52 protein-coding genes, 1 tRNA gene and 1 pseudogene (1 of these 54 cut by a window edge) are annotated in these 57,671 nt (G+C 40.3%); 21 read left to right on the top strand and 33 right to left on the bottom strand.

Going from position 1 to position 57,671, the window contains the following annotated elements; all coding sequences use genetic code 11:
- The 4 genes from atpA to QVL57_RS03230 all read right to left on the bottom strand — a co-directional run.
- Positions 1-1,424, bottom strand: partial view of a F0F1 ATP synthase subunit alpha gene (gene atpA / locus QVL57_RS03245; RefSeq protein ID WP_290075688.1) — the 5' portion only. Its footprint begins 127 nt before the window's first position; 1,424 of the gene's 1,551 nt are visible here — the first part of the coding sequence; the start codon lies at positions 1,422-1,424; the stop codon falls past the left edge of the window.
- The gene (gene atpH / locus QVL57_RS03240) at positions 1,424-2,047 is read right to left on the bottom strand and encodes an ATP synthase F1 subunit delta (protein WP_290075687.1); all 624 of its coding nucleotides are present in this window, start codon (positions 2,045-2,047) and stop codon (positions 1,424-1,426) included. The genes atpA and atpH overlap by 1 nt, the downstream gene beginning before the upstream one ends.
- 37 nt (positions 2,048-2,084) lie before the next feature.
- On the bottom strand, positions 2,085-4,274 hold the full coding sequence (locus QVL57_RS03235) for a primosomal protein N' (RefSeq protein ID WP_290075686.1): 2,190 nt from the start codon (positions 4,272-4,274) through the stop codon (positions 2,085-2,087).
- Between the two features lie 64 nt (positions 4,275-4,338).
- Positions 4,339-4,413: transfer RNA gene (locus QVL57_RS03230), tRNA-Gly, on the bottom strand.
- A 134-nt stretch (positions 4,414-4,547) separates the two neighbouring features.
- Between QVL57_RS03230 and holA the strand changes: the two genes are divergently transcribed.
- Positions 4,548-5,597, top strand: coding sequence for a DNA polymerase III subunit delta (gene holA, locus QVL57_RS03225; protein ID WP_290075684.1), 1,050 nt, complete (start codon positions 4,548-4,550; stop codon positions 5,595-5,597).
- A gap of 3 nt (positions 5,598-5,600) precedes the next feature.
- Here holA and QVL57_RS03220 read toward each other — a convergent pair whose 3' ends face one another.
- The 5 genes from QVL57_RS03220 to hemC all read right to left on the bottom strand — a co-directional run bounded on the left by QVL57_RS03220 (position 5,601) and on the right by hemC (position 10,490).
- Positions 5,601-6,446 (bottom strand): aminotransferase class IV, encoded by an 846-nt coding sequence (locus tag QVL57_RS03220; protein ID WP_290075682.1) that lies wholly within the window; start codon positions 6,444-6,446, stop codon positions 5,601-5,603.
- Positions 6,439-7,800, bottom strand: a complete 1,362-nt coding sequence (locus QVL57_RS03215; protein ID WP_290075681.1) for a hypothetical protein — start codon at positions 7,798-7,800, stop codon at positions 6,439-6,441. The genes QVL57_RS03220 and QVL57_RS03215 overlap by 8 nt, the downstream gene beginning before the upstream one ends.
- Entirely contained in the window at positions 7,800-8,768 is a 969-nt protein-coding gene (locus tag QVL57_RS03210) for a hypothetical protein (protein ID WP_290075679.1), read from the bottom strand. The genes QVL57_RS03215 and QVL57_RS03210 overlap by 1 nt, the downstream gene beginning before the upstream one ends.
- A gap of 62 nt (positions 8,769-8,830) precedes the next feature.
- Positions 8,831-9,565, bottom strand: a complete 735-nt coding sequence (locus QVL57_RS03205; protein WP_290075678.1) for a uroporphyrinogen-III synthase — start codon at positions 9,563-9,565, stop codon at positions 8,831-8,833.
- Complete coding sequence (gene hemC / locus QVL57_RS03200; RefSeq protein WP_290075677.1) at positions 9,531-10,490, bottom strand: hydroxymethylbilane synthase; 960 nt, start codon at positions 10,488-10,490, stop codon at positions 9,531-9,533. The genes QVL57_RS03205 and hemC overlap by 35 nt, the downstream gene beginning before the upstream one ends.
- A 70-nt stretch (positions 10,491-10,560) precedes the next feature.
- Here hemC and tsaD point away from each other — a divergent pair, with 70 nt between their 5' ends.
- The 4 genes from tsaD to QVL57_RS03180 are packed head-to-tail and all read left to right on the top strand — an operon-like array spanning position 10,561 to position 13,645.
- Positions 10,561-11,646: a tRNA (adenosine(37)-N6)-threonylcarbamoyltransferase complex transferase subunit TsaD gene (gene tsaD / locus QVL57_RS03195; RefSeq protein ID WP_290075675.1), complete on the top strand. Its 1,086-nt coding sequence runs from the start codon at positions 10,561-10,563 to the stop codon at positions 11,644-11,646.
- The gene (locus QVL57_RS03190) at positions 11,643-12,617 is read left to right on the top strand and encodes an NAD(P)H-dependent glycerol-3-phosphate dehydrogenase (RefSeq protein WP_290075674.1); all 975 of its coding nucleotides are present in this window, start codon (positions 11,643-11,645) and stop codon (positions 12,615-12,617) included. The genes tsaD and QVL57_RS03190 overlap by 4 nt, the downstream gene beginning before the upstream one ends.
- Positions 12,618-12,639: 22 nt before the next feature.
- Positions 12,640-13,056, top strand: a complete 417-nt coding sequence (locus tag QVL57_RS03185) for an EVE domain-containing protein (RefSeq protein ID WP_290077379.1) — start codon at positions 12,640-12,642, stop codon at positions 13,054-13,056.
- A 4-nt stretch (positions 13,057-13,060) separates the two neighbouring features.
- A complete protein-coding gene (locus QVL57_RS03180; protein ID WP_290075673.1) occupies positions 13,061-13,645 on the top strand; it encodes a hypothetical protein in 585 nt (194 codons plus the stop codon).
- Here the strand turns inward: QVL57_RS03180 and QVL57_RS03175 are convergent.
- The gene (locus QVL57_RS03175) at positions 13,642-14,223 is read right to left on the bottom strand and encodes a TlpA disulfide reductase family protein (protein WP_290075672.1); all 582 of its coding nucleotides are present in this window, start codon (positions 14,221-14,223) and stop codon (positions 13,642-13,644) included. The two genes, QVL57_RS03180 and QVL57_RS03175, sit on opposite strands and share 4 nt — an antisense overlap.
- Positions 14,224-14,434: 211 nt before the next feature.
- Here QVL57_RS03175 and lysA point away from each other — a divergent pair, with 211 nt between their 5' ends.
- Positions 14,435-15,712: a diaminopimelate decarboxylase gene (gene lysA, locus QVL57_RS03170; protein WP_290075671.1), complete on the top strand. Its 1,278-nt coding sequence runs from the start codon at positions 14,435-14,437 to the stop codon at positions 15,710-15,712.
- Positions 15,713-15,739: 27 nt separating this feature from the next.
- Here lysA and QVL57_RS03165 read toward each other — a convergent pair whose 3' ends face one another.
- Positions 15,740-20,479 carry an NAD-glutamate dehydrogenase gene (locus tag QVL57_RS03165; RefSeq protein WP_290075670.1) on the bottom strand — a complete coding sequence of 1,580 codons (4,740 nt, stop codon included), beginning with the start codon at positions 20,477-20,479 and terminating at the stop codon, positions 15,740-15,742.
- 97 nt (positions 20,480-20,576) lie between these two features.
- Here QVL57_RS03165 and QVL57_RS03160 point away from each other — a divergent pair, with 97 nt between their 5' ends.
- The 7 genes and pseudogenes from QVL57_RS03160 to QVL57_RS03130 all read left to right on the top strand — a co-directional run bounded on the left by QVL57_RS03160 (position 20,577) and on the right by QVL57_RS03130 (position 25,876).
- Positions 20,577-21,224: a carbonic anhydrase gene (locus QVL57_RS03160; RefSeq protein ID WP_290075668.1), complete on the top strand. Its 648-nt coding sequence runs from the start codon at positions 20,577-20,579 to the stop codon at positions 21,222-21,224.
- Positions 21,225-21,394: 170 nt separating this feature from the next.
- A pseudogene (gene ffh / locus QVL57_RS03155) lies at positions 21,395-22,816 on the top strand (signal recognition particle protein); the annotation flags it as partial.
- A gap of 57 nt (positions 22,817-22,873) precedes the next feature.
- Positions 22,874-23,152 (top strand): chorismate mutase, encoded by a 279-nt coding sequence (locus QVL57_RS03150; protein WP_290075666.1) that lies wholly within the window; start codon positions 22,874-22,876, stop codon positions 23,150-23,152.
- Between the two features lie 22 nt (positions 23,153-23,174).
- Complete coding sequence (gene rpsP, locus QVL57_RS03145) at positions 23,175-23,540, top strand: 30S ribosomal protein S16 (protein WP_290075664.1); 366 nt, start codon at positions 23,175-23,177, stop codon at positions 23,538-23,540.
- A 134-nt stretch (positions 23,541-23,674) separates the two neighbouring features.
- Positions 23,675-24,334, top strand: a complete 660-nt coding sequence (gene ftsE, locus QVL57_RS03140; RefSeq protein ID WP_290075662.1) for a cell division ATP-binding protein FtsE — start codon at positions 23,675-23,677, stop codon at positions 24,332-24,334.
- Entirely contained in the window at positions 24,327-25,283 is a 957-nt protein-coding gene (locus QVL57_RS03135) for a hypothetical protein (RefSeq protein ID WP_290075661.1), read from the top strand. Before ftsE ends, QVL57_RS03135 begins: the two co-directional genes overlap by 8 nt.
- Before the next feature lie 5 nt (positions 25,284-25,288).
- Positions 25,289-25,876 carry a YdcF family protein gene (locus QVL57_RS03130; protein ID WP_290075659.1) on the top strand — a complete coding sequence of 196 codons (588 nt, stop codon included), beginning with the start codon at positions 25,289-25,291 and terminating at the stop codon, positions 25,874-25,876.
- Here the strand turns inward: QVL57_RS03130 and QVL57_RS03125 are convergent.
- The 7 genes from QVL57_RS03125 to QVL57_RS03095 all read right to left on the bottom strand — a co-directional run bounded on the left by QVL57_RS03125 (position 25,863) and on the right by QVL57_RS03095 (position 34,538).
- Positions 25,863-27,827, bottom strand: coding sequence for a MacB family efflux pump subunit (locus tag QVL57_RS03125; RefSeq protein ID WP_290075658.1), 1,965 nt, complete (start codon positions 27,825-27,827; stop codon positions 25,863-25,865). The two genes, QVL57_RS03130 and QVL57_RS03125, sit on opposite strands and share 14 nt — an antisense overlap.
- A gap of 6 nt (positions 27,828-27,833) precedes the next feature.
- A complete protein-coding gene (locus QVL57_RS03120) occupies positions 27,834-29,045 on the bottom strand; it encodes an efflux RND transporter periplasmic adaptor subunit (RefSeq protein ID WP_290075657.1) in 1,212 nt (403 codons plus the stop codon).
- 46 nt (positions 29,046-29,091) lie between these two features.
- Complete coding sequence (locus tag QVL57_RS03115) at positions 29,092-29,898, bottom strand: exodeoxyribonuclease III (RefSeq protein WP_290075656.1); 807 nt, start codon at positions 29,896-29,898, stop codon at positions 29,092-29,094.
- Complete coding sequence (locus tag QVL57_RS03110; protein WP_290075654.1) at positions 29,895-30,512, bottom strand: outer-membrane lipoprotein carrier protein LolA; 618 nt, start codon at positions 30,510-30,512, stop codon at positions 29,895-29,897. Before QVL57_RS03110 ends, QVL57_RS03115 begins: the two co-directional genes overlap by 4 nt.
- A 176-nt stretch (positions 30,513-30,688) precedes the next feature.
- The gene (locus QVL57_RS03105) at positions 30,689-31,378 is read right to left on the bottom strand and encodes an outer-membrane lipoprotein carrier protein LolA (protein WP_290075652.1); all 690 of its coding nucleotides are present in this window, start codon (positions 31,376-31,378) and stop codon (positions 30,689-30,691) included.
- Positions 31,379-31,457: 79 nt separating this feature from the next.
- The gene (locus QVL57_RS03100; protein WP_290075651.1) at positions 31,458-32,066 is read right to left on the bottom strand and encodes an outer-membrane lipoprotein carrier protein LolA; all 609 of its coding nucleotides are present in this window, start codon (positions 32,064-32,066) and stop codon (positions 31,458-31,460) included.
- A gap of 3 nt (positions 32,067-32,069) precedes the next feature.
- Entirely contained in the window at positions 32,070-34,538 is a 2,469-nt protein-coding gene (locus QVL57_RS03095) for a DNA translocase FtsK (RefSeq protein WP_290075649.1), read from the bottom strand.
- Positions 34,539-34,633: 95 nt separating this feature from the next.
- Here QVL57_RS03095 and QVL57_RS03090 point away from each other — a divergent pair, with 95 nt between their 5' ends.
- Both QVL57_RS03090 and QVL57_RS03085 read left to right on the top strand, forming a co-directional pair.
- Positions 34,634-35,860, top strand: coding sequence for an FAD-dependent monooxygenase (locus tag QVL57_RS03090; RefSeq protein ID WP_290075646.1), 1,227 nt, complete (start codon positions 34,634-34,636; stop codon positions 35,858-35,860).
- A gap of 5 nt (positions 35,861-35,865) precedes the next feature.
- On the top strand, positions 35,866-36,813 hold the full coding sequence (locus QVL57_RS03085; RefSeq protein ID WP_290075645.1) for a tyrosine recombinase XerC: 948 nt from the start codon (positions 35,866-35,868) through the stop codon (positions 36,811-36,813).
- On the opposite strand, the gene QVL57_RS03080 is transcribed toward QVL57_RS03085, so the two are convergent.
- Positions 36,814-37,071: a BolA family protein gene (locus tag QVL57_RS03080; RefSeq protein WP_290075643.1), complete on the bottom strand. Its 258-nt coding sequence runs from the start codon at positions 37,069-37,071 to the stop codon at positions 36,814-36,816.
- Between the two features lie 46 nt (positions 37,072-37,117).
- Between QVL57_RS03080 and QVL57_RS03075 the strand changes: the two genes are divergently transcribed.
- Positions 37,118-37,735, top strand: a complete 618-nt coding sequence (locus tag QVL57_RS03075) for a J domain-containing protein (RefSeq protein WP_290075642.1) — start codon at positions 37,118-37,120, stop codon at positions 37,733-37,735.
- A 14-nt stretch (positions 37,736-37,749) separates the two neighbouring features.
- Here QVL57_RS03075 and QVL57_RS03070 read toward each other — a convergent pair whose 3' ends face one another.
- Both QVL57_RS03070 and rpmB read right to left on the bottom strand, forming a co-directional pair.
- Complete coding sequence (locus tag QVL57_RS03070) at positions 37,750-38,382, bottom strand: VUT family protein (RefSeq protein WP_290075640.1); 633 nt, start codon at positions 38,380-38,382, stop codon at positions 37,750-37,752.
- A gap of 34 nt (positions 38,383-38,416) precedes the next feature.
- Positions 38,417-38,713 carry a 50S ribosomal protein L28 gene (gene rpmB, locus QVL57_RS03065; RefSeq protein ID WP_290075638.1) on the bottom strand — a complete coding sequence of 99 codons (297 nt, stop codon included), beginning with the start codon at positions 38,711-38,713 and terminating at the stop codon, positions 38,417-38,419.
- Between the two features lie 127 nt (positions 38,714-38,840).
- Between rpmB and QVL57_RS03060 the strand changes: the two genes are divergently transcribed.
- On the top strand, positions 38,841-39,569 hold the full coding sequence (locus QVL57_RS03060; RefSeq protein ID WP_290075637.1) for an SURF1 family protein: 729 nt from the start codon (positions 38,841-38,843) through the stop codon (positions 39,567-39,569).
- Here QVL57_RS03060 and QVL57_RS03055 read toward each other — a convergent pair.
- From QVL57_RS03055 to QVL57_RS03040, 4 genes are read right to left on the bottom strand one after another with little or no spacing between them, the layout of a single operon-like run.
- Positions 39,564-40,472, bottom strand: coding sequence for a murein L,D-transpeptidase family protein (locus QVL57_RS03055; RefSeq protein WP_290075636.1), 909 nt, complete (start codon positions 40,470-40,472; stop codon positions 39,564-39,566). The genes QVL57_RS03060 and QVL57_RS03055 overlap by 6 nt on opposite strands.
- A gap of 16 nt (positions 40,473-40,488) precedes the next feature.
- Complete coding sequence (locus QVL57_RS03050; protein WP_290075634.1) at positions 40,489-41,448, bottom strand: acetyl-CoA carboxylase carboxyltransferase subunit alpha; 960 nt, start codon at positions 41,446-41,448, stop codon at positions 40,489-40,491.
- Positions 41,449-41,487: 39 nt separating this feature from the next.
- The gene (locus QVL57_RS03045) at positions 41,488-42,420 is read right to left on the bottom strand and encodes a tyrosine recombinase (RefSeq protein ID WP_290075632.1); all 933 of its coding nucleotides are present in this window, start codon (positions 42,418-42,420) and stop codon (positions 41,488-41,490) included.
- Position 42,421: 1 nt separating this feature from the next.
- Positions 42,422-42,571, bottom strand: a complete 150-nt coding sequence (locus QVL57_RS03040) for a hypothetical protein (protein WP_290075630.1) — start codon at positions 42,569-42,571, stop codon at positions 42,422-42,424.
- Between the two features lie 36 nt (positions 42,572-42,607).
- On the opposite strand from QVL57_RS03040, the gene QVL57_RS03035 reads away from it, so the two are divergent.
- Together QVL57_RS03035 and aroB are read left to right on the top strand one after the other, a co-directional pair.
- The gene (locus QVL57_RS03035; RefSeq protein ID WP_290075629.1) at positions 42,608-43,189 is read left to right on the top strand and encodes a shikimate kinase; all 582 of its coding nucleotides are present in this window, start codon (positions 42,608-42,610) and stop codon (positions 43,187-43,189) included.
- Positions 43,182-44,306, top strand: a complete 1,125-nt coding sequence (aroB, locus tag QVL57_RS03030) for a 3-dehydroquinate synthase (protein WP_290075627.1) — start codon at positions 43,182-43,184, stop codon at positions 44,304-44,306. Before QVL57_RS03035 ends, aroB begins: the two co-directional genes overlap by 8 nt.
- A gap of 400 nt (positions 44,307-44,706) precedes the next feature.
- On the opposite strand, the gene QVL57_RS03025 is transcribed toward aroB, so the two are convergent.
- On the bottom strand, positions 44,707-45,240 hold the full coding sequence (locus tag QVL57_RS03025; RefSeq protein ID WP_290075625.1) for a BA14K family protein: 534 nt from the start codon (positions 45,238-45,240) through the stop codon (positions 44,707-44,709).
- A 154-nt stretch (positions 45,241-45,394) separates the two neighbouring features.
- Here QVL57_RS03025 and QVL57_RS03020 point away from each other — a divergent pair, with 154 nt between their 5' ends.
- Together QVL57_RS03020 and QVL57_RS03015 are read left to right on the top strand one after the other, a co-directional pair.
- Positions 45,395-46,492, top strand: a complete 1,098-nt coding sequence (locus QVL57_RS03020; RefSeq protein WP_290075624.1) for a carboxynorspermidine decarboxylase — start codon at positions 45,395-45,397, stop codon at positions 46,490-46,492.
- A 24-nt stretch (positions 46,493-46,516) separates the two neighbouring features.
- Positions 46,517-47,749, top strand: a complete 1,233-nt coding sequence (locus QVL57_RS03015) for a saccharopine dehydrogenase family protein (protein WP_290075621.1) — start codon at positions 46,517-46,519, stop codon at positions 47,747-47,749.
- A gap of 24 nt (positions 47,750-47,773) precedes the next feature.
- Here QVL57_RS03015 and lpdA read toward each other — a convergent pair whose 3' ends face one another.
- The 7 genes from lpdA to zapE all read right to left on the bottom strand — a co-directional run.
- Positions 47,774-49,180, bottom strand: coding sequence for a dihydrolipoyl dehydrogenase (gene lpdA / locus QVL57_RS03010; protein ID WP_290075619.1), 1,407 nt, complete (start codon positions 49,178-49,180; stop codon positions 47,774-47,776).
- Positions 49,181-49,205: 25 nt separating this feature from the next.
- The gene (gene odhB / locus QVL57_RS03005; RefSeq protein ID WP_290075616.1) at positions 49,206-50,375 is read right to left on the bottom strand and encodes a 2-oxoglutarate dehydrogenase complex dihydrolipoyllysine-residue succinyltransferase; all 1,170 of its coding nucleotides are present in this window, start codon (positions 50,373-50,375) and stop codon (positions 49,206-49,208) included.
- A gap of 31 nt (positions 50,376-50,406) precedes the next feature.
- Entirely contained in the window at positions 50,407-53,331 is a 2,925-nt protein-coding gene (locus QVL57_RS03000; RefSeq protein ID WP_290075614.1) for a 2-oxoglutarate dehydrogenase E1 component, read from the bottom strand.
- Positions 53,332-53,346: 15 nt separating this feature from the next.
- Positions 53,347-54,249 carry a succinate--CoA ligase subunit alpha gene (gene sucD, locus QVL57_RS02995; RefSeq protein ID WP_290075613.1) on the bottom strand — a complete coding sequence of 301 codons (903 nt, stop codon included), beginning with the start codon at positions 54,247-54,249 and terminating at the stop codon, positions 53,347-53,349.
- 3 nt (positions 54,250-54,252) lie between these two features.
- Complete coding sequence (sucC, locus tag QVL57_RS02990) at positions 54,253-55,449, bottom strand: ADP-forming succinate--CoA ligase subunit beta (protein WP_290075611.1); 1,197 nt, start codon at positions 55,447-55,449, stop codon at positions 54,253-54,255.
- A 29-nt stretch (positions 55,450-55,478) separates the two neighbouring features.
- Complete coding sequence (gene mdh, locus QVL57_RS02985; protein ID WP_290075608.1) at positions 55,479-56,441, bottom strand: malate dehydrogenase; 963 nt, start codon at positions 56,439-56,441, stop codon at positions 55,479-55,481.
- Between the two features lie 89 nt (positions 56,442-56,530).
- On the bottom strand, positions 56,531-57,671 hold a 1,141-nt coding region (gene zapE, locus QVL57_RS02980; RefSeq protein WP_290075606.1), incomplete at its 5' end, for a cell division protein ZapE.

Genomic DNA, 57,671 nt, shown 5'->3' with positions numbered 1-57,671 from the left:
TCTGTACGCAATTTCAACAACAAACCCTTTTCATAAGCAGCTATATCATCTACAGATATATTATCGACATAACCATTAACACCAGCAAATAAAACCGCTACTTGCTCCTCCATCTTCAAGGGAGAAAATTGCGGCTGCTTTAATAATTGCGTAAGCCTAGCGCCGCGATTTAGCAAACGTTGCGTTGAAGCATCTAAATCCGAACCAAATTGTGCAAAAGCAGCCATTTCACGATATTGAGCAAGTTCACCTTTTATAGAGCCAGCAACCTGCTTCATCGCTTTTACTTGCGCAGCAGAACCAACCCGAGATACAGAAAACCCGACATTTACCGCAGGACGAATGCCCTGGTAAAATAAATTTGTTTCCAAGAAAATCTGTCCATCTGTAATAGAAATAACATTAGTCGGAATATAAGCAGAGATATCATTTGCCTGGGTTTCTATAACTGGCAAAGCTGTCAACGACCCCGCACCATGTTCATCACTTAATTTAGCCGCACGCTCCAAAAGTCTGGAATGAAGATAAAAAACATCACCTGGATACGCTTCCCGCCCAGGAGGTCTACGCAACAACAATGACATCTGACGATAAGCTACAGCCTGCTTAGATAAATCATCGTAACCGATCAAAGCATGCATGCCATTATCGCGAAAATATTCACCCATAGCACAGCCCGCAAAGGGAGCCAAAAATTGCATAGGCGCTGGATCCGAGGCCGTGGCAGCAACAATTATTGAATATTCTAGCGCCCCATTTTCTTCAAGAATTTTTACAAATTGCGCTACGGTTGAGCGTTTTTGCCCAATAGCCACATAAATGCAATAGATCTTTTCTTGCTCTGAGCCTGATTCATGAGCTGGCTTTTGGTTCAAAAAACTATCTAAAAGAATAGCTGTTTTTCCCGTTTGCCTATCGCCTATAACTAATTCACGTTGCCCACGGCCAATAGGAATCAAAGCATCTATCGCCTTAAGCCCCGTAGACATTGGTTCATGCACAGATTTACGAGCTATAATACCAGGAGCCTTAACATCTACCTGCCTATGTTCAGTAGCCTCTATTGGCCCCTTACCATCTATCGGATTACCAAGAGCGTCTACTACGCGGCCCAAAAGCCCCTTGCCCACTGGCACTTTAACTATATTATTGGTTCTTTTTACCGTAGAGCCTTCTTGTATAGTTTTATCAGAACCTAAAATAACCACCCCAACATTATCTGACTTTAAATTAAGCGCCATGCCTGGAACGCCACCTTCAAACTCAACCATTTCGCCAGCCTGTACATTGTCCAAGCCGTATATTGTAGCTATGCCATCGCCTACTGAAATCACTTGCCCGACTTCTGAAAGCTGAGCCGATTGTTCAAAATTTGATATCTGTTCTTTTAAGATTTTAGAAATCTCAGACGGTTTTATTTCCATCAATTGCCCTCTTTTAATGCCAATTTAAGCGATGATAATTTAGTTAAAAGCGATGTATCTATTTGATATGAACCAAACTTGACAATAAAGCCACCCAAAAGCGATGTATCTATTTTTATATCAAGCAGGATCTCTTTTTTAAACAGCGTTTTCAGCAACGTTACAATTTGTTGTTTTTGCTCTATTGTTGGATCGATTGAACTACGCAATTCAACTTTTGCTAAGTTTTGTTGATCTAACATCAAAGCTTCAAAAGCCTTGGCAATATCTGCCAACGTGGCCAATTTGCCATTAGTTACTAAAAGCTTTAAAAAATTAGCAAATACAGAATATGAAGCATCCGCATTATTGGCTGCACCAAGTTCACGCAGCATGGATTCAATCAAGCTAGTTTGCTCGGCTTTACTATAAAATGAAGCGGCTAAAGCCTTTACCAGCACAGGGTGCTCCGCAAAAGCGCTAGACAATAGACGCAATTTCTCGTGCACAGAATCCAATATACCAGCTCCATGCGCTATGTCAAACAGGGCTTTAGCATAGGGCTGGGCCATTTTTGATAGTTGCGTCATTAAACTAAAATTCTTTCCTCTAGCTTCACATTTACTAGCTATGAGGTTTATCATAGTAGCATATGCTGCGCAATAGTTTCAAAACTGTTTTTTAAAAAAAACTATGGGGATTGATATCAATTTGTATTTTTATACTATTCGGCGCTTTTGGTACAATTGCTAACCATTGACGCAAAAATTGCTGAAGATTCACATTCTTAGCAGCTTTAATAAGCAATCTATATCGATATTGGTTACGTATCATAGCAAGCGGCGCTTGGGCTGGACCTAATACCGAAATATCGCGCATAGCAGGGGCTTTTTGCCGTAGAATACGGGCATAATCTTGTGTTGCTTGATTATTTACACCACTTATTATTAGAGCCGCTAATTGGGCAAAAGGCGGCATGGCGGCCTGCAACCGCATAGCAATTTCCTGAGCATAAAAACTTTCTTTATCGTTTTTTAAAATCGACTGTATAACAGGATGTTGAGGACTATAGGTTTGAATTATACCATGGCTTTTTGCACTTTGTCTGCCTGCTCGACCTGTTACCTGTACCAAAAGTTGATAACTACGCTCTGCAGCACGTAAATCACCATTGTTCAGTCCGATATCAGCGTCTATAACACCAACTAAACTAACTTTGGGAAAATTATGCCCTTTGCTTATCAATTGCGTACCTATTATAATATCCACTTTTCCAGCACTTATATCCGCTAATTGCTGCCGCATAAGCCCTATGCCACCAATCATATCTGTGGAAAGAATCATAAGGCGAGCTTGCGGCAATAATTCTTGCACCTCTTCCGCTATGCGCTCTACGCCACCGCCAAAAGCCACTAATTGCTCAGCATTATGGCATTGGGGGCAAGCTTTAGGTATGTTTTGACTAAACCCACAGTGATGGCAAAGCAAAGCTTTATGAAATTTATGCTCGATTAAAAATGCTGAGCAATTAGGACAAGAAAAGCGATAGCCACAAGAACGACATAAAGTTATCGGTGCATAGCCACGTCTACCCAAAAATAAGATAGATTGCTGCTCTTTTTTTAAATTATCCATTAGGGCTGAAACCAAAGGCGGCGCCAAAAATCGATTGCGCGGCAAAGCAACCCTATTCATATCCACTAAACTTAATTGCGGCAAGCGCGCCTTGCTGTATCTTTCTTTTAACTCAATAAGTTTATATTTACCACTATTAACATTCACCACCGTTTCTATTGATGGGGTAGCGGAGCTCAAAATTATCGCAAAATTACCAAATTTAGCTCGAGCTACGGCCATGTCTCTAGCATTATAAAATATATTTTCTTCCTGCTTATAAGAAGAATCATGTTCTTCATCGACGATAATTAGCTGCAAATTTTTAAATGGTAAAAAAAGCGCAGACCTAGCACCGATTAATACTTGTATATGACCTAAAGCAACTTGATGCCAAATAATTTGGCGTTGTTTTTTTGTTAAACCAGAATGCCAAACCGCAGGGGTAGCTCCAAATCGCTCTTTAAAACGTGCTAAAAATTGTTGTGTCAGCGCAATTTCTGGCAATAATATCAGTATTTGACTATTATCTTTGAGCTTTTGCGCCACAGCTTCAAAATAAACTTCTGTTTTACCAGAACCAGTAATACCACTTAATAAGATAGCGGCAAAATTTGGCTGGGTAACTATAGCGCATAATTTTTCTACAGCATCTTCTTGCTCAGCAGAAAATTTCGTAACAGAGTGAAGAGGCAAAAGCTTAGTAGGCAAAGCAAGTTTTTTTTCTTGCCGCAAAAATCCTAATTGCACCAAGCCATTAATCATAGCCATTGAGACTTTTGCCGCTTTTACTAATTGGGATTTCTGCCAAGATTCACGCTCAGCGCTTATAGCTAAAAGTTGCTGACGCTTTGCTGTTAGCTTTAGCACCAGCTTAGCCATTGGCACAAAACTTATATAATCTAACTGCGGCATAACGATATCTGCCGCAAACCCGCGCAATAACATAGTTGCTACTAAGCCTAGCGGCGTAAGCGTATAATTTGCAAAAAATTGTGCAAACGCCATAAGTTCTTCACTCAAACAGATATCTTTATAGATTCTGTTAACAGGTCGTAATTTTAGTTTGGACAATTCCGCCTGAGCTATATGCTGCGTTTCTATAGCTATCGCATTATAATTTTTATTACCAAAAGTAACATTTATAATCGTCCCAGCTTTTATAGTAGCTTGGTCAGGCGGCAAGAGATAAAAATATGTTTTATCTAGCCTAACAGGCACCAAAACTACAATAACTGGAATGGGGGAATTGTTCATAATAAAAGCTCTACACCGCTAAGGATAAATGATGTATAAGCCAGCCTATAGATTAAACATCTATTGGAGCGGGCGAAGGGATTCGAACCCTCGACCCCAACCTTGGCAAGGTTGTGCTCTACCCCTGAGCTACGCCCGCTGAAATTTATCTACGCCGCAGTATAGCCCAGAGAAAAAAGATTGCAAGATTTATTTTATAAAAAACATATTTTTTTATAAAATAAGCGCTTTTCTTGCTATATTTAATGGTAAAAATTCAAAGGATTTAGGCTAGTGCAAAAAAAACCATCTGAGATCAACAATTTTTTAAACGCCTATAATAGCAAATTTAGTAGTTTACTATTTTATGGCCCTAACCACGGCTTAGTTTCTGGCCGAGCGGCAAACTATGCCAGACTCGCCAGCAATGCTTTTAACATAGCTTTAACCGATATACTTAGTACAATAATACTGCACGCCGATGAATTAGAAAGCAACCCGCAGAGATTGTTGGATGAAATACAAACCCTCTCTTTTTTTAACCATAAAAAAATAATTTGGCTAAAGCATTTAAACACCCAGCCAAACCTTACTAAATTGCTTAGCAATTTAGTAACAAGCGAGTTAGTAGATAGTTTATTATTGATAGAGGCTGGCGACCTTAAAAAAACTAATGGCTTACGCATCAAAACAGAGAGCTCAGCTTATAGCATGGCTATCCCATGTTTTAACGATGATGCTAACTCGTTAAATGGGCTAATAAATGAGATTTTACAAAAATATAGACTACAAATAGATGCAAGCACACAACAAATTTTATTGCAGCAATTGGGTAGCGACTATCTGCTTTCTAAAAGCGAAATAGAAAAACTCTGCCTTTATTGTGCACACAAAGGACAAATAACAACAGAAGATGTTATAGCAGTTATCAGTAATGTTAGCGCATTTAATCTAACCGAAATAATCGATTATATGCTTCTAGGCAACTTAGCCCAGTTTAATAATAATTTTGAAAAATACATAGCTAGCGGGGAAAGCGCTATAGGTATTTTAAACAGCGCTATCAGACAGCTTAGCCAATTGCAGGCCTTGCGCTATGAATTAGATAATGGACAAAATGCTAATCAGCTTATAGAAAAAATAAGGCCGCCTGTCTTTTTTAAAAGAAAAAAAACATTAGAAACAGCTCTACAGCTGTGGCCGCTTAGCGCTATAAATCGTGCTTTAGCTCTGCTGCAAGAAGCTAATCTGCAATGCCGGCTAAATAATAAGAGCGAAATAATTATTACTCAAACCCTATGTTTGAAATTAGCGCGAGCTATAGCTTCAAAAAGCCGGGCTTAGTTCTTAAATACGACTAACATGCTCTAAATAAGCAGCGCGCAAGATACTAGCCATCGGGCCAAGCGCCCCCGAGCCTATTGTTTTACCATCTAACTGCACGACACCCGCTATAAAACTAGTAGCAGAGCTAATAAAAGCTTCTTTAGCCTGCAAGGCTTCTTCTAGGGTAAAAGGCCGCTCGGCAGTCTTTAGCCCCATTTTTTTTGCCAAATTCAATAGAGTAGCACGGGTTATACCAGGCAAAATTGTACCATCAGCATCTCTAGTTACTATGCAACCAGCAGAATCAACTATATAAAAATTAGCAGAGCTGGCCTCGGTTATATAACCGTCTTTCACTAAAACCACATCATCAAGCCCTTGCTTAACTGCAGCGCTCTTTTCCATAGAAGCAGATAAAAGCTGAGTAGTTTTAATGTCACAATGGCCCCAGCGTACATCTGGTCGAGAAATTAATTTTAACAATTTTGCCTCTAGCAAGACTTGATTTTCTTTAGCCACAGCAAACATAAAATAATTTGGTTGCAGATCCCCTGCGATAACAAAATCGCGGTCTGTTGAACCGCGCGTTACTTGCAGATATACTAAGCCCGTTCTATATTGATTCTGCTCTATTAATTGCCGCGCTGTAGCTAAAAAATCATCTACACTAAACGTAAAATCAATATTCAGGCGGCTTAGCGAATTTCTTAGCCGTTGTAAATGAGCTTGAAAATCTAAAAATTTACCATCAAGGAAACAAATAACCTCGTACACTGAATCAGAAAATAAAATAGACCGATCAAATATTGGAAGGCTAGCCGTAGCTTCGCTTACAAATTTTCCGTTAACATAAGCTAGTTTAGTCATTACTTTCCCCTTTTGATTCTAAAGGCTTTGTAGTAAAATCTTGCATAAGGCTAGTTTTAGCGATTTTTTGCCAAATAACAGCACCTAAAATTTTACTCAATGGCGCCACAGCTTGCCACCGTAATAAAGCCATACCATCCGCACACCAGGCATAATCATATAAAAGCTCTGGCAGATTATAGCTTTTGCCGAGCTTTTCTTTAATTATTTTTGCTAAATTATAGCATCTAGCCAAGGGCTCAGCCTTTATAGCTTTTTCGACATAATCCATTGCAGCGCTAGGGCGGTCCCATTGCAGGGCAGTTTTGCTAAGTGCTAAATAAGAATATACATTTTCTGGTTGCAACTCGGCCAATTTCTGCGCGCGGTCAAATCGGGCTTCTGCTAGCAAATTCTTTTCACCATATATATAAGTCTCAGCTAAATCTGGATGTGCAAATTCTTTCCAGCCAGCTTCACATAATTTTATTGCTTTACGCGCTTCATCACGCTTAAATAAAATTTGGCTATATATATTAATTATATTTATATTTTTGCTGTCTAAGCCATAGGCACGCTGTGCAAATTCTTCTGCCTGTTTTAAGTTATTAGACATCAACTCTTGCGCTCTGGCTATAGAAAATAAAGCCTTGCTATTGTGAAACGCCATAGAACTGCGCATGGATTTGGTGCTAGCCACTTCTATTTCCTGCCATAAATCCTGAGCCAATTGCCAATTGCCAGTAGCTATATAATGCCCCAAAAGATTATTATTTACCCAGCCAATGGTTTTATTAGCCTTAAACAATTCGCGACAATAATTATGCGCCGCTTCTATATCACCCCGCTGCAAAGCAGCTTTATACAGCATATGCAGCCCTATAGCTGCGCTATTTTCGTCTTTCTGCCCAGCCAAATCTTCATAACGTTTCAGGGCAGCGTGGTTTTTTCCCGCTTGTTTTAAAGTTTGCGCCTCAATTAATGGGTAAACAAGCTTATGCAACCCATTTAAACTAGGGCTGTTCTTATGATCTGAAATTGCGCTTAATTTAGCAAATAAATTGTCGGTTCTAGACTTATCGTCACTAATATAAGAAGCTATAGTATCAGTTAGCAAAGTTTCATATTGCTGTTTTTGAGCATTTTTGCGATTGGCAATCAAACGGCGAGGGGCCAAAAACAATTGGCGCAAAAAACTAACAAATAAATATATTACAAGCAACCCAAGAAATAATATACTAATGCCAAATAGGGCAGAAAACTTCCAACTCTTAGCACCAAAGTCAAAAATTATATTAAAATTATAAGCATCTAGGGCAGCAAAGGCCAACCCCAATATTATTATAATAAAAACATAAAGAAATAGCCGAGTCATTACATCGCAACTGGCGGGGTAGAGTTAGCAGGCACAGCCATATGGGTAGTTTCACTTAGCTGTTTTAATATAGACTGCAATGCTGTTTCTGCTCCTATCTTAACTTGTAATTTTGCTGTAAATGCCTGTAGATTTTGCTTCATAGAATCTGGCAATGTTGATAATTCTGCATTGGCTTTGGTATAATTAGCTTGTTTTAAGTAATATTCCACACGCGCCAAAATATCTGCTGGCTGTGAGCCCTGCAAATTACCGCTAGCGTGCCTTACCGTAATTTGCTGCTTTAGCCAATTTAACACTTTTTGACTGCTAGCTGCCTGCGAATCTGCTGCTGAACCCAAACCGATAATGCTATCGCTCTGTGTTCTAAATTCATCTAACAACATTTGTTGATTCGCTATACCAGTAGGCGCATATTGTTCAAAAATATGTAAATTATTTACATTAATAGCGGGGTCATTGCCGCCCAGATTTTTTACCAGGCTTATTTCATTAGTAAAATCATGGCCAGAAGCTATAGTAAATTTCAAATTATTGAAGGCACTTAGCAAAGCAAGCTTATGCAGCTGCAGCAATTTATTCTGCAGCTCTTGCGAGGTAGCTTTTAGCTGCTCTACATTCTGCCGGTCAGCATCTGACAAAACCGTGCCATTTGCTGTAGTTTTTAGCGCGGCAATAGCGCCAGCTTGCTCGGCCTGCTGTTTTAATAAATTTGCGTTAACCGCCTGCAATTGCGTAAGATTTTGCTGCAGCTGATCTATTTTAGCATCTATTGCCAAGGCTCTACCTTCAACAGCTGTTAATCTATCTACACCACGAGAAGCGGTGGTTGCAGCGCCACTAAATAATGGCCATTTATAAGCCGCAAAGCTAGCTATGGCTAGGCCAAATACCGCGGCAATTGCCGTTAAAAGCCATTTTGGTGATGATTTGGATGAAGTTTGTTGTTCTACTTTTAATTCAGTCATAGTGCCCCGCTCAAGTTAGCTTATTATACATAATTTATTCGCTATAAGCAAAATGTCAATTCTTAACTTATTAGGTTAGAGATTAATTCAATAGCGCCACCTTCATCCGGTGTTGCAGACACATAAATATTTTGTGCTAGGTTGTTGGGTAAAGCTTGAGCTATGCGGCTCGAAAAACAAACATACTTCACTTGGGCTGGTAAATATTGAACTATTAATGAGCATAATTTTGCGCTATAATTTGAAGTAAGAAGCACTATAGAAACTGAGCCCAAATAAATTTCACCAATTAATATTTTATTTATATTAGCTTCGCAAGGCACTGTTGCATAAGTTTCTGCCACTCGAAAATCAATGCCCATTTTAAGCCATGTATATTCCAAAGCTTTACGCCGCCGATGGCCGCATAAATATAATAAAGGCGCTTGAATATTTTGATGCGTTAAGATAAATTCATCTAAGTCTCTAACTACCGCGGCAATATTACTGCAACCATAAGCCCTTGCCGTTTTGGCCGTCTCTTGCCCTATACAATAAAATGGCAAATGTGATATCGTCGCTAAATATGTTTTATCTAGATAAAAAAAACTTGCAGCACTAGTAACTATTACATTAACAACACCTTCTATCATAGGCAGCTGCGTAAAATAAGGCCGAATTTCGCTAAGCGGTATAGCAATCGCCTCTAAGCCAATCTGCCGTAAACATTCCAATGTCTTTTGTGCTCTAAGCTTTGGCCGAGTTACTAAAATCTTACCAGCTTTATTCCCAATCTGCAAAAAAATCTGCCCCCGCATATTCAAGCAGTTGCTGCGCTCCTTTGATTCCTATATTATTAGCGATCTCGCACGCATCGGCGAGCATAAGCATTTGTTTTAATGCAAACTCCTCTTTAATTTCAAAGGATTCTTTGCCGTCCACCGATAAAATCATACCGTGAAAATATAATTTGTTATTTTCTATAAAAGCATATGCGCAAATCGGCGTGCGGCAAGAACCATCGAGCTGTTTTAAAAAAGCTCTTTCTGCACTTAAAGCTATATGAGTTTCAAAATGGTCTAGCTTAGACAATAAATTTTGTGTAACCAAATCTACTTGCCTGGTTTCTAGACAAATCGCGCCCTGCCCTGGAGCTGGTGGAAAAGTAGCTACATCCATTATTTGCGTAATATGCTCTGTCAAACCAAGCCGCTGCAAGCCTGATAGCGCCAAAAAAGTTCCTGATATTTGCCCAGTTTGCACTTTTGCTAACCGTGTTTCTACATTACCGCGCAATAAAACGATATTTAAATCTGGACGTAGTTTTTTTACTAAAGCCTGCCGCCTCAAGGCCGAGGTACCAATAGTTGCCCCCGGGGGTAAATCTTCAAACAACACCTTATTATGCGAAATAAAGCAATCTGCCACGGCAGCCCTTTTCATATAAGCCGCAATAATCAGGTTATCTGGCAACAGAGTTGGCATATCCTTAGTTGAATGTACTGCTACATCTATCCTATTTGCTAGCAAAGCATCTTCTATTTCTGCCGTAAATAAGCCTTTGCCACCTATCTGTGCCAAAGAACGATTTAAAATACGGTCGCCCTGCGTGCTCATAGATTCTATCAATATATCGTTAGACGATAAACCATGGGCTGCTTGAAAAGCTAGCTTAACTTCTAAGCTCATTGCCAAAGCTAAGTTACTACTACGCGAACCGATTTTTATAATTTTCCTTTGCATTTCTCTCCCATGATATGTTATTGCATGGTATATTATAATTACACAAAAAGATCAAAGGCTATAGCGTAAAATGCGCATTTTGGGTATAGAGACTAGTTGTGACGAAACGGCAGCTGCCATTGTAGAATGCGATGAAGCTGGCCAAGGACATATCCTTAGCAATATAATTTGGACCCAAACAGAGCACACCACTTATGGCGGTGTAGTACCCGAAATTGCGGCAAGAGCCCATGTAGAAAAATTAGATGAACTTATCTTGCAAGCCTTAAAGCAAAGCAAAAGTAGTTGGCAAGAAATATCTGCTATAGCCGCAACGGCGGGGCCTGGCTTAATTGGCGGGCTTATGGTAGGGCTGGTAACAGCAAAAGCCTTGTGTTTAGCTTTGAACAAACCCTTAATTGCCGTTAATCATCTAGAGGGCCACGCGCTTACTGCACGGCTTAGCCATAATATAGCTTTTCCTTATTTATTATTGCTGGTTTCCGGCGGACATACGCAATTGTTATTAATTAAAGATTTTCAAAATTATGAACGTTTAGGCACAACTATAGATGACGCCTTGGGTGAAGCTTTTGATAAAACTGCTAAGCTATTGGGCTTGGGCTATCCTGGCGGACCAGCTGTTGAAGATAAAGCTCAACAAGGCTGTGCTAGCGCTTATAATTTTCCCCGACCGTTAAAAGGCAAACCTGGCTTCGATTTTTCCTTTTCTGGACTAAAAACAGCTATACGGCATTGTATAGAGCAAGAAAATGTTACACAAACTGGTCTTACAGATAAAAAAATTGCAGATATCTGTGCCTCTTTCCAAACCGCGATATGCGACATATTAAACAACCGAGCACAAGCAGCAATGCTATATTTTAGCCAACAATATACACAAGCAAAGCCAGTGTTTGTAGTAAGTGGCGGCGTTGCAGCAAATCAACAAATACGCAACCAATTGCAAAATTTATGCCAAGCAAATGAATTTGAATTTATTGCACCGCCGCAAAATTTATGCAGCGATAATGCCGCGATGATAGCTTGGGCCGGAGCAGAGCATTTTGCAAGAGGCAATTGCAGCAGCTTAGCTTTCGCCGCAAAATCCCGCTGGCGCTTAGACGAAAATGCAACTATTGCCTTGGGGTCAGGCAAAAAAGGAGCCAAAGCATGAATTATACCATAATAGGCAGTGGCGCCTGGGGCACAGCATTAGCCAATATGATAAGCCAAAAGGATTTTGTAACACAAATATTTGGCCATAATCAGCAAATTATCAACGAAATAAACACCCAACACAGCAATGAAAAATATCTACCCTCTATTAAACTTAGTAGCAAACTTATAGGCTGTAGCGATTTACAACAAGGCCTGCAAAAAGCGCAACGTATTATTTTGGCCGTTCCGGCACAAAGCCTAAGAAGCTTTTTGATTGAAAACAAAGCCATTATTAGCCCTAACCCAGCCCCACTTATCTTATGCGCTAAGGGTATTGAGCGCGAGCAAGGCTGCTTTATGTCACAAATAGTAGCAGAGGTTCTACCCCAACATACAATCGCCGTACTTTCTGGGCCTAGCTTTGCCGAAGATGTGGCCCGCGCACTACCAACGGCCGTTACCCTGGCTTGCCAGGATGTAGCTTTGGCAGAACAATTATCACTAGAATTATCCTCGCATATTTTTCGCTGCTATATTAGTAATGACATTTTAGGCGCACAAATTGGTGGCGCTCTAAAAAATGTTTTTGCTATTGCTAGCGGAGCTGCTGCTGGCTACAAATTAGGCGATAGCGCTGCTGCGGCTTTAATAACTCGTAGTTTTGCTGAAATGCGGCGCATAGGTATAAGCTTGGGCGGCAAGCTAGAAACACTCTGCGGGCTCAGCGGGCTGGGAGATTTAATGCTTACTTGTAATTCTAGCAAATCTCGCAATTATGCCTATGGCTATGCATTGGGCACTAAAACCCCACCTGCTAACAAATTGGTTGAAGGATATTTTACAGCTACCATAGCAGCCAAACTTTGCCGAAAACATAATATTGACGCCCCACTTATATTTGCGGTAGAAAAACTACTAAATGGTACCCGCTCCATTGAAGAAACCTGCAGCATGCTATTAAATAGAACTATTAAAATTGAAGATTAACATGAAAAAAAACATAGAAAATATTAATTACTGGCTATTTAAATCAGAACCAGATTGCTGGTCTTGGGCGCAGCAAAAAGCCAAAGGTAATGAAGGGGAAGAATGGAGCGGCGTTCGCAATTTTGAAGCTCGCAACAATATGCAAAAAATGCGGCTTAAAGATCGTGGTTTCTTTTATCACTCTGGTAAAGAAAAGCGGATTCTTGGCATTGTCGAAATATGCAAAACTGCTCATATAGACAGCACAAGCGAAGATGATTGCTGGTATTGCGTAAATGTATGTGCAATTTCTGAACTGGCCCGCCCAGTCTCTTTAGCGCAAATTAAAGAACACCCGCAATTAGCCGACATGGCTCTAGTAAGGCGCTCTAGGCTTTCTGTTGCGCCTGTAGCCCCACATGAATGGCAAATTATCTGCGAATTAGCGCAAGAATCATAATATCATGTCAACTATCGCCTTATACATTAATGATACTATCTTGCACCGGCTTATCGCTGAACAGCTAAATTATATTGCTGACTATAAGGCACAAGATTACGCCGAAAATACCCAAGATTATGATTTGCTAATAATTGATCTAGACAGTGTTGAGCTAAATAATTTTATACCCAATGCCGCCGCACCAATATTAGCTTTGGCAAATGCTGCAGATATACAAAGCCAAATTGCAAAGCTAGATTTTGAAATAAACGATTATCTTAGCAAGCCATTTCGCCTGACCCATCTTTTAAAACGCATAAGCGAAAGATTAAGCAAAAATCAGCTTTGTTTCAGCTGCGCTAATTATAAATTTTATGCTTCTAAAAATTTATTTATTAATGACAAAGAGCATATGATAAAAATAACGCCAAAAGAGGTCGAAATAATAAGCTATCTCTATCAAGAAAAAGCTAGATTTGTTGGCACAAAAGAGCTTTTGTCTAATATAAAAGGCATACAAGAAATAAGCTTATATCGCTTGCGGCAAAAATTTGGCAACAGCAATATCTTATGCAAAAACAAAGCTGGCTACAGGCTAAATCTTTAAGGCAATGCCCCTATAATCCCCATTAAATTTAATGCTGATTTATTGTCCCATGGCGCTGCACCATTTACCACAGCTATCAAACAATGCTGCTTATTAAATAACAAGCTAACAGGCAAGCCAAAAGCCAGGCTTTTTCTACGTAGGGAATTAAATAACTCACCATCCTTATCCCTATAGGCGGCTAAATTACTTGCTACAGAATTATCAAAAAATTGCCTGATTTTTTCTGTTGTGCTATTATCTATATTAACTGGGATGAGTTGAAATTTTTTTTCTAGCTCATATTTTGCTAAAGCCGCTAAAGCTGGCATTTCCTGGCGACATGGGCCGCACCAAGACGCCCACAGATTTAGCAACACAGCTTTATCGCCCAAAGAGGCCAATTTTACCTCTTGCCCAGCAGGGCTAGTAATACTCCAATCGCCGCCATAAATCGGCTGCTCCAATATACGCATATTAGCAAACGCTGCTTTGCTAAGCGTTACTTTATCCGCAGCAGCCAATGCGCAGCTTGGGGATGTTGCATAAGATGGTGCGGCTAACAAAAAAAATAAAACAAAAGCGACAAAATATGGCATAGCTTTAACCTAAAAAAACTGTTATTTATGACAAGTTTATTATAGAAGAATAAATAAAAGGTAACCTATGGCATTAACTAAACTTTTTCTTGGCCTAAGCTTGGCTGCTGTCCTTTTAGCGGCGTGCGGGCGCGCTGGGCCACCTGTGATAACAAAGCAGCTACAAAACCATAAATTTATCCTAGATCCTTTACTAAATTAGCGCTGAATTATGCAAGATTTTATTTATAATGAACAAGGCGAGCTACTTGCCGAAAATGTTAAAATTAGCGCTATAGCCGCAACTATTGGCACACCTTTTTATTGCTATAGTTCTAGTACTATAAATAAATTATGCAGCTATTACCATGCTGCCTTCAAACCGATAGGCGAATATTTAATTGCCTATGCAGTAAAAGCCAATTCTAATCAAGCTATAATAAGTCAACTTGGTGAACTTGGCTGCGGCGCCGATATTGTTTCGCATGGTGAATTGAAACGGGCTATACACGCAAAAATTAACCCGCAAAAAATTATCTTCTCTGGCGTCGGCAAAAGCATTGAAGAGATAGATCATGCTTTGCAGCTTAATATTGGCTGTTTCAACATAGAATCAAAGGCCGAGCTAGAGTTACTGGCCCAGCGCGCGGCTTTTTTGGCTATTGAAGCACGCATTTCTATTAGAGTTAACCCAAACATTGATGCAAAAACACACCCAAAAATTGCCACGGGCATGTCTCATAACAAATTTGGAATTGAATTGTGCCAAGCATTAGCATTATATGAGTATGCGGCTAAGCTAGCCTATATAAAAATTTGCGGCATAGATGTGCATATTGGCAGTCAAATACGCGATTTAACCCCCTTTGGCGAGGCATTTCATGTCATTAACCAGTTTATTAAAGAATTAAATGCGCATAATATAGAACTTGCCCATGTAGATATTGGTGGCGGCCTAGGCATTGATTATAATAAGCTCGGCGCAGATTTAGAAGATAAAGATAATATCGAGCAATATGCAAAACTAGCTGCAAAATATTTTGCAAATAGTGGTTTAAAGATTATATGCGAACCAGGACGCTCTTTAGTCGGAAATGCTGGCATACTAGTAAGCTCGGTATTATATAGCAAAAAAAGCTATAACAAAACATTCATAATTATTGACGCAGCCATGAATGATTTATTGCGGCCTACTTTATATAACGCTTTCCAGAAAATAATAACGGTACAGCAACAACCAACTAGACCAAAAATACATGCTGATATCGTAGGCCCCGTTTGTGAAACAGGCGACTATATAGCCCAAGATAGAGAAATAGAAATGGTTAACAATGGGGAAATGTTAGCTATTTTAGGTGCTGGCGCCTATGGTGCAGTTATGGCTAGCACCTATAATAGCCGGCTATTGATACCAGAAATATTGGTTAAAGACACGCAATTTGCTATTATTAGGCCAAGGCAAAGCTACCAAGCTCTACTAGAGCTAGACCGCTTGCCGCCCTGGCAATAATAATTATACTTAAGATATTGTAGCAAATTACGTAGAAAGCCCTAATAAATCCCCCATCATAGAAGCTGCTACAACAAAGCGTGAAATATTCAAATCTGCCTCTATTAAAGCATTCATACGTGCCGTTATCGGCTCAATCTCATTATATCGCTGGGTAAGCCAAGCAGATACTGGTGTATCCGTGTCTTTATGATTTTTTACTACATTAACCGTAATTTGGCACAAAGTACGCCCAATAGCGTCCTTTGCTCTCGCCAAAGCCATATCATCATAATAGTCAATTACAGGAATAGCGTTACTGGCCTCTTCAACTTGATCTATTTTAAATATAGTGCTGATTTTGAAATAACTACGGCTAAGTATAGTTAAATCAATATTCTCCTGCACCGACATCAAAACAATATCAGGAATTCTTATAGATATTTGCAAGAAGCTTAATCTACGAGCCAAGCTCGATTCTAACCCCAAGGATATATATTGTGCTTGTTTTTGCTCTAGCACTGCATATAACTCATCTGGCAATATATCTTTAGCATTATCGTATAGATAATTATGGGCTTTTGCAATTTTTTCTACTATTTCGCTTAAACTATATTCATTATTTAAACGAGGATAAAGCTTAACCATATTTAAAAACAGCTCTATAGTCTGCGCTAATTTTACCATTACCTCTTTATATAATCCGTTTTGCACTTGGCCTGGAATAATATTATCTAAAGCATCGATATCTTTAATTAAAGATTCAACAGCAAAACCGTCATGAATAGCGATATAAGCTTTTGCCACTTCAATAATATCTATACCTGCTTTATCAGCTAAACGAAAAGCAAAAATAGCTCCGGTAGAATTGACAATAGCGTTAGCTAAGATAGTAGCTATTATAGGGCGCCGCAATTGGTGACGCTCTATCTCCGCGCTAAATTTGCTTTGCATTAATGGCGGAAAATACGCCAACAATCTTGCATGAAAATAACTGTCGTCCAAAAATTCACTATTTGTAAGCTCATCTTGCAGTGTTAGCTTGGCATAAGCCATTAGCACCGAAAGTTCTGGTCTAGTTAAAGCTTGCCCATGCAACAACCGTTCTTTTAACGCAGTATCTGACGGCAAGATTTCTACTTTGCGATCTAGCCGCCCTTGACGCTCTAGACTAGACATAAAGCGCATTTGTTGCGGCAAATTACGTGTTGCCATATCTTGAGCAAGCGATAATACCAGAGGTTGCCGATAATTATTATACAAAACCAGTGCCGACACATCTGGGGTCATATTTTTCAATAATTCATTTCGCTCTTCCCGCGTAAGCTTACCATTACGCATAGCATTTGCCAAAGCAATCTTGATATTAACCTCTACATCCGAGCAATTAACCCCGGCAGAATTATCTATCGCATCGGTATCACAGCGCCCGCCAGCTATAGAATATTCTATACGACCACGTTGCGTTAAGCCAAGATTCGCACCTTCAGCCACAATCTTAGCACGCAATTGATTGCCCGTAACCCGGACACTATCATTAGCTCTGTCCCCGACTTGCGCATCTGTTTCGCTACTAGAACGAACATACGTACCAATACCGCCAAACCATAACAAATCTACCTCGGCTTTTAATATGGCATTAATTATCTCAAACGGCGTACCTGATTGTTGTTGCAGACCAATCGCGGCAGCGGCTTCTGGCGTTAGTTTTATTGCTTTTGCTGAACGCGAAAATACACCGCCACCTTTCGAAATCTTAGTAACATCATAATCTTGCCAACTAGAACGCTCCATATTAAACAAACGCTCGCGCTCGGCATAACTAGTAGCTATATCTGGGTTAGGGTCAATAAAAATATCTCTATGGTCAAAAGCCGCTATAAGCTTTATCTGTTTAGATAACAACATACCATTGCCAAACACATCACCAGACATATCGCCAACACCGATTACTGTAAAAGGTTGCGTTTGGATGTCTCGGTTAAACAACTCACGGAAATGGCGCTTTACAGCTTCCCAAGCGCCTTTAGCGGTAATGCCCATTTTTTTATGGTCATAGCCCGCCGAGCCACCAGAAGCAAAAGCGTCATCTAACCAAAATTCATGGCTTTGGCTAATAGCATTAGCTGTATCAGAAAAGCTTGCGGTACCTTTATCTGCAGCAACAACAAAATATGGATCATCGCCATCAAGCCGCTTTACATCCTTTGGTGGCTGCACTTTGCCCGCTACCAAATTATCTGTTATCGAAAGCATGGCATCGATATAGCCTATATAAGCTTGGCGCGCAGCTTCGCTTAATTGCGCTCTATCCGCATTTTGTGGCAATTGATGTGGGTAAAACCCGCCTTTTGAACCCACAGGCACTATCACCACATTTTTTACTTGCTGGGCTTTTACCAAACCCAACACCTCGGTACGATAATCTAATGGCCGATCAGACCATCTAATACCGCCGCGCGCTACAGGGCCAAAACGCAAATGTACGCCCTCTACCAACATGCCATAAACAAATATTTCGCGATATGGCTTAGGTTGCGGCATGCCTTCAATCAAGCGTGGATCAAATTTAATAGCTATAATAGAGCGCAATTCACCATTTTCTTGGCTAGCAAAAGCATTGGTGCGTTGGCTTGCTTCTATAAGACTTACATAACGTCGTAAAATTAAATCATCATCCAAATTAGGCACACTCTGCAAGGCTTCTTCTATCTTACTACGCAATTGCTCTATTTTAGCTTTGCTTTGCTCAGAATCTAATTGCGGAGCAAATTTTTGATAAAACATTTCATATAAATCGCGTGCAATATTACCATAAGCATCCAGGGCATTTGCCAAATGCTTCTGAGAATAAGCTATGCCTATTTGTTGCAAATAACGCCCATATATCCGTAGAATCAATACTTCTCGCGGTGCCAATTTTGCCGACTGACATAATTTATTATAAGCGTCATCGTCAATTTTTTCTGCCCATGCTTGCTCAAAAGTCGCGTTCAGCAACGCAACATTTTCTAGATCTACTTTAGCCTGATTACTGCGCTGCAATTGCATAGAATGCATATAAATCAACTGATCATTCTCATCCAACAATTCAAATGTCTGCTCATTTATTACTGTAAAACCCATATTTTCTAACAGAGGCACACGCTCAGATAACATAAGGGCAGTTTGTCGGTGATATAATTTTAAACTAACCTTATTTTCTTCTTGCTCAGCAGATCGATAAAACTGTACGAATAATGGTTTTTCTGCATCAAGCTCTAAAATATGCCGCGCATCTTCAAGAGCAGCTTTGGCGTCAAAACTATCGCGATAGATAGGCGGGAACTTTGCCGCCAAATGCACGGTCGGATCTTCAGCACCGGATGAGCCAGCTTCGGTTATCAGACTTTCGTTCCAGCTGCGAGTAATGCTAGAGATAGCTTTTTCTAGCGTTTCTCTTTCTATTTGCGGTGCTTTAGTTGCAGCATTACGGTGAATAATATAATGCAAACGTGTTATGGCTGTGTCCATAAAAAATGAACTATATTCGTAAAAATCGCCCCCATAAACTTCTAGCAAATACTGACCTAATTTTTCGCAATTGCTTATATTATATTGCGCCTTTGGCAAATATACCAAAGTTGTAACAAAGGATGTCGCATCTACCGGATGGCTTAAAACGCGTAGTCGCGGCCTGTCTACTAGCTCTAGCAACAGGGCAACATTTTCTGCCAATTGTTTGACATCTGTACGAAACATCTCATCGCGTGGATAATGCTCTAAAATATTTAGCAACGCCTTGCCAGAATGATCCTTAACATTATAGCCCAATTGCTTAACAATGATATTCGCTTTATCACGCAAATATGGAATAGAACATACAGCATTCGTATAAGCACTAGTTGTAAACAGCCCAACAATACGCAGAACCGAAGCGGCTTCCTTTTGCGGTTGCAAGATTTTTACATATATATCTTCTAAGCACACAAATTTATGAACTTTTGAACGCTCATCTGCCTTGGTAATAGTTAATAAATTAGCGCCCATAGGCCAGTTCAATTCTTTCGGCAGATCTACACCCAAAAAACTTACAGGATCTGCTAATAATTTATTATCCTCAAGCTTATATTCGCCTAGGCCAAGAAAGGTAAAGTTATTATCAACCAACCACAATAAAAACTCTGCCACAGCCTCCATTTCGCTATCACGCTTAGTTGCCGCCAAATTTTGATAATTAGTTGCTACCTCTTTAACCTTTGTTACCATCGAAGGCCAGGCAGCCACAGCGCGGCTAACAGAGTTTAAAACCTCTTGTAGCTTACCATTTAATTGTTCTTGCGAAGCAATGCTAATATGCTCTACAGCAAATTGCATTAAACTTAATCGATGTTGTTTTTGCTCAGCAAATTGAGCGCTGCTTACTAAAAGACCAGATTCATGCGGTGCTATGTCTAAAATAGGATGAGCTACCATATATAAAGCTAATTTGGAGTCATTTATAGTATTTAAAACTGAATCAAGCAAAAATGGCTTATTTTCATTTACAACTGTTATAACTACTATAGGTTTGCCTTTACGAGAAAGCCCCTCTGTTGCAAAACGTAATATGGGTTTGTCTGTTTTATAGTCCAGCAAGGCGCTAGCAGCTTCTTTAACTAGGCTCAGCTGCTCCTGCTCCGTAAATTGCTGCAAATCCTCTTTAGACACAGCGCCCAGAATTAAAGGCACAAGCGCGGCATAGTCTATTGGCGCATTTCCTTTAATCACTAGCTGTTTTGTGGCTTCAACTACATTATCTATTGACACGGTATATCCCTTTTGCAATTATCTCAAGCTATTCTAATACAAATTATGCTAATGTAAAATATATTTCTTTATTTTATAGCAGGATTAAAAAGAATTAATGACTACACTGCCAGAAAGCTTACTGCAAGGCTATGCAAGCTTTAAAAACAGCCTTAATAAAACAGACAAGCAGCATTACAAACAACTTGCCAGAGAAGGGCAAACGCCAAAAATTATGGTTGTCGCTTGTTGTGATTCTCGTGTTTCACCAGAAACTATTTTTAATACCGCACCAGGCGAAATTTTTGTGGTGCGTAATATTTCTAATTTAATACCACCATTTGAACCAGACGGCCAGCATCACTCAACTTCTGCTGCTTTAGAATATGGCGTACGAATCCTAAAAATCAATCATATAGTTATATTAGGGCATGAAAATTGCGGTGGTATAACTGGCGTTTTAAATAACACCATGAACCCCATAGCAAATAGCGATTTTATTGGCCAATGGCTAGATTTATTAACCCCCTTAAGCAAAGAATTACTAGCAGATAGCTCCTTAACTTTAAGCCAAAAACATACAGCTCTAGAGCAACTTTCGCTAAAGCAATCGCTATTGAATTTACGCAGTTTCCCCTGGATCAAACAATTGGAAGAAGCAAAGAAATTAAGCCTAAGCGCGGTATGGTTTGCTATAGAAAAAAGCGAACTATGGATATGGCAGGAAGCTAGCAAAACTTTTGAAAAACTAGCGCGGTCAGCTTGACTTTATGCTGTAATTATAGTTTACTGCAAAACTGCATTACTTATCTAACATTAAGTATTATATAAATATAAGCTAGGGCGCAATTATTGCACAGACCTTTAGCTAACATCCGACAGCGCAGAGCGTCCTCGGGTGCTTTATTTGTTTGTATAATATAGGGGCACAAAACTATGTTTGAATCTTTACAAGATAGACTTGGGCAGGTTTTTAACAATTTAACAGGCCGCGGCAGCCTTTCACCAAAAGATACCCAACAAGCCTTAGCCGAGATCAGAGCCGCTTTAATAGAGGCCGATGTTTCCTTACCTATTGTTCGCGGCTTTATAAAACGAGTAAGCGAAAAAGCGGTTGGCGCACAAATCATACGCTCTGTAAAACCAGGGCAAATGGTAGTTAAGCTAGTGCATGATGAATTGGTTGCGATTCTAGGCACGGATGAAGCGACTATTAGTTTAAATGCCGCAGCCCCTGTAGTGCTATTATTGGTAGGGTTACAAGGCTCAGGAAAAACCACTACAAGTGCTAAATTGGCCAAACGGCTAAAAACCCAAAAAGGCAAAAAAGTCCTACTAGCTTCACTAGACACGCAGCGGCCAGCCGCACAAGAACAATTACGGCAGTTAGCGGAGCAAATTCAAATAGAAAGCCTGCCTATTGTGCAAGGGCAAGGCCCAACAGAAATAGCAAAACGCGCTTTGGCTACCGCAAAATCTCAGTCTTTTGATATATTAATTTTAGATAGCGCTGGCCGTACCCATATAGATGAAAATTTAATGCAAGAGTTGCAGCAAATAAAGGTTGCCACTAACCCGCATGAGATCTTATTGGTAGCAGATAGCTTAACTGGGCAAGATGCCGTTAATTTAGCTTCTTCTTTTAATGAGCGTATGGCTTTAACTGGTATAATTTTAACTAGAATAGATGGCGATGGACGCGGCGGGGCCGCGCTTAGCATGCGAGCAGCAACTGGCCTGCCCATTAAAGCCGTTGGCGTGGGTGAAAAGCTTGATGATTTAGAAGATTTTTATCCTAAACGTATAGCCGATCGCATTTTGGGCATGGGAGATATCGTAAGCCTGGTGGAAAAGGCAGCGGAGAATCTGGATAAAGAAAAAGCAGCCGCTTTAGCAAAAAAGATGCAAAGCGGTAAGTTTGACTTTAACGATTTAGCCACTCAATTGCAGCAAATGCAAAAGCTAGGCGGATTAGGTAATATAATGAGTATGTTGCCTGGCGTAGCCAAGATGAAAAATCAGATTATGAACGCTGGCATAAATGACCAGCTCATACGCAAGCAATTAGCAATAATTTCATCAATGACTAAGCAAGAAAGAGCTAACCCAGATTTATTAAAACATAGCAGAAAGCAGCGTATTGCTAAAGGCTCTGGCACAGATGCAGCGCAAATCAATAAGCTTATAAAAATGCAACGCCAAATGGGCGACATGATGAAAATGATGGGCGATAAAGGCAAGGGTGGAATGCTACAAAAAATGTTAGGTGGCATGGGTAGCCCCGCTGGCTTAGGCGCTGGCGCTGATTTACCGAATTTGGAAGAAATGGCCAAGAGTTTTTCCTCTAAAGGGTTAAGTGGGCTAGCAAATAGCGTAAAACTGCCAGGGTTTTTCAAAGACAAATAGAGAAGTAAAATGGATAAAAACAATAAATTACTTGATTTGCGAGAATCTATAAACGATCTTGACGCCGCGCTAATACATATTCTAGCCCAGCGTTTTCGCATAATACGCGATATTGCAATATTAAAACGCCAAGAGGGCCGACCTGTATTAGATGAAGCTCGCCAAAAAACCCACATAGCGAGCTTGCAGCAAACAGGAGCCGATAGAAAATTAGACAAAGACTTTATTAACGAACTTTTTAGCTTGATTATGAAAAGATCGGTAAAAGAACAAGAAGAACTATTATAAGCTATATTAACAGGAGAAAATTATGGCAATAAAAATTCGTTTAGCTAGAGCAGGCTCTAAGAAACGTCCTTATTACCACATAGTGGTAGCAGATGCGCGTGCCCCGCGTGATGGACGGTTTATAGAAAAAATAGGCTCGTGGAACCCAATGCTAGCACAAGATGGCGAGCGTGTTAAGCTAGAAAAAGAGCGTATACAACATTGGATAAGCCAAGGCGCGCAACCTACAGACCGGGTTTTGCGCTTCTTAGATCAAGCTAATCTCTTAAAGCGCGAAAAACGCAATAATCCAACAAAAGCTTTGCCAGGCAAAAAAGCGCAAGAGCGTCTTGCCGCTGCTAAGGCAGCCGCAGAACAAGCAGCCGCAGCTGCTGCAAACGCAGAATAAAGTAAAACTTATTTCCTAAGAGCCGTGGACGCCTATAAAGCTCCATGGCTTTTATTTATTGAAAAATAGTTTTTGTCATTTGGCACTATTTTTGTTAAAATCACTACGAGAACGCAAAATTAAAGGGCTGGTGAGTGATTAAGTTTGAAAATGTTGGTTTGCGCTATGATTTAAATGCAGAAATCTTACATGATGTAAATTTTACTATAGAGCCCCAATCTTTTCAATTTTTGTCTGGTCCTTCTGGTGCCGGAAAGACCAGTTTGCTAAAGCTCATGTCGTTAAGCTTGCGACCCACACGCGGGCTTATTAATATTTTTGGGCATGATATAGCCTATTTAAAAGCAGAGCAAAAACCGGCGCTACGCCGCGAAATTAGCGTGGTGTTTCAAGATTTTCGCTTATTAGATCACCTCACAACCTACGAAAATGCCGCTATGCCATTTAAATTACGTGGTATTGATGAAGCTAGCTATCGCAGCGAGGTTGTAGAGCTACTAAGCTGGGTTGGCCTAAAAGATCGCTTGCATGTTTATCCCAGCGTACTTTCTGGCGGAGAAAAACAGCGTGCCGCTATAGCACGCGCCATTGTTACAAAGCCAAAAGTATTATTAGCTGATGAGCCAACTGGCAATGTTGACGCCGCCTTAGCCAAGAGATTATTACATTTATTTGTTGAGCTAAATAAATTTGGCACAGCAGTAGTGCTAGCAACGCATGATTTAAGTCTAATGAAGCAATTAAGTACTAAATGTTTAATTATAAACAATAAAAAGGTAGTTTCATATGAATAATTTAAAACATATGCTACCAAATAGCATGCAACAGTTTTTGTTTGCACCCAGCGACAATATAATACGCAACCAAAATGAGGCAAAAAACTCTCTAATAATAGGCATAATCATCATGAGTTTTTTATGCAGCTTAGCCCTTTGCAGCGCTAATCTACTACACCAAACTGCCGTGCGCTGGAATCAGCAAATTGCAAGCGAATCTACTATAGAAATAATACCAGACCCAACCCGAGATATGGCAAATGATTTAAATTTAGCTAGCAATTTAGCTATGGGCTTTGATGGTGTATATGACGCACAGATCTTAAGCGATGGCGCTACACGAGCTTTGCTAGAGCCATGGTTAGGCAAAGATTTTAATATGAATGCACTACCACTACCCAGGCTTATAATTATACATTTTACTGACAACAGTAAATTTAATAGCGAAAAATTTAGCGCTACCCTGCGTAAATACATACCAAACAGCCGTTTTAACAGCCATCGCAAATGGATAAAAGAACTCACTATTTTGGCCAATAGCAATATTATTGTAACTGCTTTTATCGTGTGTTTATTGGTTATTTCCCTAATTATTACTATAATTTTTGCGACAAATAGCGCAATTTCGGCAAACCAGGACATAATAAATATTTTACATTTTATGGGAGCAGAAAGCGGTTATATTATCAGACAATTTGAATTAGACTTTTTACAAAAGGCTGTTAAGGGCGCGGCCTTAGGAAGTAGCGCTACTATAATATTATTCTTTATATTTTTTATTGCTGCACCATATTATACTACAAGTGGCAGTAACATAGCCTTGTCAGCGTTTTTTAATAATTTTCGATTAAATGCTTTTTGTTATTTACAGATTATAATGCTAATTATTACCGTTTCTAGCTTAACAATAATTACAAGCCGCTTTACTATAAAGCATAAGCTAAAACTGTTAGACATGGTAGGCTAAAGATTATGAAGCTACGCTACCATTTATACAGCTTATGCCTTATCTTATTGGTAGGCTTTATAGCTTTTGCCATTTTGGTAGAAACAAACCGCGAGCAACGTAATATTCGCAAAGCAGACGCAATAATTGTACTAACCGGTGGTCACGCGCGCTTAAAAACAGCATTGCAATTGTTAAAGCAGCAAAAAGGTGCGCGTTTACTAATCAGCGGAGCTAATAAAAATTTAGACGATGCCGCTGTTATCCACGCGCTTGGTATAAATAACAAGGAACTAGCGCAAAAAATAGATATCGGCCGCCAAGCTTCCAATACAGCAGAAAACGCTACCGAAGCCGCAGAATGGGTAAAGAAAAATAATTATAATAGCGTCTATATAGTCACCAATGATTACCACATGCCCAGAAGTATGCTAGAGCTAAAGCTAACCTTGCCCAATACACAACTTATAGCCTATCCGGTAAAGGACTATAACAGTATAACCCAGCGCTTAAGACATTTAAATTTCGCTAGATTTTTCTTATTAAATTGCGAATATGTTAAATATTTAAAAACCAGCGGCAAAGCTATTATTAACGCTATTAATCACGGCTAAGGGCGCTAACCGGGTCTAATTTCGAAGCATTGCGCGCTGGCATAAAACCAAAGCCCACACCAATAAGGCTAGAAAATACAAAAGCCACGATAATAGAACTGGTAGAATATAATAATTTAAATGGTGCATGCACCAACTCAAAAACCAAGCTAAGCGAGAGCCCTAGCAAAATCCCAATAATCCCGCCCAGCATGCAAACCAACACTGCCTCTATAAGAAATTGCTGCAAAATATCACTTTGCCTAGCGCCAACCGCCATTCTTACCCCAATCTCATTTATACGCTCTGAGACTGTTACCAGCATAATATTCATAACCCCTATACCGCCTACAATTAACGATATTAAAGCAATGGACGACACCAGCAATGTTAATACTCCAACGCTTTGATTGACTTTTTTGCGAAATTCTTCACTATTTCTAATAAAAAAATCTTGCCCGCCATGGCGCATAGTTAAAAATTTTGTTACCGCTTGCTCTGCCGAGTTAGAATCAATATTATCCGCTACGCGCAATATTATCGATTGTACACTATGATCATTTCCTAAAAAGCGCGTTTGTACAGAGCTATAGGGCAGATATATTTGTAAATTTTTTGAAGCAGGACCAGTAGTATAATTTTTTACTATCCCAATAACTCGCCCTACGGCTGAGCCAATAAATAAAGTTTTGCCTAATATATTAGAGGCGTTTTTACCAAAAACAGTATCTGCCGTTTGCTGATCTATCACCATATCTAAATTACGGTTAAGAACATCTTCCTTGGTAAAAAAATTACCCTGTGCTAATTCTAATTTTTTTGTTACAAACAACTGCTCGCTTGCCCCTGTAACATTGGCATGAGCCGAAATATCGCCATAGCTAACTTGCGCATTACCAGATACCTCTGGCGTTACTCCAGCTACATATGGCTGCTGCTCTAAGGCTTTTGCGTCACTATCGGTAAGAGTGGTTATTAATCCGGCTCGTGCATCCGACATAGATTTACCAGGATAAATAGTAAGAGTATTAGACCCCAAACTATTAATATTAGCCATTATTTGCGCCTGCGTACCATTACCCAGCGCAACCATAGAGATCACTGCCGCAATACCTATTATAATACCTAGCATTGTTAAAAAACTACGCATAGGATTTGCCAGCAAGGACAACATCGACATTGCAAAAGACTCACGTAGCCTGTCAAAAACAGCGTTGCGTCCTTGGCTATGACTTTGCTGCGCTGCTTCTTGCACTAGATTTTTATCAAAAGGCGCAGTCTTATAATGCTCATTTAAATAATCTGCAATTATATTACCGTCGCTTATTTCGATAATACGCTGCGCTTTTTGGGCAACATTTGTATCATGGGTTACTATAATTATAGTTCGCCCGCCTTGATGTAATTCATCTAATATTTTTAAAACTTCTTCGCCACTATGCTTATCTAAAGCACCTGTTGGCTCATCAGCCAAAATTATCTCGGCATTATTAATAAGAGCCCTAGCTATGGACACACGCTGTTGTTGCCCACCAGACAGCTGATTTGGCTTGTGATATAAACGCTCCCCCAATCCCAGGCGCTGTAATAAAGCAGCAGCATGTTTAAAACGCTCAGCTTTAGCCATGCCAGAATATATAGCAGGAATCTCAACATTTCCCAACGCACTAAGCGCTGGTAAAAGATGGTAACGTTGAAAAATAAACCCGAAATAATTGCGCCGCAATTGGGATAATTGATCGGAATCTAAATCTGCAATATTTTGGCCAGCAATTTCATAAGCGCCGCCACTAGGCTTATCTAAACAGCCCAAAATATTCATCAAAGTAGATTTACCAGAACCAGAGGAGCCGATAATAGCTACCATTTCGCCTTTATTTATTGTTAAATTGATATCTTTTAGCACATAAACATCAGCTTCACCGGAGCGAAATACCCGCTTTATGTTTTTTAATACGACTAAAGGCTGCATAGTTTATTACCACATAGATCTAACATGGCGATATTTTTCTACATCTATAGCGCTACCATCATTAGAACCGGTAACAATTTCTTCTCCTGCCTTCAGGCCAGATTTTACTTCTACCATTACTTTATTATTAAGCCCAATGGTAATGTCGCGCTTGGTTATAGTGCGGCCAGATTTTACTAATATTTGCGCTTTATCACCCTGTAAATTCTGCAAAGCATTGGCCGGTATAAGCACAACATTATGCGCACTGCCAAGCAATATATGCACTTCACAGCTCATATAGGTTAATAAATCCTGCGCGCTATTATCAACAGTAAAAATACCATTATAATAAATTGCCGAACCGGAACTAGTGCCAGAGCTAGAAGGACTAAAGCTAATATCACCGCGTATAGATTCTGGAGCCGGCTCTAACATTTCTAACTTGGCTTGATAAATTTTATTTGGATTGCCTACCACGGTAAAATAAACTGGCTGCCCAACTTTAACCCTGGTAATATCGGCTTCAGATATCTGCGCATAAATACGCATGCGGCTTACATCGCCCAAAATGACTATAGTAGGTACCGATTGTACAGAATTAATATTCTGCCCCTCTTGTACCAAGGCCGCCAGTACAGTACCGCTAATTGGCGCTTTGATTTTAGTATAATCTAAATCTACCTTGGCTGTCTGCACGCCTATTTCTGCTTGCGTAATCTGCGCCTTTAGCCCTCGGATTTCTGCTTGGCTCATTTGCATCTGGGCCTTGGCTTCACTATAGCTACTTACCATTATGGCATTTGATTTTAATAAAGTTTTGGCGCGATCTAGTTTTTCTTGATTAAACTTTAGCTGAACTTCTTGCTGGGCTAATTTTGCTTGATAATTGTTTAAAATAGCTTGAGCGTTTTTTAGTTCATTTTCTTGCGTTGTCGGGTCAATCTGCGCCAATAATTGCCCCTGTTGAACCATTTTGCCAGGCACCGCATGCAGCGTTAAAATACGGCCCGTAGCGCGCGCGCCAACTGCCACTAACCGCTGCGGCTTTACAATACCACTAGCCAAAACGCTGCGCTCAATATTACCGCGCTGTGCCAAGGCCGTAATATATTTTGGCTCGGGTTGGGCAAAAAACATTTTTGCTACAAGCCAACATAATATCAACAGCCCTAATAACAATAATAATTTTTTATTTTTGAATAAATCAAGCATAAATATAGTTTTCAAATAAGTCATAGGCATAAATATAACATTTACACCATAAAAACAAAATGAATTTAAGTTAATTTAGTTCAAATCTTGCTATAACTGGTACGTGATCCGAAGGTTTTTCTATACCACGTAATTCTTTTGCTATGTCTATAGCGGTTAAATATTTAAGCAAATCTTCTGCCGCCCAAATATGGTCTAACCTTCTCCCGCGGTCGCTCACCTGCCAGTCGCGAGCTCTGTAGCTCCACCAGCTATATAATTTCTCAGGCGCTGGTATCGCTTCACGCACCACATCGCGCCAAGCTCCAGCCTGCATTATTTGATTCAACAGCTGTGTTTCTTGCGGAGTATGGGAAACCACATTCAATAATTGCTTATGACTCCAAACATCGCATTCTAACGGCGCAACATTTAAATCACCAACTAAAATAGAACTGATATTGTTGGGAGAAATACTATTTAAGCCACACATCTCTGTTAAAAAATCTAATTTATGCTTAAATTTAGGATTCAATTCCGGGTCAGGCTCGTCCCCACCTGCTGGCACGTAAATATTATGCAATAAAATATCTTTGCCGCTGATATTCATTTCTACACTGATATGGCGACAATCATTAAGTCCGCAAAAAAGCTGCTTTGAACTGCGCAAAAAAGGCAAGCGCGATATTATCGCCACGCCATTGTAAGATTTTTGCCCATTTATAGCAATATGCTGGTAACCGATATTCTGGAAGGCCGCTAAGGGAAAACAGCTATCGTCACATTTAGTTTCTTGCAAGCAAAGCGTGTCTATATCGCATTTTTGTAGAAAAGCTAGCACTGCCTCTATGCGCAGCCTCACCGAATTTATATTCCAACTCGCAAGAGAAAATTTCATAAAGGCCCTTGAGTGACATAGGGTTCAGGCCTTCTGAAAAAATCTTTTTCAAATTTTACATTTTTCTTCGTGGTTAAAAATTCATACGCTATGGCTTCATCCTTATCGATATGTACTATCGCAAATCTCTTCAAAACATAGTCTTTATTAAAAGTAAGTGTCAATTGAGCACCATCTTTGTCTGTTAAATATATAGTAATAATACCATCAACATCCTCCTCAAGGGACACATCCGAATAATCTACCACATCTATATTGTCACGACAGAAAAAATGCAATGGGGAATACTTAAACTCCAAAAGCTTTTGGCTGCGATTAGAGGCATCATTAATACCCACTATGGTATGGCCATTTGAAAGAATATTTAAACAAGCACTATAATCATAAAATTGTGCGTGATCTGGCCGCTGTATATAAATCCTACTAGAAGATGACCGGTCAAAAACATTACCGTAATAGTGATCCCTATTAACGTCATCTAAACATCGCAGCACAAACTTAGATTCTTCAGTACGCGTTTTAGTATATTTATTTAAAATAGCCTGCGCGCGCCTTTCCTCTTTTGAAGGAAAAAGAGTACGTTTACGTACAGAACGCCAAAATGAATCTTTCATATTTTGAAGAACAGCTGGAGGCAAAAAAAGATTAACGACTGAAATAAGTAACCCCAGAGACGGAACTATATACGTAAAAAATATATGCACCCAAACACCACCATTAATTAACTAAAATAGCAGCAGAACATATTATGCTCAAAATTGTCAAGTGAAAGGCAATTAGAAGCTGTACATCAGCGCTTCATAGCAATATCTTGATAGGGTATGGCAAACATATCTTCTTTAATTTCTACATCTTTTTTCGTGTTTGAAAATTCATAAGATTTCGTTATCTTATCATTATCTATTTCTTCATATTTTTTCAAAAAATTGCCTTTTTTAGGTTTAAGTATAGAGGCAAAAGTAAGTTTCAATTTAGCGCCACCTTTGCGTTCTAAATCTATTATAGTATCACCATCACTGTCATTACCGCACACCACCTTCGAAAAATCTGTCATATCTATCTTGTCACGACAGAAAAAATGCAATGGATGATACTTACAATCCAAAAACTCTTCGCTCTTACCAGAAGCAAGATTTGTATCTAATATCTTACTGCCGTCCGAAATAATAATTTTCCCAGGATCCTTCATATCAAGCCTTGCTTTATTTGGCCGCTTTATATATATCACACCCCTATTCACATTATTTATGGCATAGACGGAGTCTGAGTGATCTGTAATAACAACATCAGATTGTTCCGTACGCGTTTCCCTATATTTCTTTAAGAAATACTCAGCTTTTTTTCGCATGTACCATTTTACACAATAGTTCCAAATTAAGTTTTTATTGTGTTGAATAATTACTGTAACTGTAGCAGTAAAAAAACTTGAAATAATTGACGTCAAAAACCCAAATACACTCATAAAAAACTTATGCAACATAACACCCCCCTTAGCTAAAATATCAGCAGAACATATTACACTCAGAGCTGTAAAATAAAAAAAGCAAATAGACTAATCATTACCGCTTCATAGCGATATCTTGGTACGGTATGGCAAACATATCTTTTTCAAACCCGACATTTTTTTGCCTATTCAAAATCTTTACCGTTGTTGGTAAATTTTGTGCATCTATCAATGTCCATTGCTGCAATTCATGATCGCGAGCACCAAAACTCAAGCGCAAAGAGCCATTGCCCAATTGTCTATCGCGCAAAATTATAGTAACCAGATTGCCATTACGCGTTACCCCAGCAAGCTGGCCCTGGCGCAAATCTATGCTATTTGCCAGCAGCATTTTCATAGGTGTTTGGCTCAGATTATACAAATCCCAACTATCCAATCGCGTATTATTTATTGCTACAGAGGTACCGTCTGCTATTATATTAAGCGGGGCGTCTTTATAAAAAAATCTTATTTTACCAGGCCGTTCTAGATAAAAAGTTCCATGGGTTCGCTCACCATGGGGGCCAATTTGTATAAAATCGGACATTTGTGTAGCTGTAGCAGCAAAATTGTCCAAGATATTCTGGGCTGTAGCTTCAGCACTAGCCGCATAAGCCTTTTGGCTAAACAACGCCAGCCATATTAGGCTAGCAAAAATAGCTGATTTTTTTATTATTTTAAACATCAATTATCCTTCCTCTGGGACTAAAATCTCACGCTTACCAACCCGGTTTGCGGCTGAGATTAGCCCCTCTTGTTCCATTCTTTCAACCAGCGAGGCTGCTTTATTATAGCCTATCCCTAAGCGCCTTTGTATATAAGAGGTCGAAACTTTACGGTCACGCAAAACAACTGCTACGGCTTGGTCATAAATGTCATCTGATTTACCCAAATTCGCTACAGAATTTGCCTCTTGCTCTTCTTCCGCTTCTTGCGTTACATCATCTAGATAATCTGGCGAACCTTGTAGTTTTAAATGATTAACCACTTCTTCTACTTCCATATCATTTACAAATGGCCCGTGCACACGTTGAATGCGCCCGCCACCCATCATAAACAGCATATCTCCTTGGCCTAACAATTGTTCTGCCCCTTGCTCGCCTAATATAGTACGGCTATCTATCTTTGACGTTACCGAAAAAGAAATACGCGTTGGAAAATTTGCCTTAATAGTACCAGTAATAACATCTACAGAAGGCCGCTGTGTTGCCATTATCACATGTATACCAGCCGCACGTGCCATTTGTGCCAAACGCTGCACTGCGCCCTCTATTTCCTTGCCAGCTACCATCATCAAATCTGCCATCTCATCTATTATTATAACTATATATGGCAGATGTTTCAGTTCTAAATACTCTGTTTCAAAAATAGCTGCACCGGTTTCGCTATTAAAGCCCGTTTGCACTTGCCTGGTTATTTTTTCGCCCTTTTGGCTTAGTTCTTTTACCCGGCGATTAAAGCCGTCGATATTACGTACCCCGACTTTAGCCATTTTACGATAACGATCCTCCATTTCGCGCACAGCCCATTTTAAAGCAACCACGGCTTTCTTAGGGTCGGTTACTACCGGACTCAGCAAATGCGGAATACCCTCATATACAGATAGTTCTAGCATCTTAGGATCTACCATGATAAAACGGCATTCCGCTGGGCTAAGTTTGTATAGCAAGGATAAAATCATAGTATTTATGCCAACAGATTTACCCGAGCCGGTAGTACCAGCGACTAATAAATGCGGCATTTTTGCTAAATCAGCAATTACTGGCTCACCGCCGATATCTTCGCCCAGGGCCAAAGCCAGGCTAGCCTTGCTATCATTATAAGCACGTGATTCTAATAAGCTACGCAAATATACGGTTTCTCGCTCCGCATTTGGCAATTCTATACCTATAGCATTACGGCCTGGCACAACAGCAACACGGGCCGAAAGCGCACTCATAGACCTAGCAATATCATCTGCTAAACCAATAATACGGGACGATTTTATCCCAGGCGCTGGCTCTAATTCATATAAGGTAACTACGGGCCCTGGTCGTACATTAATTATTTGGCCCTTTACCCCAAAATCTTCTAAAACTGCTTCTAGCTGCTGGGCATTTTTACGCAAATATTCGTCGCTAAATTTTGCCCCGCGTTTATTACGTACTTGACTACTCAAAAACCCCAATGCTGGCAATTCAAAGCCTATAGACTGCAAAGCCATTGATGCTATATCGGGCATAATTTTAGCTGGTGATTTCTCGCGCCGTGGCTTTGCTTTAGGTTTACGTTCTACAAAGGCTGGGTCTAATACCATTAATTGTTCTTCTGAAAAACGAGGCTCGGTGTCATGACGAACAGGCTCTATTTTTTCTCTGCTAAAATATTTAATAAATCTGTAAAACATACCGCGTAGGCGCAACCAATTATGCAATAACCAACCAAGAAAGACGCTAGTTTTTGGCTCTTCTTCTACAGCGTCCACGGCCTTACCATCTATTAAAATATCTGGCGGCAATTCATCATAATCAGGGTCATAATTAGCAAAATTTATCTTCACCTCTTCTGGCTCTATGCTACTAGGTAAAACTGGCTTGTAAGGCCACGCTACTCCGCCCGCAATCGCCATAGCCCACAAAGAGAAGGGAATGGCTATACCAGCAAAAATAAGACGATAAAGATGCTTAACTGGCATAGTAAACATAGAATCTAGCGCCCCGACAATTCTGTCACCAATCACCCCGCCCATACCAACGTCCAAAGGCCAGGTCGCGCTTTTACCAATAGCGCTCAAAGCTGCAGCAAAGCTTAAAACGCTTAATATAAAGAAAAATATACGTAAAAACCCATAGCCAATGCTACGGCCAATTATCAAAAGAATTGCCAAAAAAAATAAAGGCAACAGTACGGCCAAACTAGCCAAGCCTAGCATCTGCATAGACAAATCGGCATAAACTGCTCCAAAATGCCCAGCAAGATTTTGCACTGAATTGCCGCTAGCATAGCTCAAGGAAGGATCGGACATATGCCAAGTAACTAGCCCCATTACTAGCACTACAATTACCCCCAGCAGTAACAGGCCAAGCAAGCTACCCAATGGCCGCCAAATAAAATTAACGGCAAAACTGGCTTGACTAAATTTTTCACTATCAAAGCTAATGGGGGGCCGCTCTTGCATGCATCATCCAATTTAATATGTTATATATGCTATGGTTACCATTATAGTTTTATATATATTCTATAGTCAATTTCTTTTTATAATAGGAGTCGTTTATGCAGCACAACGAAAGCTTTAATAACGATTTACTCATTGTCGGTGGTTCTTATGCCGGGCTTTGTTTGGCCATTGCAATAAAACAATATAGACCCAGCCTAAAGTTTTGCGTAATTGATTCACGCAGCCAGTCAGCGCATTTGGCAGATGAAAAATGCCACGCCATTGCCCCAGATTGCGTCAAAATGCTGCAAAAGCTGCAAATATGGTCGCGCATAGAGGCAAAAGCAGAGCCAATATTAAAAATGGACATTACTGATTCTAGGTTAAAAGATATAATTCGCCCCAAGCTGCTACAGCTTACAGCTAAAGAGCTGCCAGCTTTAGCCTATATGATAGAAACCAAAGATTTTATGCCAGCCTTATATCAAAGAGCGGCCGAGCTTAATATTGAAATTATTCATCAATGCGAGCTAGATAATTTTACAGTTGAAAATAATTATGTAGCAGTAAAACTGGCAAATAAACCACTCCAACAGACTAAATTGTTAATCGCAGCAGATGGTAAACATTCACGCTTGCGCGCTGCCATTGGTATTAAAAGCTTTACACTGAATTACGAAAAAAAAGCTATTGTCTGCACGGTAAAGCATGAATGGCCCCATAATGGCGTCGCGATACAACATTTTTTACCCGCGGGACCTTTTGCTATCTTGCCCCTTTCGCGACAGCGCTCTTCTTTAGTCTGGACAGAAAACACACAAGATGCCCAGCAATTACTTAGCAGCGATTCACAAATTTTCATTCAGGCTTTAGAGCAAAGATTTGGACGTTATCTTGGCAAGCTGAGCTTAGATAGCAAAATACAGGCCTTTCCCCTGGAGCTGATTCTACCGCATAGCTTAATAAAGCCAAGATTTATGCTAATTGGCGATGCAGCCCATGCCATACATCCCCTATGCGGACAGGGTTTGAATTTAGGCTTGCGCGATTGTGCTACTGCGGCCCAAATTATTGTAAAAAATGCCAGATTAGGACTAGATATAGGTATGAGTACACAATTAGAGGCTTATCAAACAGCAAGACGCTTGGAGTTAGTGCGCATGGGGTTTGGCAGCCATTTTTTGCATCAATTATTTTCTAATGATTATATTATGATACGGCAATTACGCGATATTGGCTTATATTTAGTCAATAGAAGTGAAAAACTTAAAAATTATTTTATAGCCCAAGCAACTGGACAAAGCACTATGTCGCCAGCATTACTACAAGGCAAAGATATATAAAATTTATGAAACAGCTATTGTTAATAGAAGCGGATACTGAGCTTTTAAAGGTAAAAACAGAGTTTTTGGAATATTTGCAATATAGCAAAAACTATGCCCACCTAACTGTTTGTGCTTATGAACGAGATTTACGGCAGTTTTTTCACTTTATGTCACAACATTTGGCTAAATTATTGGGCTTAGAAGATTTGAAGCTGCTACAGTTAATGGATTTTCGTAGTTTTTTAGCATTTAGACAAAAATCTGGACTAACCGCCCGTTCTTTAGCGCGTGAACAAGCTGCCTTGCGTAGTTTTTTTGCTTATTTAAAAAAACGCAATCTAGTAAAAAATGATGCAATAAAAGCGCTAAAAGCGCCACGCATAAAGCTGCATCTACCGCGCACCTTAACAACAGAAAATGCTATAAGTTTAGTTGCAAGACCTACGCAAAAGCATAATATAGCATGGGTACAAGCTCGTGATTGCGCAGTGTTAACTCTGCTATATGGCGCAGGATTACGTATTAACGAAGCCTTGAGCATAAAGGCAAAGGATGTAGCTAACGTAGAGCAAAGCAATCTTTATATAAAGGGCAAGGGAGGCAAAACACGTATCGTACCTATTTTGCCTGTTGTGCATCAGGCTATTGCAGAATATAAAAAGCTTTGCCCTTATGATTTACCCCCCGAGGCCGAGCTTTTTCGTGGGCTACGCGGCAAAGCGTTACGGTCAGAGATAGTACAACGGTCTGTGCGCTTGCTGCGCCATGCTTTAGGATTAGCCGCAACAGTTACTCCGCATGCCTTACGCCATTCTTTTGCGACGCATCTATTGCAAAATGGTTCCAATTTACGCGCCATTCAAGAACTTCTAGGACATGCCAGCCTTAGCAGCACGCAGATCTATACCAACATTGACAGCAAGCATTTGCTAAAAATTTATCAACAAGCGCATCCACGTTTTAAAAAATAATTATTTTAAAATTTCTATTGCTAGAGCATGAATGGAATTAGCCAACTCTAGCTTTAAAGCTTCGTTGATCTTACGATGTATCTCTAATTTTGTTAAGCTGGCAAAACATTTAGCATTGATAAATACTCGAAAATGCGATGAGCGGCTGGTATCTACCCCGGGGTGGCCATGATGCAAATGCGTTTCATCTATTACTTCTAAAAAGCTAGGTGCAAAGATTGTATTCAGTTTTTTATGGATTTGCTGAGCTAGATTCATATTTTAATCCTTGCTTATTATAAGCGAATTGCTTATTTAAATTATTATGGCAATAAAATCTAAATATTTTGATTCTATACGAATTAACTCTACTAGAAAATCAAAGGAAACCCCACCAGAAAGATTGTGCGCTTTTAAGGGCTGCACAAAAGAAGGAATTTATCGCGCTCCCGCTAGCCGTGAGGCGGATGGCAAATATCTATATTTTTGCCTAGAGCATATTCGTGAATATAATAAGAATTTTAATTTTTTTGAAGGGTTAGACCCTGAAGATATAGGAAAATTTCAACATCAAACGAATATAGGGGAGCGCCCTACCTGGCCTTCTGGCGCTCATCTTAACAGGGCTAGCCTTTCTTCTGACTTTGCTAATTTACGCTCTGGTTCGGCCCGCTATCAAAACATGGTAAACAGCATTTATCGCAAATTTGGCACACCAGGTGCTGCAGATTCAACCATGCGGCAACTGAATCCCCAAGAAAAACGCTCATTTGAAGCATTAGGCTTGCAACCAACCGCAACTGCCGATCAGATTGTGGCTAAATATAAAGCTCTAGTTAAAGCTCACCATCCGGACGCAAATGGCGGAGATCGCTCGCAAGAGCAAAGATTTAACGAAATCTTGCAAGCCTATAAATTGTTGAAAAAGAATAAGTTCTGCTAAATTACAGGCCGCGCCTAATAAGCACGTTGTTTTACACAAAAGCCTTGCTTTAAGAAAAGCAAAATTGCGCCATATGGCAAAACCATAGCCACAGACATAATCAATTTTACCCCAAGGCTACCTATAGCTATTGAAAGCCACAAAGGGATCATAAAATTGTAAAAACCAACATACTGTCCAAGTGAACTGTCATGAAAGCCAAAAGCAGTGTCTAAAAAGCTGAATTGCGGAGCAAAAGCCAAGGAAAAGAATAAAGCACTATCTAGAATACAGCCAAAAACAGAAGCGCATAAAGGCGCTATCCACCAAGTTTTGCTACGCAGCGGTGTAAATATTGCTATATCCAACAACTGCCCCAATAAAAAAGCGATGCTAGCAGCGATGGAAATACGCACGCTAGCCAAAAACAGAGAGATAATAAAAGCTATGATAAAACCAACATAAACAACTTGCCGAGCGGCGGCTGGACCATATAGGCGGTTAGTAAAATCATTCGTTAAAAATACAAGCGGAAAAACCAGAGCAGAATAGGTTAGAACATGTTCTAACCCAAACAGGCGCACTGGATAAGCTACTAAAATATTTGAAGCAGCTACTGTAATAGCCATAGCTATTATCGGAAAAATTAGATCTGATTTTTTAGCCATTATTCCCCGCCTATAATGTTTACAATAAACTTGATTAAGCGGCTGCTAACTCCGCTTGCTTTTTTATTATTTGCTTTCTTAAAAGACGTGCCCGCTGTGAAAGCTCTTTTTCGCTCGCTTTTAATAAAAAATTGTCAAACCCGCCTCTATGTTCTACACTACGTAGGGCGCTTGCGCTAATGCGTAGGCGGTAGCTTTGATTTAAAACTTCCGACGCTAAAGTCACATACACTAAATTTGGCAAAAATCTACGCCGCGTTTTATTATTCGCATGGCTAACATTATTACCATATTGCACTGATGTACCAGTTAATTCACAGGTGCGAGACATTGTTCACCTTCAATCACAAATTATAGAATTAGTGCCTTTATGTATAATCTCTACAAGCGAAAAGGTCAAGTTTAAATTTGCCAAAAGCAAAAAAATATTATATCCATGATTATTTCTGGAAGATAATATGAAAAATCGCTCTTTTTTGCCCCTTTTTATATTAAATTTTATTTGCCTTGGCTTCTTATATTTATTTACCTCACTTGGTATTTGGCAGATACATCGCTTGAAATGGAAGCAAGAGCTTATAGCGCAAACGAATAGCCGGCTTGAAAATTCTCCTATACTAGCTCCAGCAAAAGCAGAATGGCCAAAATTCGATTTTAGCAAATTGGCTTACTTACCTGTAACGGTAAGCGGGCAATATTTAGCAAATAAGAAAATTTATGTTACTAGCCTTACTAAATATGGCAGCGGCTATTGGCTTATGATGCCTTTGCAAAGAGCCGATGGTAGCCTAGTTTTTATTAATCGAGGCTTTGTGCCCATGGATTTTAAAAACAGCCCGCAGCTACGCCAGAGCGATTTAAAGCAACCTACTAACGTTACTGGCTTATTACGGCCAGATGAAGGCCCGGGGCGCTTTTTGAATAAAAACAAGCCCGAGCTAAATAGCTGGTATAAGAGAGATTTAAAGGCAATGGCGCAAAAGCTACAGCTGGGCCCTGAAAATGTAGCCCCTTATTTTATAGATGCAGAAAAATTAGATAATGCCTACCCAATAGGTGGTCTTACTGTAGTCAGCTTTCCTAACTCGCATTTTAGCTATGCTATAACGTGGTTTGTTTTGGCTTTTGGCGTATTTGGCGCAATTATCTTTATTAATATCAATGAATATAAACAGCGCCGATCATAGATTTGGCGGCTTAACACCAACATTCTCGCCAGCAATTGCGCGCCGCATCCAATGCGCAACCCGCGAAGCTTCTGCCTTATCTTTTATGCCAGATAATTTACCACTTGGCAGCTTATGTTTACCGCGCAAAGCTTGAAACTGTGCATTATAGTTTTTCAAATATTCTTGCAGTTCTTGCGCAATGGCAGGATCTTGCAGCTGCTTGAAATGATATTTACCATCTTGAACATCATAGTCTAGAGGCTGATGCGTAATATTAAAAACATCATAGCCAGTTTTTAAATTCTGCCAAAAAGCAGCATTTTTATCTTGCGCATAAAGCGCCATATTAGCCGCATTCATCTGAAATGGAAAAGCATGAATTTGCACAATTTTTTGACCGCCCAAAAATCCGTCGCGCACTAGGGCATAAATCTGCGCCATATTTTTGTCGCTCATCGAATAACACCCAGAAGAAGAGCAAGCCCCGTGAATCATAAGGTTATGACCGGAATAGCCATGGGCTTTGTCATATTCATTAGGATAGCCGATATCAAACGCTAAATAATAATGCGAATAAGCATTCATATGGCTGGTAGTTAGCTTATAAAAACCTTCTGGCGATTGCCTATCATATTCCATAAATTTTGGCCCTAATTTACCAGACCAAGCACAGATATTATACACAGCTAACTTTACAAACTGCCCTTGCTTATTTTGCTTCCATATTTCTAGCTTATTTTCTTTTTTAAATATTCTTATCAATACAGGTGCATATAATTCTATATCCAACTTCTTAAGCTTTTGCATCAGCTCATGCGACAAAGGCTGCCGTGCCTTGGGCGGAGTTAGCCAAAGCGGCTGTTGCTGGCAGGCTGTTAGCGTTAGGCTAAGAAATAGAGTTATAAAAATTAAGCGAATCATATTTAATTATATAAAACTATATATTCAACTGTCGACCCATATTTAAAAATTTTGCCCGCCTTTCTTGTTTTAAAGTTTCTGCATCCTTGTCACTTAAGGAATTAAGCGCGGTTTCAATAATATTACCAGTAGCTTCAATAGCAGCTTTAGCGTCTCTATGCGCACCGCCTAAAGGCTCGGGTATAATGCCGTCGATAATCTGAAATTCAAATAGATCTTGCGCTGTAATACGCATATTTGTAGCCGCATCTATTGCCCTGCTAGAATCACGCCACAAAATAGAGGCAGCCCCCTCGGGAGAAATAACAGAATATATAGCATGCTCTAGCATATAAACTTTATTCGCTGCAGCTATTGCCATGGCGCCGCCAGATCCACCCTCGCCAATAATTACTGAAACTACTGGCACGCCCAATTCCAAAGTTTGTTCAGTTGAGCGCGCTATAGCTTCTGCCTGCCCGCGCTCTTCGGCACTAACGCCAGGGTAAGCACCAGCGGTATCTACCAAGGTTATCAACGGTAAACCAAAGCGATTCGCCAACTGCATTATACGAATAGCTTTTCTATAGCCTTCAGGCAAGGCAGAGCCAAAATTATGTTTTATGCGGGATTTTGTATCACACCCTTTTTCTTGTCCGATATAAGCCACAGCTTGGCCTTTGAATCTAGCCAGACCTGCTTGTATAGCTTCATCCTCGCCAAATTGTCTGTCACCAGCTAGGGGAGTGATATCGGTAAATAAGCGCTTAGTATAATTTAAAAAACGCGGTCGATTTTGATGCCGCGCTACCTGAGTTTTTTGCCAGGGGGTAAGTTTTTTATATAATTCGCGCAAATGGCTTTCTGAGCGTCTTTGTAATCTTTTTATTTCCTTTTCATGCAGCGGCGCTTCACGCTCTTCATCCGCTGTTTTTAACTCAGCTATACGGGCGTCAATCTCCGCTACAGCATTTTCAAAATCTAAATAATTATACATTACAAGCCTTTTTATCTATTGCGTAATTCATCTATTTTACTATGCCTTGTCCTCTGTAGCAAGCGGATGATGTTGTGCCACGGTTTGATACAAGCTGTCGCCCAAAACATGGGTATAAATCTGCGTAGTAGCTATGTTGCTATGCCCCAGCATTAGCTGCAAAGCACGCAAATCCGCACCGCCTTCTAGCATATGGCTGGCAAATGCATGCCGAACCTTATGCGGCGATAATTCTACATATTCTATACCTTGCTCGGCACATAGAGCTTTCAATTGCCGGGCCACTACCTGCCTAGCTACATATTTGCTAGACGAATTAGCCGGAAAAAGATAAGCGCTCTCTAGCCTATATAATTTGCCACGTAATTTGAGCCAATATTGCAAAGCATTTTTTGCCTTTTCGTTTAAAGGCACTAGCCGTTCTTTCGCACCCTTGCCTTTTACCAACAGAAAATTTGAGACAATAGCACCCTCTACCAATAGCAGCGGCAGGCTACATAGCTCGCTAATGCGTAAGCCCGTTGCATATAATAACTCTAATATTGTATACAGGCGCAGGCTATTTTTTTCTTTATAATGCTTTGCGGCGGCAACCTGCTCTGCCGCTTCTAATAGCAGCGTCATTTCATTAGAACTTATTATTTTAGGAACGGATAGCCCTAGTTTTGGCAAAGTTAAATCGCTGGCAGGATCTGTAGAGCAAAAATTTTCACTAAGTAAAAATTGAAAAAACTGCTTTACACTAGAGATACGGCGTGCCCTTGTGCTTGGCTGTAAATTTTGCTTGGCCAATTCGGTAAAAAGCTGCTCTAAATCACCACTATTTACCGCTAAGATATCCTTATGCTGCGGTAGATTCTGTACTAACCAATGCAAGTCACTTTGATAAGCCAGCAGGGTATTTGGCGAGGCATCTCGCTCGCAACTTAACATTTCTAGAAAAAACTCGATATATTGATACGCCTTAGACATGTTATGGCTTGGTGACTGGCTGATTGATCTCTATATTTTTCTCTACCGTAGTTTGCACTGGTGTTACAAATTTTACTAGCCCTAGCATTATTAAATAAATAGCTACACATAAAGCGATAAGACTAGTGATAATATATTTTAAAGTTGGCATATTTATTCTCAAACAATAATTATGTATATGTTATATATGTATAACAGTTTAAGCCAAAGAGAACAAGATTTTAACAAAAGCAGCTTTTATAATGCTATAGGCCAGCGCTCAATTATTTTGGTTGGGCTAATGGGTGTAGGCAAAACCACCATAGGCAAGAGCTTAGCCCGGCTTTGCCAGCTGCCATTTTATGACACAGATAAAGAGATAGAGGATTGCTCGCAATTAAGCATCAAGGATTTATTTACAATCTATGGAGAATCAGAATTCCGGGCTTTAGAGCGCCGTGTAATAACGCGAGTCTTGAGTAAAAACCGACTAATTGTTGCTAGCGGTGGCGGTTCATTTATTGACGACTATAACCGACAACTCATAAAAAAAAGTGGCATTACTGTTTGGCTAAAATTGCAGCCGCATCTGTTGGCTACCAGGCTTGCCAGGCGTGACACTAGGCCATTGATAATAGGCAAAGACCCACTGCAAATTATCGAAGAGATGAAGCAACAACGCTACCCTATTTATGCAGAATCTGACATCGAGATAGAATGCAATACCACTAATCCTGAAGGGTTGGCATATCTTATAATTGAAAAAATTTATGAATATATAAATGGATAAAATTACTATAGCTAGCGTTGCTAAAAGCGCAGAATGTGAAATTTTTCTAGAATCGGGTTTGCTGGATAAAACTGGCGAGCTTTTACAAAATAAACTGCTAAATTCTTCTACTCCGCCGCGTTTTGCCTGCATTAGCGACAGCAATGTGGCGCCGCTTTATATGCAAAGGCTAGGCATATCTTTGCAACGCTATGGGTTTGAATATTTCCCAATCATTATACCAGCAGGCGAAGAGCAAAAAAATTACAACAATTTACAATATATAATTTCGCAATTATTAGCGCAAAATTTTACACGTAACGATATAATAATAGCGCTGGGTGGCGGCATGATTAGCGACATTGCCGGATTTTCAGCAGCAATTTTTCTACGCGGTATCAGATTTATCACAATCGCAACAAGCCTATTGGCACAAATTGACGCTAGTTTGGGCGGTAAAACTGGCATCAATAATGGCACAGGCAAGAATCTTATAGGTAGCTTTTACTCCCCGCTAATGATAATAAATGACCCCGAAATATTACATAGCTTACCACCACGCGAATTTCGTGCTGGCTATGCAGAAATGATTAAATATGGATTGCTAAATGATAAGAATTTTTTCCATTTTTGCGCAAATCATTTAGAAGAAATTTTAACGCAAGGCCCAATTTTGGCTATGGCAATCGCTCATTGCATTCGGGCCAAAACTGCTATCATTGCAGATGATTATTTTGAAAAAAACAAGCGAGCGCTATTAAATTTAGGCCATAGTTTTGGCCATGCATTCGAAACCGCTAGCGACTATAAACTACTCCATGGCGAAGCTGTTTCTGTGGGCCTAAGTTTAGCCTTTGCCTTTTCGGCTTATTTAGACTTTACCACACCGGATATAGCAAAAAAAGTACAAAAGCATCTACAATTAGCTGGCTTGCCAACACAAATAAAGCACCTTAATTTACCCAAACATACCCAAGCAAAGCAGCTATTAGCTATTATGCGCCAAGACAAAAAAAATACAAATGCTAATTTCACCCTGATTCTAGCAAAAGATATAGGGAAAAGCTTTATTGCAGACGATATTGCGCCAACGTTACTGCAGGGATTTTTAGAAAAACAGCTAGACAAAAGCGCGTAACTAGTTATATTATACAGACTATAATGTCTGCGTAGCTCAGTAGGATAGAGCACAGGATTCCTAAAATTGGGCGCCTAGAGAGAAATCTTTATGGTGGATCTGCTCAAATTCGGGGAAAGCTTCAAGATGCAAAGCATCTTTGCCAATCCCGAGCCAAGCTAATAAAGCTATTTATTAGAAGGTGTAGAGACTGGACGGGCAGTGTCTAAAAGCCGCCATGGCTCACGACAAAGGGACAGTCCAGACCACGAACAAGCAGAATTATTTGCTTGGCGGCGAAAGCCGAAGTGGTATGAATCCTGGGGTCGCAGGTTCGAATCCTGCCGTAGACACCAATTTTTTAAAATAATTAATAAGCCCGCTTCATACGCAGATAAAACGGGCTGTTGGCTGTTATAAATTATCCTCTAAAGAAACGAGAATAGCATTGTTGACGCTGTCCGCTAAAAGGCTGAAAGCTGTTGTCTGACATACGGTAAGATTTGAAATGCGATACACAATAAGCTATATGCGCTTTTGGCAATTTTTCATGCTTGGTTATGGTTGTGTGCACTTCTTCTGTTGAGCTTTCTACCATAGGCTTGCTATGATAAGCTTCTTCTGGGTAATACCAGCCGTCAACATATTTTATATAATGTGGCCGTGCATAACGATAACCTTTATAACCGTTTAAATAGCCGTGGCGCGAATGCTCAACCACAGCTACTTTGTGCTCATCTGGTGTTAGCGCTTCTTTTACGGCATGGGTAGTTTTTTTCACTGCCTTTACACTAGCTTCAACACCTTTATTTACAGCATCGGCTACAGCTTCTACTGGCTTGGCATTTTCTTTTTGCGTAGTTACCACTATTGGATCTGCTAATACAACATTAGCGGAGCATAGCATTGCAACAGTTGCTAAAAGCATAAGGCGCTTTTGATTATGAGATTTCATGATTTTCCTCTTTTGGGGTTATAGATATCTGCATAAATAGACGGAAAACTGTTAATATCAAGCCAGCCGCTATTATTTTTTCTCTATAGACTAGGCAAAAAAAGCTATCTGTATTATATATAGACAACATGAGTTGTGCTGCGGAAGGACCATAATGCTGCAAACGCCTTATTATTTACTCGATAAATCAAAACTATTAATTAATATGGAGCGTATCAAAAAGCTTTCAGACTTATCTGGCGCTAAAGCTTTGCTGGCTTTAAAATGCTTTGCGAGCTGGGGTGTATTTGACATGATGCGACAATATATGGCTGGCACTACCTCTTCTTCTCTTTACGAGCTGCGCCTAGGTGCCCAAGAATTTGGCGGCGAAACACATGGCTATAGCGTTGCTTGGGCCGATCATGAAATAACTCAAGCCATTGGCTATTGCGATAAGCTAATTTTTAATTCTGCTAGCCAGCTCAACCGGTTTAGTGATGCTACACAAAATATTGCCCGCGGCTTGCGCATTAACCCGCAAATCAGCAGCTCTGATTTCGATTTGGCAGACCCTGCGCGCCCGTTCAGCCGACTTGGTGAATTAGATAAAGAAAATATAAAAGCATCATTAGATCTTATTTCTGGATTTATGATTCATAATAACTGTGAAAATCACGATTTTGCTCGCTTCGACCAAATGCTACACCATATAGAGCAAGAATTTGGCGATTTATTCCACCAGGTAGAATGGGTTAGTCTTGGCGGCGGAATTGCTTTTACCGCAGAAAATTATCCCCTAGAAGCTTTGGCAAAAAGGCTTAGGCAATTTGCAGAAAGATATAGCATTCAGCTATATCTAGAGCCAGGCGAGGCAGCAGTAAGCCACAGCGCTACTTTAGAAGTTAGCGTACTCGACATTCTACACAATGGCAAGCGGCTCGCAATTGTGGATTCCTCTATTGAGGCACATATGCTTGACTTACTAGTATACCGGGAATCAGCAAAAATTTTACCGAATCAAGGCAATTATGAATATATGATTTGTGGCAAATCTTGCTTAGCGGGCGATGTTTTTGGCAGCTACCGCTTTTCGCAGCCCTTAGAAGTGGGTAGTAAAATTTCTATTGAAAATGCAGCTGCATATACTATAGTAAAGAAAAACTGGTTTAATGGGGTAACTATGCCAAATATAGTTATAAAAGAATTAGACGGCTCTTTTAAGATTCAGCGTGAATTTGGCTATGAGGATTATAAGGCAAGCTTATCTTAATCTTTAAATTGTGAAAGCGTAATTATGAAAAAAAATATATTAATCATTGGGGCAGGCGGCGTAGCAAAAGTAGTAGCACATAAATGTGCACAAAATAATGATATCCTAGGCGATATCCATATTGCTTCGCGTAGATTAGCCCCGATTGAAAATATTATAGCCTCTCTGCATCGCAAAAAAGCACCAAAAACTAATAATAAAATTGTAGCACATCAATTAGATGCCACCGACATTGCCGCAACGATAAAATTGATTAAAAGTAATAATTGCGAAATAGTTATAAATGTTGGCACGGCTTTTTTAAACATGTCCATATTACGGGCTTGCATAGAGGCCAAGGTAGCTTATATCGATACCGCTATTCACGAAGACCCGTTAAAAATCTGCGAAACCCCGCCATGGTATAATAATTATGAATGGCAGCAGCGAGAAGCTTGTGCCCAGGCTGGTATAACAGCAATTTTAGGAGCAGGTTTCGACCCCGGTGTCGTGAATGCTTATGCTGCTTTGGCGGCTAACGATTATTTTGACGAAATTAGCGATATAGATATCATAGATATTAATGCTGGCAGCCATGGGCGCTGGTTTGCTACTAATTTTGACCCAGAGATCAATTTTCGTGAATTCACTGGCCAAGTTTGGTCATGGCAAAATAGCCAATGGCAGTCAAATAAAATGTTTGAAATTGGCCATGAATGGGATCTACCGGTAGTGGGCAAATCAATGGCGTATATGACAGGCCATGATGAAATACACTCCCTATCAAAAAATCTAAACGTCCCAAATATTCGCTTTTGGATGGGGTTTGGCGAAAGATATATAACAGTATTCACTGTTTTAAAAAATTTGGGTCTTTTGTCCGAACAGCCAGTAAAATTGGCCGATGGCAACGAAATAGTACCATTACGTGTGGTAAAAGCAGTCTTGCCAGATCCTGCATCATTGGCGCCAGAATATAAAGGCAAAACCTGTATTGGCGATTTAATAAAAGGCACCAAAAACGGCAAAGCACGCGAAATATTTTTATATAATATTGCTGACCACGAGGAAGCTTATGCAGAAACAGAGTCGCAAGCCATATCTTATACAGCAGGTGTCCCACCAACAGCAGCAGCAATATTAATAGCCAAAGGCGAATGGGATGTTAAAAAAATGGCCAATGTTGAAGAGTTGCCAGCTAAGCCATTTTTGCATTTACTAGATATAATGGGCTTGCCTTCTTATATCAGAGAAAATAACATAGATGCCAAGCTCTAGAGCTTGGCAAAACATCTTATATTCTTACATATGCAAAGGCTTGGCAAATGTTGCTAAGGCTGCTTCTCTAACTGCTTCAGACATTGTGGGGTGCGCATGGCAGGTGCGACCTAAATCTTCACTAGAACCACCAAATTCCATAAGCACTGCAATCTCATGGATCATCTCGCCAGCGCCAAAGCCTATAATATGACCGCCTAACACCTTATCGGTTTTTTTATCAGCTAATATTTTTACAAAACCAGCCGTACGATTCATAGATCTAGCTCGGCCATTAGCTGTAAATGGAAATTTACCCACATTATAGGCTATACCAGCTGCTTTTAGCTCTTCTTCTGTTTTGCCTACGCTTGCCACCTCTGGCTCTGTATAGACTACACTAGGTATTACATCATAATTCACATGGCCTTTTTGTCCAGCCAAAATTTCAGCTACTGCAACACCTTCATCCTCGGCTTTATGTGCCAGCATAGGCCCAGCTACTACGTCACCTATAGCATAAATGGATGCAATATTGGTTTGCCAATGTTGATTTATATTTATAAATCCACGCTTATCGCGCTCTATACCTAATTCTTCTAGGCCCAGTCCTTCTGTATAAGGTCGGCGACCAGTGGCTATAAGCACCACATCGGCATCTAGGGTTTGGCTTGCCCCACCTTCATTAGCTTGATAAGTGACTTTAGCACCTTTGCTATTTTTTTCTATTGCTGTTACTTTTGAGTTTAGCTTATAGCTAATGCCTTGTGCTTCCATCAATTTTTGGAATTGCTTGGATATTTCCTTATCCGTAGCGCCCAAAACTTTATCAAGATATTCAATTATTGTTACTTCGGAACCCAGACGTTGCCAAACTGTGCCTAGCTCAGAACCTATAACACCAGCGCCTACCACAGCTAATTTTTTTGGCACTGATTCCAACGAAAGAGCGCCAGTAGAGGAAACTATAATTTTTTCGTCAAATTCAATGTTCAAACCCGGTACACCAGCTATATCTGACCCGGTAGCAATTATGATATTCTTGGCTTCCAATTGTTGAAGTTTACCATCTTCTGCTTTTACTTCAACCAGCCCAACTTTTAGGATTTTACCAGCACCATAAACAACATCAATCTTGTTTTTTTTCATTAAAAATGCCACGCCATTGGTATTAGCAGAAACCGTTTCTTGCTTATGCTTCATCAAATTGGGCAAATTTAGCTTCGGTGCTGCAATTTCTATACCTAAATTTTCAACACCATGATTAAGCTCGGCAAAAAGCGCTGAGCCATATAGCAATGCTTTGGAAGGAATACAGCCAACATTTAGGCATGTACCGCCAAGCGCCGATCTTTTTTCGACAATCGCAGTTTTTAGCCCCAATTGTGCAGATTTAATAGCCGCTACATACCCGCCAGGGCCAGCCCCGATAACAACAACATCATATGCCATTTTACTATATTCCTTTCAGTTAAATCTATAGGTCCAAAACTAAACGTTCTGGGTCTTCTAAAGATTCTTTAACGCGAACCAAGAAAGTTACAGCTTCTTTGCCGTCAACAATACGGTGGTCATAAGAAAGCGCCAAATACATCATTGGCCGTATTACAATCTGGCCATCTATTACTACAGGCCGTTCTTTCACAGCGTGAATACCTAAAATGCCAGATTGTGGAGCATTTAAAATAGGCGTAGACATAAGCGATCCATAAACCCCGCCATTGGTTATGGTAAAGCTACCGCCTTGCATATCTGCCACTGCCAATTTGCCATCACGTGCCAGTGCACCGAGTCTTCCTATTTCTTTTTCTATCTCGGCTATGCTCATTTGGTCGGCATCGCGCACCACAGGCACCACTAGACCTTTCGGTGTACCTACCGCTATACCAGCATTTACATAATTTTTATAGACAATATCATCGCCATCTATTTGTGCATTTATGGCAGGCAATTCTTTTAGTGCATGGCATACGGCCTTCGTAAAAAAGCCCATAAAACCCAATTTTACTCCATGTTTTTTCTCAAAAACATCCTTGTAGCGTTTACGCAGCTCCATTACAGCATGCATGTCAACTTCATTAAAAGTTGTGAGCATAGCTGCTATATTTTGCGCTTCCTTCAAGCGTTTAGCAATAGTCTGGCGCAGTTTAGTCATACGCACCCGCTCTTCGCGTGGGCCATTCGCAATGGAGTTAATGGCTTGCTGCGGCTTATTCGCCATTGCATCTAACACGTCGCCCTTTAGAATTTGACCACGCTTGCCGCTACCTTCAACTTGTGCGGCGGCTAAATTATTTTCTGCCATGATTTTTGTTGCCGCTGGCGAAGCTGGCATAGCAGCAGATGCAGCTGGAGCGCTTGGTGTACTAATGACAGCAGCAGGGACAGGCGCTGCAGTATTGCCTGCACTACCTTCTTCTACATACGCCAATATCGCCCCTAGAGCAACTGTATCACCTTCTTTTGCCACATGTTCCGTTAGTTTACCTGCTACAGGCGAAGGCACTTCTATAGTTACCTTGTCAGTTTCTAGCTCAACTATAGGCTCATCTACCGCAACATTGTCACCGATTTGTTTAAACCATTTACCTATTGTTGCCTCGGTAACCGACTCGCCCAAGGTTGGAACAGTAATTTCTTTAGCCATGATATTTTCCCATATTCCTGTTTATATAATTCTATTGCCCTAGCGCATCTTCTAAAAATGCGGCTAGCTGCTTCAAATGCTCCGACATTAAGCCAACGGAAGGCGAGGCTGCTGCGGGCCGTCCCACATAGCGTGCTCTGGTATATTTTGCATTTATACTTATTAATGTTGCTTCTAGATGCGGCTCAATAAAGCTCCATGCACCCATATTCTTCGGCTCTTCTTGACACCAAATCATCTGAGCAGAAGAAAAACGGCTCAGCTCTTGTGCTAATTCTGTCGCTGGCAACGGGTATAGTTGTTCTAGTCGAATAATATAAATATCATCTATTCCACGTTTTTCCCGCTCTTCATATAAATCATAATAAACCTTGCCGCTACATAATATAACACGGCGAATTTTAGCATCATTTTGCAAAGAAGCTGTATCTGGCAAAATACGCTTAAAGCCACTGTCTTGCGCTAATTCTGCGAAGCTAGATTGCGCACGCTTATGACGTAGCAGCGATTTTGGCGTCATCATAATTAATGGTTTTCTGAAATCTCTTTTTAACTGACGTCTTAATATATGAAAATAATTAGCTGGGGTTGTACAATTTGCCACTTGCATATTATCTTCAGCGCATGATTGCAAAAACCTCTCCAATCGTGCCGAAGAATGCTCGGGGCCCTGCCCTTCAAACCCATGCGGTAGTAAGCAAACTAGGCCTGACATACGCAGCCATTTTGTTTCGGCAGAAGCAATAAATTGATCAAATACTACCTGCGCACCATTTGCAAAATCACCAAACTGCGCTTCCCACAAAACTAGGCTATTTGGCCGTGCTAATGAATAGCCATATTCAAAGCCCAAAACGCCTTCTTCAGAAAGAAGCGAGTTTACAACATCATATTTAGCCTGATTTTCTTGCAAATGATTAAGCGGCGTATAGCTAATATTATTTACCTGGTCATATACTACGCTATGACGCTGGGAAAAGGTGCCACGCTCTACATCTTCACCAGATAGGCGCACTGGAAAACCTTCACACAATAAAGAGCCAAAAGCCAAAGCTTCGGCCATTGCCCAGTCTAAGCCTTCACCAGTTTCTAGCATTTTGCTACGTTGTTCGATAAATCTAGCAATAGTTTTATGCAGGTTAAACTCAGCCGGAATGGTTACCAATTTACTTGCTATCTCTTTAAGCATCTCAAGCGGCACACTGGTTTTTGAACTAGCAGCTTCGCTTGACGCTTGTTTTAGTTTTGTCCACTCACCCGCCAACCAATCAGCACTAGCAGGTTTATATTGCGCACCCGCTGTAAATTCTTCCTCTAGCTTTTGGCGCCAATTTGTCTTTAGACTATCTAATTCTTGTGCTGAAATAGCCAATTTTTCGCTATATATTTGTACTATTGGCTTATGCGATTTAATAGCCTTATACATTATCGGCTGAGTAAAAGATGGCTCATCACCCTCATTATGGCCAAATCTACGATAGCAATACATATCTACCACAGCTGGCTTATGGAAAGTTTGCCGATATTGCAAGGCCAATTGGCAAGCAAAAACTACTGCTTCCGGGTCGTCGCCATTTACATGCAAAATCGGCGCATCTATCATTTTGGCTATATCAGAAGCATAGGGGCTAGAGCGTGAACATTTTGGGTCGGTGGTAAAGCCAACTTGGTTATTGATTATTATGTGTAATGAACCAGCTACCCCATAACCCTCTAGGCTTGAAGCTGCCAAAATTTCCTGCACAATTCCCTGGCCAGCAAAAGCTGCGTCGCCATGCAGCAATATCGGCAAAACTTTAGCGCGCAACTGCAAAACATCATTAACCGCTTTAGTACTAGCCAAAAGCTCATCTTGCTTTGCCCTGGCTTTACCCAAAACTACTGGATCTACTATTTCTAAATGCGACGGATTTGGCAATAAGGATAAGTGAACAGCCTGGCCTGCTATTTCCTGATCTTTTGAAGCGCCCAAATGGTATTTCACATCACCAGAGCCAGCAACATCATCTGGCTTATATGAACCACCCATAAATTCGTGAAAAATAGCTCTATGCGGCTTACCCAAAATATGAGCCAACACATTTAAACGGCCACGATGCGCCATGCCAAAGACAATTTCTTGCACGCCGTCTTTTGCCGCTAAATTTATAGTTTGATCTAAAGCTGGCATCAAAGATTCGCCGCCATCTAGGCCAAAACGCTTCGCGCCCTTATATTTAGCGTCTAGAAACTGCTCAAAACCTTCAGCCTCTATTAATTTATTTAAAATTTGCTTCTTTTGCGTGTCGTTAACAGCCTTGCTCGCGTCATTATTTTCAAAATTCGTTTGCAACCAAGAACGCTCGGCAAAATTAGCTATATGCATATATTCTATGCCGATTTTACCACAATATTTTTGCGTTAAGATATTAAGTAAAGCGCCTACTTTAATTTTTTCTGCGCCAAATGCACCATCAACAAAGATCTCTTTTTCTAAATCCGCTGCACTAAAGCCATAAGCCGTAATATTCAATTCGTCCAAATTGCCGCGATTGGTTTGTAGCTCTAAAGGGTCGATTTTTGCTTGAAAATGACCATATCTACGATAAGCATCTATCAAACGCATAGCATTTATAGAATCTTGCAGAGCCGTAGCAGAAGCCGCTGCTGGAGTGGTGTTTTTTAGCTTTTTCGTTAGCAAAGCCTCTACCTTGCTCCAGTCACCATCAAGCGCTGCCGTTAAAGTATCGCTAGGGGCCAGTGGCCAATTTGCGCGCTGCCAAGAAGCACCTTTAGCGTTTTTTAAAACATCCGCTTTTTTATCGTTTAGCGAAGCAAAAAATTCTTGCCAAGCGGAGTCTAAAGATTGCGGATTTTCTTCATATTGAGCATAAAGCTGTTCTATATAATTAGCATTGCCACCATATAAAAAGGAGCTTTGCTCTAGAAGATCATTTTGATTAGATTCTGATGCCATTTTAATAAATCTCAACTAAGAATGTAATAAGTCGTTTAGAGTTCTGCCGATTTGCGCGGGCGAAGCGGCAATTCTTATACCAGCTGCTTCCATAGCCGCTATTTTGCTTTCTGCATCGCCTTTGCCACCAGAAACCACCGCACCAGCATGCCCCATAGTCCGGCCCTTGGGTGCTGTGCGTCCTGCTATAAAGCCGACCATTGGTTTTTTGCGGCCTTTTTTTGCTTCGTCGATTAAAAACTGCGCCGCTTCTTCTTCTGCACTGCCACCGATTTCACCTATCATTACAATAGATTTAGTCTCTTCATCGCTCAAAAACATTTCTAAAACATCTATAAATTCTGTGCCCTTCACCGGATCGCCCCCAATACCAACAGCTGTGGTTTGTCCTAAACCTGCATTGCTAGTTTGAAACACCGCCTCATAGGTTAAAGTTCCCGAGCGTGAAACAATTCCAACCGAACCTTTTTTAAAGATAATGCCAGGCATAATACCTATTTTACATTCAGCAGGGGTTAAAACGCCTGGGCAGTTTGGCCCGATAAGCCGTGATTTAGACTTTTCTAATTTCGCTTTAACCTTAACCATATCTAATACGGGAATACCCTCGGTAATACAGACTATCAGGCCAATTTCTGCATCTATTGCTTCTATAATCGCAGCTGCTGCACCTGCTGGCGGAACATAAATAACGCTAGCATCGGCCCCGGTGCGCTCTTTGCCCTCGGCAACGCTAGAAAAAATAGGCAAAGTTTCTTCTGTTCTACCTTCCCATATTTCACCGCCCTTTTTAGGATGTACACCGCCAACCATTTTTGTGCCGTAATAGGCTAAAGCTTGCTCTGTATGAAAAGTTGCTGTTTTTCCTGTTAGCCCCTGTACCAACACTTTTGTGTTTTTATTTACTAAGATAGCCATTACTTACGCCCTTTTTACTGCTGCTAAAATTTTCTGCGCGGCATCATCAAGATCGTCTGCGGAAACGACATTTAGACCACTTTCGCTAATCATTTTTTTGCCTTGCTCTTGATTAGTACCTTCTAAGCGAACTACCAGAGGCACTTTTAGTCCAACTTCTGTAACAGCTTGCAATACGCCTTGCGCTATAACATCGCAGCGCATAATACCGCCAAAAATATTAACCAAAATACCCTTTACATGCGGGTCTGCAGTAATAATCTTGAAAGCCTCTTTTACCTTTTGTGCATTTGCCCCGCCGCCAACATCTAGGAAATTCGCAGGCTCGCCGCCATATAATTTAATGATATCCATAGTGGCCATGGCAAGTCCTGCTCCGTTGACCATACAACCAATATTACCCTCTAAGGCTACATAGGCTAGCCCATATTTAGAAGCTTCCACCTCTTTTGGATCTTCTTCAGACAAATCGCGCAGATACATTATGTCTTGGTGACGAAATAATGCATTATTATCAAAAGAAACTTTTGCATCTAAAACCCGCAAGCGACCATTTTGCATTTCAATAAGTGGGTTGATCTCCAGCAAAGACATGTCTTTTTCAACAAATGCATTATATAATATGGGAAATAATTGGCAACCATCGCTATAGGCCTGATCTTTTAGCGCTAAGGCTCCGCATAATTTTATTGCATCTTGATCGGTTACACCTTTTTGCGGGTCGATACTTAATGTTAATATAGCCTTTGGGTTTTCTTCCGCTACCGTTTCAATATCCATGCCACCTTCTTGCGAAACAATAAAGGATACTCGGCCTGTTGAGCGGTCGACTAAAAGCGAAAGATAGAGTTCGCGTGCAATATCAGCTCCATCTTCTATATAAATTCTATTTACTTGCTTGCCTTGTGGGCCAGTTTGCTTGGTTACTAAAGTTTTGCCTAGCATCTCTTGTACATTGGCAACAGCTTCTTCTATAGATTTAGATAAACGTACCCCACCTTTGGAATTTTCGCCAAGCTCTTTGAATTTACCCTTGCCGCGACCGCCAGCATGTATCTGGCTTTTTACCACATAAAGGGGACCCGGCAAATCGCTAGCCTTGCTTGCTGCTTCTTCTGCGCTTTGCACCAAAACACCAGCTGCAACCGGGGCGCCAAAGCTTGCTAACAATGCTTTGGCTTGATATTCGTGAATATCCATAAATTTTCCTTCCCTTTAAACTGAGCTGGCTATTTTAAACTTGGAGCCAAATTGGCACATGCATCGCATAAATTTTTTACTGCTTCTACAGATTTATCAAATGCTTGCTTTTCTTGCTCATCAAGCTCAATTTCTACCACTTTTTCTACACCATTTTTGCCAATTATCACTGGCACACCAACATAGGTATCCTTGCAGCCATATTCACCATTTAAATAAGCCGCAACTGGCATTAATCTTCTTTTATCTTTAAGATAAGATTCGGCCATAGCAATAGCAGAAGCAGCTGGCGCATAATAAGCCGAGCCAGTTTTTAACAAACCCACAATTTCAGCCCCGCCAGAACGAGTACGTTGGATTATCGATTCCAATTTTTCTGCGCTCATCCAGCCCATTTTAATAAGATCTGGCAAAGGAATACCTGCAACTGTAGAATAGCGGGCCAAAGGCACCATAGTGTCGCCATGACCGCCCAGCACAAAAGCAGTGATATCTTTAATAGAAACCTTTAATTCTTCTGCCAAGAAATATCTAAAGCGAGCGGAATCTAATACACCAGCCATGCCAACAATACGATGCGGTGCCAGGCCAGAAAATTTCTGCAAAGCCCAAACCATAGCGTCAAGCGGGTTGGTAATACAAATAACAAAAGCATCTGGTGCATGTTTTTTGATACCAGCGCCCACTTGCTCCATAACTTTTAAATTTATGCCTAGCAAATCGTCACGGCTCATGCCAGGTTTTCTTGGCACGCCAGCGGTAACTATTATAACATCAGAGCCAGCAATATCCTTGTAATCACTGGTGCCTAGATAATTAGCGTCAAAGCCGTCTACAGCAGAAGATTCTACAATATCTAAACCTTTGCCTTGTGGTATGCCTTCATTTACATCAACCAGCACAACATCGCCTAATTCTTTTAGCCCGATCATATGAGCCAAGGTACCACCTATCATTCCAGAACCAATTAGCGCTATTTTATTACGTGCCATGTTACATCTCCCTTTAACATAATCTACTTAGATTATTATTATATTTTTGCATTAAATACAATAAGCATAAATTATAATGAAAGATTGATTTAAGTTTTTATATTATATTTTTGCCGCCATTGGGCTAAATAGCCAGAGCTTTGCATTTCGATAAGCCGCGAGGCAGTGCGGGCATATTCAAATTTCTCCACACCTTCACGCTGGCCAATATAAAGCCGCATAGGGTCTGCTGCTGCGCTAATATAAAGCTGCACATTATTGTCATACAAAATATCTATAAGAGTTGTAAAGCGCTTTGCCCAATTGCGCATTTCATCGTCTAGCTGCGGTATATCTGCTATGAAAATAACATTAAATTCCTGTGCTAAGGCAGTGTAATCGGCGGCGCTTAACGAGGCCGCACATAGTTCGCTAAAGGTAAAAAAAGCTGCCTTGTCGCTATAGTGCGGGATTTTAAAGTCACGGCCTTTTATTTTAATGATTTTTTCGCAGCTAGGCCGATTTTGTGTGTATTGCTGCCATTTGGCTTGCAAGAGCTGTGCGCTAGCTTCATTTAGCGGGTAAAAATAATGGTCTGACGTTTGGCCTTTGCCTAGGCGAAAATCCTTCTCTACCGTCGCATTAATGACTTCACAATATTGCTCTAGAATTGGGATAAAAGGCAGGAATAATTCGCGATTAAGGCCGTTTTTATATAAATCAACTGGTGCAACATTAGAAGTAGCTACTAAGACCATACCTTTAGCAAATAATTTTTGAAATAACCTAGCTAATATTGTTGCATCGGCAATATCGGTAACAGCAAATTCGTCAAAGCATAGAATAGAAACTTGTTTGCGCAATGCATTTGCCATTAAGTCTATAGGATCTTGCTGTTTAATTTTTCCAGCTACGATTTGCGTGCGATAAAAATTGATATTTTTTTGTGCCTCTTGCATGAATTCATTAAAATTTGTGCGCAGCTTATCTTGGCGCGCTAAGTTACTATAAAATAAATCCATCAACATGGTTTTGCCACGGCCAACCGCACCATAAATATACATGCCTTTTGGCGACATAGGCGTTTGCTTAAAAAAACGAGCGAAAAAACCTGGGGCGGGCTGCGCCTCAAGCCGCGCTAATAGCTGGTCAAAGCGAGCTGCCATTGCATATTGCCACTCATTCGCTTCTAGCTTGCCAGCTGCAACTAAAGCGGCATAATTTTCTGATACTGCGCCCATATTATCTGCT

This window comes from Bartonella sp. TP (assembly GCF_030406085.1).
GTDB lineage: Bacteria > Pseudomonadota > Alphaproteobacteria > Rhizobiales > Rhizobiaceae > CALTWN01.
This window is presented reverse-complemented; position numbering and strand designations above follow the sequence as displayed.

Coding starts and splice junctions, on each gene's coding strand:
- atpH (WP_290075687.1), bottom strand. CDS start 2,047: ATGATAAACCTCATAGCTAGTAAATGTGAAGCTAGAGGAAAGAATTTT.
- QVL57_RS03235 (WP_290075686.1), bottom strand. CDS start 4,274: ATGAACAATTCCCCCATTCCAGTTATTGTAGTTTTGGTGCCTGTTAGG.
- QVL57_RS03220 (WP_290075682.1), bottom strand. CDS start 6,446: ATGACTAAACTAGCTTATGTTAACGGAAAATTTGTAAGCGAAGCTACG.
- QVL57_RS03215 (WP_290075681.1), bottom strand. CDS start 7,800: ATGACTCGGCTATTTCTTTATGTTTTTATTATAATAATATTGGGGTTG.
- QVL57_RS03210 (WP_290075679.1), bottom strand. CDS start 8,768: ATGACTGAATTAAAAGTAGAACAACAAACTTCATCCAAATCATCACCA.
- QVL57_RS03205 (WP_290075678.1), bottom strand. CDS start 9,565: ATGCGGGGGCAGATTTTTTTGCAGATTGGGAATAAAGCTGGTAAGATT.
- hemC (WP_290075677.1), bottom strand. CDS start 10,490: ATGCAAAGGAAAATTATAAAAATCGGTTCGCGTAGTAGTAACTTAGCT.
- tsaD (WP_290075675.1), top strand. CDS start 10,561: ATGCGCATTTTGGGTATAGAGACTAGTTGTGACGAAACGGCAGCTGCC.
- QVL57_RS03190 (WP_290075674.1), top strand. CDS start 11,643: ATGAATTATACCATAATAGGCAGTGGCGCCTGGGGCACAGCATTAGCC.
- QVL57_RS03180 (WP_290075673.1), top strand. CDS start 13,061: ATGTCAACTATCGCCTTATACATTAATGATACTATCTTGCACCGGCTT.
- QVL57_RS03175 (WP_290075672.1), bottom strand. CDS start 14,223: ATGCCATATTTTGTCGCTTTTGTTTTATTTTTTTTGTTAGCCGCACCA.
- lysA (WP_290075671.1), top strand. CDS start 14,435: ATGCAAGATTTTATTTATAATGAACAAGGCGAGCTACTTGCCGAAAAT.
- QVL57_RS03160 (WP_290075668.1), top strand. CDS start 20,577: ATGACTACACTGCCAGAAAGCTTACTGCAAGGCTATGCAAGCTTTAAA.
- QVL57_RS03150 (WP_290075666.1), top strand. CDS start 22,874: ATGGATAAAAACAATAAATTACTTGATTTGCGAGAATCTATAAACGAT.
- rpsP (WP_290075664.1), top strand. CDS start 23,175: ATGGCAATAAAAATTCGTTTAGCTAGAGCAGGCTCTAAGAAACGTCCT.
- QVL57_RS03135 (WP_290075661.1), top strand. CDS start 24,327: ATGAATAATTTAAAACATATGCTACCAAATAGCATGCAACAGTTTTTG.
- QVL57_RS03130 (WP_290075659.1), top strand. CDS start 25,289: ATGAAGCTACGCTACCATTTATACAGCTTATGCCTTATCTTATTGGTA.
- QVL57_RS03125 (WP_290075658.1), bottom strand. CDS start 27,827: ATGCAGCCTTTAGTCGTATTAAAAAACATAAAGCGGGTATTTCGCTCC.
- QVL57_RS03120 (WP_290075657.1), bottom strand. CDS start 29,045: ATGACTTATTTGAAAACTATATTTATGCTTGATTTATTCAAAAATAAA.
- QVL57_RS03115 (WP_290075656.1), bottom strand. CDS start 29,898: ATGAAATTTTCTCTTGCGAGTTGGAATATAAATTCGGTGAGGCTGCGC.
- QVL57_RS03110 (WP_290075654.1), bottom strand. CDS start 30,512: ATGAAAGATTCATTTTGGCGTTCTGTACGTAAACGTACTCTTTTTCCT.
- QVL57_RS03105 (WP_290075652.1), bottom strand. CDS start 31,378: ATGTTGCATAAGTTTTTTATGAGTGTATTTGGGTTTTTGACGTCAATT.
- QVL57_RS03100 (WP_290075651.1), bottom strand. CDS start 32,066: ATGTTTAAAATAATAAAAAAATCAGCTATTTTTGCTAGCCTAATATGG.
- QVL57_RS03095 (WP_290075649.1), bottom strand. CDS start 34,538: ATGCAAGAGCGGCCCCCCATTAGCTTTGATAGTGAAAAATTTAGTCAA.
- QVL57_RS03090 (WP_290075646.1), top strand. CDS start 34,634: ATGCAGCACAACGAAAGCTTTAATAACGATTTACTCATTGTCGGTGGT.
- QVL57_RS03085 (WP_290075645.1), top strand. CDS start 35,866: ATGAAACAGCTATTGTTAATAGAAGCGGATACTGAGCTTTTAAAGGTA.
- QVL57_RS03080 (WP_290075643.1), bottom strand. CDS start 37,071: ATGAATCTAGCTCAGCAAATCCATAAAAAACTGAATACAATCTTTGCA.
- QVL57_RS03075 (WP_290075642.1), top strand. CDS start 37,118: ATGGCAATAAAATCTAAATATTTTGATTCTATACGAATTAACTCTACT.
- QVL57_RS03070 (WP_290075640.1), bottom strand. CDS start 38,382: ATGGCTAAAAAATCAGATCTAATTTTTCCGATAATAGCTATGGCTATT.
- rpmB (WP_290075638.1), bottom strand. CDS start 38,713: ATGTCTCGCACCTGTGAATTAACTGGTACATCAGTGCAATATGGTAAT.
- QVL57_RS03060 (WP_290075637.1), top strand. CDS start 38,841: ATGAAAAATCGCTCTTTTTTGCCCCTTTTTATATTAAATTTTATTTGC.
- QVL57_RS03055 (WP_290075636.1), bottom strand. CDS start 40,472: ATGATTCGCTTAATTTTTATAACTCTATTTCTTAGCCTAACGCTAACA.
- QVL57_RS03050 (WP_290075634.1), bottom strand. CDS start 41,448: ATGTATAATTATTTAGATTTTGAAAATGCTGTAGCGGAGATTGACGCC.
- QVL57_RS03045 (WP_290075632.1), bottom strand. CDS start 42,420: ATGTCTAAGGCGTATCAATATATCGAGTTTTTTCTAGAAATGTTAAGT.
- QVL57_RS03040 (WP_290075630.1), bottom strand. CDS start 42,571: ATGCCAACTTTAAAATATATTATCACTAGTCTTATCGCTTTATGTGTA.
- QVL57_RS03035 (WP_290075629.1), top strand. CDS start 42,608: ATGTATAACAGTTTAAGCCAAAGAGAACAAGATTTTAACAAAAGCAGC.
- aroB (WP_290075627.1), top strand. CDS start 43,182: ATGGATAAAATTACTATAGCTAGCGTTGCTAAAAGCGCAGAATGTGAA.
- QVL57_RS03025 (WP_290075625.1), bottom strand. CDS start 45,240: ATGAAATCTCATAATCAAAAGCGCCTTATGCTTTTAGCAACTGTTGCA.
- QVL57_RS03020 (WP_290075624.1), top strand. CDS start 45,395: ATGCTGCAAACGCCTTATTATTTACTCGATAAATCAAAACTATTAATT.
- QVL57_RS03015 (WP_290075621.1), top strand. CDS start 46,517: ATGAAAAAAAATATATTAATCATTGGGGCAGGCGGCGTAGCAAAAGTA.
- lpdA (WP_290075619.1), bottom strand. CDS start 49,180: ATGGCATATGATGTTGTTGTTATCGGGGCTGGCCCTGGCGGGTATGTA.
- odhB (WP_290075616.1), bottom strand. CDS start 50,375: ATGGCTAAAGAAATTACTGTTCCAACCTTGGGCGAGTCGGTTACCGAG.
- QVL57_RS03000 (WP_290075614.1), bottom strand. CDS start 53,331: ATGGCATCAGAATCTAATCAAAATGATCTTCTAGAGCAAAGCTCCTTT.
- sucD (WP_290075613.1), bottom strand. CDS start 54,249: ATGGCTATCTTAGTAAATAAAAACACAAAAGTGTTGGTACAGGGGCTA.
- sucC (WP_290075611.1), bottom strand. CDS start 55,449: ATGGATATTCACGAATATCAAGCCAAAGCATTGTTAGCAAGCTTTGGC.
- mdh (WP_290075608.1), bottom strand. CDS start 56,441: ATGGCACGTAATAAAATAGCGCTAATTGGTTCTGGAATGATAGGTGGT.